Here is a 56143-nt window from a genome sequence, read left to right as displayed (position 1 = left end):
CCGATATCAAGTTAGCGATAGACCACCAGAAAGACAGGAATAGCCCGATAAGGAAAGGGGACCTGCACTGCTTTCAAACTGTTCTTTGTGCGAACGAACCCGGATAACAAAACCTTAGCGGACCGACACGTTATGAACAAAAGCCTCCGATTCAGCCACAAGATCCTTCTGGCCGCTTCTCTGATCGTCATGATCGCGTTCACACTCTTTACTTTGTACAACGATTTCTTGCAGCGTAATGCTATTCGCGAAGATCTGGAAAGTTATCTTGCCGAGATGGGCGACAGCACTTCGACCACTATCAAGAGCCTTTTTGATGGCCGCATCCTCCTGGTTCAAAACGTGGCACAAAACATTGCCACCTACCCCGATGCCGAACACATCGGCACGTTGCTCGGTCAGCAAGCACTGGTCTCAAGTTTTCTGACGATCTACCTGGGTGACGTCAACGGTGGTTTCACCATTCGCCCGCAAACCAAAATGCCCGATGGCTACGACCCACGCGTTCGCCCCTGGTACAAGGACGGCATGGCTGCCAACGGACCGATCCTGACTGAACCCTACATTGATGTCAGCACCGGCAAGATGGTGATATCAGTCGTCGCCACCGCCGCACGCAATGTCGGCGTGGTGGGTGGCGACCTGGCGCTGGACGGCCTGGTAGAAATCATCAACTCGCTGAATTTCGGCGGCATGGGCTACGCCTTCCTGGTCAACGAACAGGGCAAAATCCTGGTCCACCCGGACAAGGACCTGGTGATGAAGTCGCTGTCGGACCTGTTCCCGCAGAACACCCCGCGCCTGACCAAGGACCTCAGCGAAGTCCAGCTCAACGGCGAAACCCGCCTGCTGACCTTCGCCCCGGTCAAGGGCCTGCCCTCGGCCAACTGGTACATCGGCCTGTCTGTCGATAAAGACAAAGCCTATGCAATGCTCAGCGAGTTCCGCACCTCGGCGGTGATCGCCACCCTGGTGGCCGTGGCGATCATCATCGCCCTGCTCGGCCTGTTGATCCGCGTGTTGCTGCAACCGCTGCACACCATGACCCGGGCCATGGAAGACATCGCCGAAGGCGAAGGCGACCTGACCAAACGCCTGACCATCCACAACCACGACGAATTCGGCACCCTGGGCACGGCATTCAACCGCTTCGTGGAACGTATCCACGGCTCGATTCGTGAAGTGTCGTCAGCAACCGAGCAGGTCAACGAAGTCGCCCTGCGGGTGGTCAGCGCCTCCAACTCCTCGATGGTCAACTCCGACGAGCAGTCCAACCGCACCAACAGCGTGGCCGCTGCCATCAACCAGCTCGGCGCCGCCGCCCAGGAAATTGCCCACAACGCCGCGCAAGCTTCGCAGCAGGCAAGCTCTGCCCGTCACCTGGCCGAGGAAGGCCAGCAGGTGGTCGATCGCAGCATCGCGGCGATGAACCGTCTGTCGGATTTGATCTGCACCTCCAGCTCGCACATCGAGACGCTCAACAGCAAGACGGTGAACATCGGCCAAATCCTCGAAGTGATCACCAGCATTTCCCAGCAGACCAATCTGCTCGCCCTCAACGCCGCCATTGAAGCGGCGCGGGCCGGTGAAGCCGGACGCGGATTTGCCGTGGTCGCCGACGAGGTTCGCAACCTCGCCCATCGCACCCAAGAGTCGGCACAACAGGTACAGAACATGATCGAAGAGCTGCAGGTAGGGGCGCGCGAGTCGGTCGATACCATGGGCCAGAGCCAACGCCACAGCCAGGACAGCGTGGAAATCGCCAACCAGGCCGGCGAGCGCCTGGGCAGCGTCACGTTGCGCATCGGCGAGATCGACGGCATGAACCAGTCGGTGGCCACTGCCACCGAGGAGCAGACGGCCGTGGTCGACTCGATCAACATGGACATCAACGAGATCAACATGCTCAACCAGGAAGGGGTCGAGAACCTGCAATCGACCCTGCGCGCCTGCGCCGACCTCGAGCAACAAGCCAGCCGTCTGAAACAGCTGGTGGGCAGCTTCCGCATCTAAGCGCCCGGGGCAGCCGCGCCCGCCGCTGCCCCTCCCCTTAAGCCCGATCGAACAAACTATCCTTAACAGAGGTCAACCTTAGGGCGCGTCCTCAGGTGCATGCCAATGCCTGATGACACACTCTGAATGCGATCTCGGAGGGATGCTGATCGTGCACATCGCTGACATCACCATGTTCTACGCCCCCGCCAGCGGCGGCGTGCGTACTTATCTTGATGCCAAACATCGCCGCCTTGGACTCACCCCCGATGTCCGCCACAGCCTGTTGATTCCCGGCGCCAGCGCCAGTCATGCCAATGGCATCTACCACGTGCCCGCCCCGGCCCTGCCCTTCGGTAACGGTTACCGCTTCCCGTTGCGCCTGGCCCCCTGGCGCAACGTGCTGCACGATCTGCAACCCGACCTGATCGAGGTCGGCGACCCCTACCTGACCGCCTGGGCGGCCCTGGATGCGCGGCGCCAGCTCGATGTGCCGGTGATCGGCTTTTATCATTCCGATCTGCCGCTGCTGGTCAGCAACCGCATGGGTAACTGGTTCACTCCCAATGTCGAAGCCTATGTCAGCAAGCTGTACGGCAATTTCGACCGGGTCCTGGCCCCAAGCCAGGTGATGGCCAACAAACTGCGAGGCCTGGGTATCGACAACGTTCATGTACAACGCCTGGGCGTCGACCTCACGGCCTTTCACCCGCGTCACCGCGATAACACGGTGCGCCAACAGTTGAAAATTGCCGACAACACCCACCTGCTGGTGTTTGCAGGCCGCGGCTCGCGAGAGAAAAACCTGCCGGTGCTGCTCGACTGCATGAGGCGCCTGGGCAAGCACTATCACCTGTTGCTGGTCGGCTCGCACATGCCCGCCATGGTTCCAGCCAATGTCACAGTCATCGACCACTTCTGCCCCGCCAATGAAGTCGCGCGGCTACTGGCCAGCGCCGATGCCCTGGTCCATGCCGGCGATCAGGAGACCTTCGGCCTGGTGATTCTCGAGGCCATGGCCAGTGCAATTCCGGTGATTGCGGTAGCGGCCGGCGCATTCGAGGAAATTGTCGACGAGCGCTTCGGCCGCCTGTGCCAACCCAATGACGGCTTGGCCATGGCCAGGGCCGTGCGGGAGGTTTTCGAGCAAGGCGCCGCGCAGCTTGGCCAACAAGGACGCCTGCATGCCGAGCAGCATTACGCCTGGGACACGGTGGTCAACGGCCTGCTGGCCCACTACCGTGCGGTGCTCGGCTATAGCCTGCCGGTACGTGCCCATGCCTGACCTTACTGACAGCCGACGCAGCCTGCTGCTGGTGCTGCACGACGTGGCGCCCCATACCTGGCCGGACTACCAGCCATTCGTCGAAGCAGTGGATGCCTTGGGCAACATCCCCCTGACCTGGCTGGTGGTACCCGACTTTCACAAGCGCGACCCGCTGATACAGGCCAAACATTTTCGCCGACTGCTGGACTGGCGCCTGCATCGCGGTGACGAACTGGTCCTGCATGGCTATTACCACCTAGATGACAGCCCGGCCCCGCACTCGCCGGGTAACTGGTTCATGCGTCGCGTCTACACCCACGAAGGCGAGTTCTATAGCCTCGACCAGGCGACTGCCCTGGAGCGCTTGCAGGCCGGCATGGCGCTGTTCGAGCGATTCGACTGGCCGTTGGCAGGCTTCGTCGCCCCGGCCTGGTTGATGAGCGAGGGCACTCGCCAGGCCCTGCGGAGGCTGCCGTTGCAGTACACCAGTGACCCGCGTCACCTCTATCGATTGCCGCACTTCTCCCCCGTCGCGGCCCCCGGACTTGTGTGGAGTGCCCGCAGCAGCTGGCGACGGGGATTGTCGCGGATTGCCTGCGAGCTTCAGGCCGCGCGCCTTGAGCAAGCCCCCGTGATTCGCCTGGGCTTGCACCCGGTAGATATGCGCCACGGTTTTTCCCGCCAGTACTGGATGCGAACCTTGCAGCAGTTGTTGCAACAAGGCCGTACTCCCCTGACCAAATCAGCCTGGCTGGCATCGTGAAGCGCCTGGCGTGGTTGCTCTTTGCGCTCATCCTTGCGCTGCTGGTACCGGCGTTGCTCGGTGGCAGCGACCTGCTGACCCGCCTGCGTGCCTTTGCGCCCGGGCTGATGCTTGGCTTGCTGGGCATGATCCTGCTCTGCTGGATCATCAATGCCATCCGCCTGCGGCTGTTACTCGGCAGCCAGGGGTCGAATCTGGGCCGTGTACGAAGCCTGGGGGTGATCATGGCCACCGAGTTTGCCATCTGCACCACCCCAGGCGGCAGCGGCGGGCCACTGGCCCTGATGGCTCTGCTGGCCCGTGACCGGATCGGCCCCGCTCGCAGCGGGGCGGTGTTTGCCGCCGACCAGATCAACGATTTACTGTTCTTTCTCTGCGCCATGCTGGGGATTGCCGGCTATGCCCTGTTCCACAGCCTGGGTCGAAGCCTCGAAGGCATGTTGGCGGGCAGCGCGCTGCTGATGTTCGGAATGCTGGTGGCTGGAGTAGCGCTGGTGAAATGTCGGCGGGCGTTGCTGCGGGTCAATGGGCGACTGTTGCGCCGGCTGAAGATATCGGCGCCGCGACGTCGGCGCTGGACGCGCAAAGTGCTGCACTTCTTCCGCGCCCTGGCCGACACCTGGCGCCTGCCCAAACGTACGCTCACGCTGGTATTCGCCCTGACCTGCGTGCATTGGGGGTTGCGCTATAGCGTGCTGTACCTGGCCCTGCGCGGGCTGGGCGTAGACGTGCAATGGGTACTGAGCTTTCTGGTGCAGATGCTCTCGCTCAGCGCTGGGCAGTTCAGCCTGTTGCCAGGCGGTGCCGGCGCCGCCGAACTGACATCGGCTACCTTGCTGACGCCCCTCGTGGGCAAATCGACTGCAGCGGCGGCGATTCTGATCTGGCGCGCGGTGACCTATTACTTCTATTTGATCGCGGGCGGCCCGGTGTTTCTCTACCTGCTGGGACGCCCGCTACTGGAGCGCTTGCGCTTCAACCAGACACGGGTTCGTCGCGAGAAGGCTTGACCTGCTCCCAAAGCTCGGCGGCACCGGGAAAGTCGGTGCCGTCCTCGCTGTCGAGTGCATCCGGGTCGTAGCGGCTGAGGCAGCCCTCGCCAAGGGTCGGCGGGGCCTTGGAGGTTGCCTTGTCGAGGGGATCGGCCATGTTGCAACCTCCATGCGGCGGTCTTAGTTGAAGACCACCGTCTTGTTGCCATGAACCAGCACGCGGTCTTCCAGGTGATAGCGCAGGCCCCGGGCCAGGACCATTTTCTCGACGTCACGGCCGAAACGCACCATGTCCTCGATACTGTCGCTGTGGCTGACGCGCACCACGTCCTGCTCGATGATCGGGCCGGCGTCCAGCTCTTCGGTCACATAGTGGCAGGTAGCGCCAATCAGCTTCACCCCACGCAGCGACGCCTGGTGGTACGGCTTGGCACCGACGAACGACGGCAAGAAGCTGTGGTGAATGTTGATGACCTGCTGGGCATACTCCTGGCACAGCTGTGGTGGCAGGATCTGCATGTAGCGGGCCAGCACCACGACATCGGCGCCGTGTTCCTTGACCAGGCGCGAGACCTCGGCGAAGGCCGGCTGTTTGTCTTGCGGATCGACCGGGACGTGGAAAAACGGAATACCGTGCCACTCGACCATGCTGCGCAGATCGTTGTGGTTGGAAATGACGCACGGGATATCGCAGTCCAGCTCCTTGGCGTGCCAGCGGTGCAACAGGTCGGCCAGGCAGTGAGACTCACGGCTGGCCATCAGCACCACGCGCTTTTTCTGATCGGTGTCGGTAATACGCCAGACCATGGAGAACTCTTCGGCAATCGGCGCAAACGCCTCGCGAAACGCCTCGATACCAAATGGCAGGGTCTGTGCGCGGATTTCGTGGCGCATGAAGAACCAACCGCTCTGCTCATCGGAGTGATGGCTCGCTTCGTTGATCCAGCCGTTATAGGACGCCAGAAAATTACTGACTTTGGCGACGATGCCAACGCGGTCGGGGCAAGCAATCACCAGCCGGTAGGTGCGCATGAATGAGACTCCAGAAACTTCGCAAAGGCGCACATTCTAGCGAGTGCCCGGAAAAACTGCAGTAGGCAATGCACGCGCCCTGTCGCCCGGCCCGCCAGCAGCGCATCAGGCCCGAGCCCCCGTTACATGCTGCATGGCGGTTAAGTTAGGCATTATCCGAATGTCTTAGTTTGTAAATTTTTCTTAATGAAATCTATCGTGTCGATTTAACGCGGCACCGGCTAATTGCCAAGTTTAATGTTTACTTGGCAGTACGCTCTGACTATTATTGGCCCACTGTCGACCTGATACCTCAATTCCCAAGGAACGCCACATGTCCCTGATCAACGAATATCGCGCCACCGAAGAAGCCATCAAAGAACTGCAGGCCCGTTTGCAGAACCTGTCGCAAGACGACAAGCTGAAAACCGAACTGGAATTTGAAGGCAAACTGCGCGCACTGATGGGCGAATATTCGAAGTCGCTGCGTGACATCATTGCCCTGCTGGACCCGGAAGCCAAACTGAACAAAGCCCCACGTGGCGCAGTTAAAACCACCGGCACCAAGCGCGCGCGCAAGGTCAAGCAATACAAAAACCCGCACAACGGTGAAGTCATCGAAACCAAAGGCGGCAACCACAAAACCCTGAAAGAGTGGAAAGCCAAGTGGGGTGGCGATGAGGTTGAAAGCTGGGCAACCCTGTTGGGCTAATTGCCCGACCGCGTGACCAAATGTTACGCCACTAAAAAACGCCAGCATGCTGGCGTTTTTTTATTTCATTGGGTCTGACCAGGCCGCTCAATATCGCTTAAATACCGAACTGCAACTTCAGCGCCTGGGCGTGAGTGCGCCAGTGGCCGAGCAACTCACGCTGGGAGGCATCGGCTTGATCCCAGCAGCCCTGCAAGGCTTGCTCGAAATCGCCCAGCGTGTTGGGCGCGCCCATCTGAGGGTTGGTCAGGCGCTGCTGGCAAAACAGTTGCCAACGTTGACGCTCCTGTTCATTCAAGGTCTCGATAAAATTACGGGCGCGGTAACGAAACAGTAATTCGGGCAATCGCTCGTCATCGAACATCCAGTGCCCCTGCCCCAATTGATGCGGGTCCACCGTACGCACTTGCTCGCACAAGCGACGATCACGGTCTCCAATAAATCCGTCATACAACTGCTGCTCGGGATCTTCACACGGGGCAAACGCCTCCTCGCTGTAGATAGTCTGCAACTTGTCCTGCCAATTTGCCTGCGCCGCCACCAGGCCGGATGCCCGCACTTCAAACAAGGACATATCCAGCCCCAGGCGCTGTTGATCCTCAGGGCGCAATACATTCAACGGCGCCACCACCGGACAGCGATTGATATGCACCAACTTCAGAGGAACCGGTAATTGCCCTTCAGGCATTTCTTCCCGCCGGGTGTATAAGCGCTGACGCAATGCATCGCCTTCCTCCTGCAACAAGGGTTGCAGGTCCATTTGCAGATCGCAGACGATCAAGGCATTGCGGTTGCGTGGATGCCAGGCCAACGGCAAAACAACACCCAAATAATGTCGCGCCGCAGAGAAACGTCCGGAAATATGTACCAGGGGTTGGAGTAGACGAACCTGATCGAGGACTTTCTGTTTACTGCGTAATTGAAACAGCCACTCATACAGCTTGGGCTGTTTCTGGCGGATCAGTTTTGCCAGTGCAATGGTTGCCCTTACATCGCTGAGGGCCTCATGGGCCTGACCATGGTCAATACCGTTGGCAGCGGTCAGAAGTTCCAGGCGCAAACTGGTACGCCCCTCCTGCTCAGGCCAGACAATGCCGTCAGGGCGCAGCGCATAGGCGGTGCGCACCACATCGATCAGGTCCCAGCGGCTGTTGCCGCCCTGCCATTCGCGGGCGTAGGGGTCGAAAAAGTTGCGGTACAGGCTGTAGCGCGTGACTTCGTCATCGAAGCGCAGACTGTTGTAACCCGCCCCGCACGTGCCTGGACGCGCCAGTTCGGCATGCACACGGGTCATGAACTCGGCTTCGCTCAAGCCTTGGCTTGCCAGTTGTGCCGGGGTAATACCAGTGACCAGGCATGCCGCCGGATGCGGCAGGATATCGTCGCTGGGTTGGCAATAAAGGTTGATTGGCGCCTCGATCTCGTTCAGCTCGAGGTCGGTGCGCACACCGGCCACTTGCAAGGGGCGATCGCAACACGGGTTGATGCCAGTGGTTTCGTAGTCGTGCCAGAAGATGCTGGAGCTCACGGGGCGTTCCTGAACAGAAGATCGTCCAGAGTCTAGGGCCACTGGCCCGTCACGGCCAGTCTCAGGCCGAAGCGTTCAACGGCAGAAAGCTGAAGTAATGATGCAAGGCTTTGACTAACTGCGCGTATTCACGCGGGGCCTGCAACAACATGAACCCGGAATCATAGTGACCCGGCGTCTGGTCTTCATGGCTCCACAGGCAACTGGCGGTGAGGTCGATCAGGTGCAGCTCACCATCATGGCCAGGCACTTTGAGTTGCAACTCGAAATCCGGGCCGATCAGCATCCGTAGCTGGCTGATCAGCATCAGGCCGTCTTCGGACACGTTCCCCAGGTAGCCAATGGGCTGGTCGGTAAAGCGGTTGAAGACCTTGAGGTAGTAAGGGAGCTGATGACGCTCGATGTGGCGCTCGTGAAGCATGGTCGGAATCGCTGTCGAAGACCCTTATAGCAGGGCCGCGCTAGTGCGGCTGGAACGCGGATACGTCACCTTCAAGCTTAGTCCAATCCTACCCCTGCGTCACAGCCGCGAGGACACACATTGGTATTAACGCCAAGGCGTAGTCGTGGTGGGACGGGCAATGGCCGTCTCGCCACTGCGGAAGTGGCCCAACTGCTCCAGGGTCTGCAAACGAGCCCGGGCACGGTAGGCGTATTCGTTCTGCGGGTAGCGCTGGATGAGGTACAGGTAGGTCTGCGCCGCATCGACATAAAGCTTCTGACGCTCCAGGCACTGGCCTCGCAGCATCGACACTTCCGGATGAATGAACGGCCGGGCGCGGCTGGTACGGTCGACCTGGGACAGTTCAAGCATCACCTTCTCGCAATCGCCGCGATCATAGGCGCGGTAGGCATTGTTCAGGTGATGGTCCATCGACCAGCGGGTGCAGCCAACGACACTGGTGGCCAGGGCTAGAACAATCAAGGCTCGCATGGGGGAATCTCCTTCAATGGACAGTGTATCGGCCCAACCCTGAAATTCTGTAGGCGCAACTGTCGTGAACCACGACCGCTGCGCGGTCGATCGCAGGCAATCGCCAGCGGCTACATCGTCTCCACTTGCATTTGAAGTCGCTGCCAAAGCCTGGCACCGTTCAAACGCCCCCCTGGCCTGCGGGCAGGTAGTGCAAAGGAACAATGACTACAGCGAAATTCCAGAGTAGCCTTTCGCTGCGCTTCACTATAGGAGTCTGTGCATGACCATCCGCCGTACCAAAATCGTCGCCACCCTTGGCCCCGCCAGCAACTCGCCGGAAGTTATCGAGCAACTGATCCTTGCCGGCCTGGATGTCGCCCGCCTGAACTTCTCTCACGGCACCCCCGATGAGCATAAAGCCCGCGCCCGCCTGATCCGTGAGATCGCTGCGCGCCTGGGTCGCCACGTGGCGCTGCTGGGCGACCTGCAAGGTCCGAAGATTCGTATTGCCAAATTCGCCAACAAGCGCATCGAACTCAAAGTCGGTGATCGCTTCACCTTCTCCACCGCTCACCCGCTGACCGCAGGTACCCAGGAAATCGTCGGTATCGACTATCCGGACCTGGTCAAGGATTGCGGCGTCGGCGACGAGTTGCTGCTCGACGACGGCCGCGTGGTGATGCGTGTTGAAACCGCCACTGCCGACTCCCTGCACTGCTCGGTATTGATCGGCGGTCCGCTGTCCGACCACAAAGGCATCAACCGTAAAGGTGGCGGCTTGACCGCTCCTGCCCTGACTGAAAAAGACAAGGCCGACATCAAGCTGGCTGCAGAAATGGACCTGGACTACCTGGCCGTTTCCTTCCCGCGTGACGCAAGCGACATGGAATACGCCCGTCGCCTGCGTGACGAAGCCGGTGGCAGCGCCTGGCTGGTGGCCAAGATCGAGCGCGCCGAAGCGGTCGCCGACGATGAAACCCTCGACGGCCTGATCGCCGCCAGTGACGCAGTAATGGTTGCCCGTGGTGACCTGGGCGTAGAGATCGGCGACGCCGAGCTGATCGCGATCCAGAAAAAGATCATTCAGCACGCCCGCCGCAACAACAAGGCCGTGATCGTCGCCACCCAGATGATGGAGTCGATGATCCAGAACCCGATGCCGACCCGCGCCGAAGTGTCGGACGTCGCCAACGCCGTGCTGGATAACACCGATGCGGTCATGCTCTCGGCCGAAAGCGCCGCCGGCGCCTACCCGATCGAAGCCGTACAGGCCATGGCCCGCATCTGCCAGGGCGCTGAAAAGCACCCGACCAACCAGAAGTCCAGCCACCGCCTGCACACCCGCTTCGAGCGTTGCGACGAAAGCATCGCCCTGGCAGCCATGTACACGGCCAACCACTTCCCAGGCGTCAAGGCGATCATCGCCCTCACCGAAAGTGGCTACACCCCGCTGATCATGTCGCGCCTGCGTTCGCACGTGCCGATCTTCGCCCTGTCCCCGCACCGCGCCACCCAGGCACGCGCCTCGATGTTCCGCGGCGTCTACCCGATTGCCTTCGACCCGGCGGCCCTGCCGGCGGAAAAAGTCAGCCAGGCGGCGGTGGACGAGCTGCTCAAGCGCGGCCTGGTCGAGCCAGGTGACTGGGTGATCCTGACCAAAGGCGACAGCTACCACACCATCGGTGGCACCAACGGCATGAAGATCCTGCATGTCGGTGATTCGCTGGTCTGATCAGGCCTTCGCAGCCTGAAAACCGCAGCCTGTGCTGCGGTTTTTTTATGCCTGCCGTTCAGGCGCGGCCTGTGAACGTATCGGCGAACAGCTGGTTGCGCGGCAAGCCGGCCAGGAACAATCGGCGGGCAAATTGCTCGACGCTGGCGGGCGAGCCACACGCCAGCGCAATGGTCTGCCTGGATTGCAACCGCAAGGCTGCCAGCGCCTGGGGCAGCGTCTGCGGGGTCAACAGTTCGACCTGAAGTTGCGGATGGCGCCCAGCCAGCGCTGCAAGCTCGCCAGCCAGGTAGTGCGCCTGATTGTCGTGGGCCAGGTGCAACAACCGCATCGGCCCGTGGTGCTCCTGGCGCAAGGCCTCGCGCGCAATGCCCCAGAGCGGCGCCAACCCCGTGCCCGCTGCCAGCAACCACAGCGGGCGCTCCTGCCAGTCGGCATCGTAGTGCAGCGCCCCGCCTCGCAGCTCGCCCAGCCGCACTGCGTCACCGGCCTGCAACTGACGCGCCTCGTCACAGAAGGCACCGGGATGGCGACAATCGAGGTGAAACTCCAGAAATGGCTCTTCGCCGGGCATGCTGGCCAACGAGTACGGCCGGGCCACACCCTGCGCACTCCACAGCACCAGGTGCTGCCCGGCCCGGTAGCGCAAGGGGCGCTCAGGCTGCAGACGCAGGCGCAATACCCCGGCGCTCAGCCACTGCACCTCACTTACACGAGCCGGCAACCCGTCGTGCTGCGGATCGAACACCGCCACCCGCAGGTCATCTACAACCTGGCACTGGCAGGCCAGGCGCCAGCCCTGCTCGCGCTTGTCCGCACCCAAGGCACCGGGCAACGCATCGCCCGGCTCGCCGTCAAGGCAGCGCACCAGGCAGGCGTGGCAGCTACCGGCCCGACAACTGTAGGGCACCAAGCATCCACCGCCGTTCAGCGCGTCGAGCAGGTTGCTGCCCGCCGGCACCGTCCAGCAGCGCTCGCCCACACAGAGTTCAGGCATTGATCGTCTCCCGCTCGCAATCACCATGGCCAACCGCCACTTTAGGGGCAAAGCCCCGCGCTGGCACGCAAAAAGGGTGCCCACCGGCAGCCGACCTTCGTCCAGACCACTCGCAGGTGTGCCGGGCACGGATGCGCGCTATACTGCCGCGCCTTTTTGCGCCGCCGGCCTGTCCGTCGTCGCGCCGTGAAAGGTCGTTTCGACACCTCGGCCTGTCCGCGTCGGAATACCTTATTGAATGTTCCCGTCTTTAAGAGGAGCGCGCTGCATGACCGTGATCAAGCAAGACGACCTGATTCAGAGCGTTGCCGACGCCCTGCAGTTCATTTCGTACTACCACCCCGTTGACTTCATCCAGGCCATGCATGAGGCCTACCTGCGTGAAGAGTCGCCTGCCGCGCGCGACTCCATCGCCCAGATCCTGATCAACTCGCGCATGTGCGCCACCGGCCACCGCCCGATCTGCCAGGACACCGGTATCGTCACCGTGTTCGTGCGCGTGGGTATGGACGTGCGCTGGGATGGCGCGACCATGAGCCTGGACGACATGATCAACGAAGGCGTGCGCCGCGCCTACAACCTGCCAGAGAACGTCCTGCGTGCGTCCATCCTTGCCGACCCGGCAGGTGCGCGCAAGAACACCAAGGACAACACCCCGGCGGTCATCCACTACTCCATCGTCCCGGGCAATACCGTGGAAGTGGACGTGGCGGCCAAGGGCGGCGGTTCCGAGAACAAGTCGAAAATGGCCATGCTCAACCCGTCCGACTCGATCGTCGACTGGGTACTGAAGACCGTTCCGACCATGGGTGCTGGCTGGTGCCCACCAGGCATGCTCGGCATCGGCATCGGCGGTACCGCCGAGAAAGCCGCGGTCATGGCCAAGGAAGTGTTGATGGAATCCATCGACATTCACGAGCTCAAGGCCCGTGGCCCGCAGAACCGAATCGAAGAGATCCGCCTGGAGCTGTTCGAGAAGGTCAACCAGCTGGGCATCGGTGCCCAGGGCCTGGGCGGCCTGACCACCGTGCTCGACGTCAAGATCATGGACTACCCGACTCACGCCGCCTCGTTGCCGGTGTGCATGATCCCCAACTGTGCCGCCACCCGTCACGCCCACTTCGTGCTCGACGGCTCGGGCCCGGCCGACCTGGAAGCGCCGTCGCTGGACGCTTACCCGGAAATCGTCTGGGAAGCGGGTCCATCGGCTCGCCGCGTCAACCTCGACACCCTGACCCCGGAAGACGTACAGAGCTGGAAGCCGGGCGAGACCATCCTGCTCAACGGCAAGATGCTCACCGGTCGCGACGCTGCGCACAAGCGCATGGTCGAGATGCTCAACAAGGGCGAGGAACTGCCGGTCGACCTCAAGGGTCGCTTCATCTACTACGTTGGCCCGGTTGATCCGGTAGGCGACGAAGTAGTGGGCCCGGCCGGTCCGACCACCGCTACGCGGATGGACAAGTTCACCCGCCAGATCCTTGAACAGACCGGCCTGCTGGGCATGATTGGCAAGTCCGAGCGTGGCCCGACCGCCATCGAAGCGATCAAGGACAACAAGGCCGTGTACCTGATGGCCGTCGGTGGCGCTGCCTACCTGGTCGCCCAGGCGATCAAGAAGTCCACGGTCCTGGCCTTTGCCGAACTGGGCATGGAAGCGATCTACGAGTTCGAGGTCAAGGACATGCCGGTGACCGTTGCTGTCGACAGCAATGGTGAGTCGGTACACATCACTGGTCCTGCGATCTGGCAAAACAAGATCGCCCAGAGCCTGGCGGTGGAAGTGAAGTAAACCTCAAGGTTTGCGAAGATAAAAAAACGGCGGGGGCCATACCCCTGCCGTTTTTTTTGCCCGCGCCTACATCAATCCCGCCGATCCAGCAGGTTGACCACCAAGCGATCCAGCCACCCCCACAAGCGCTGCTGCGCTCGTTTCCACAACGGCCGCGCATGCCAGTGTTCAAGGTCGATACACAGGCTCTGGGCAAAGTCGCGCTCGAAGCTCGCCGCCACCGCTGCCGTCAACGGCGGGTCCAATGCCTCGACGTTGGCCTCAAGGTTGAAGCGCAGGTTCCAGTGGTCGAAGTTGCATGAGCCAATGCTGACCCAGTCGTCCACCAGTACCATTTTCAGGTGCAGGAAGCACGGCTGGTACTCATAGATGGTCACCCCGGCACGCAGCAGCCGCGGGTAATAGCGATGCCCTGCATAGCGTACCGAAGGGTGATCGGTGCGCGGACCGGTCAGCAACAGGCGCACATCCACCCCCCTGGCCGCTGCACGACGCAGGGACCGACGCACTTTCCAGGTCGGCAGGAAATACGGAGTGGCCAACCAGATCCGTCGTTGACCGCTGTTCAACGCCCGCACCAGTGACTGCAGGATATCCCGATGCTGACGGGCATCTGCATAGGCCACTCGGCCCATGCCCTGGCCGCTGTCGGGCACATGGGGCAAGCGCGGCAAGCCGAAATGAGTGGGTGGGCGCCAGGCGGTGCGACGCAGGTTGGCGCGCCACTGGCGATCGAAGAGCATCTGCCAGTCGGCTACCAGCGGCCCTTCCATCTGCACCATCACTTCGTGCCATTCGCTGACGTCCTCGTCCGGTACCCAGAACTGGTCAGTGACACCGGTACCGCCCACCACCGCCCAGGACTGATCAACCAGAAGCAACTTGCGGTGATCACGATAGAGGTTGCGAAAGCCGCGGCGCCAGCGCAGACGGTTGTACCAGCGCAGCTCCACGCCAGCCGCGATCAGGCGCTGGCGAAGGCTGAGGGTGAAGGCCAGGGCGCCGTAGTCATCGAACAGGCAACGCACCTGTACGCCGCGTTCGGCGGCATTCACCAATACTTGCACCATGGCCTCGGCACAGGCGCCTGCCTCTACCAGGTACAACTCCAGATCGACCTGCTGCTCGGCCCGCACAATAGCGGTGAGCATGCGGGGGAAAAACTCGGGGCCGTCGATCAATAACTCGAACCGGTTGCCGTCTCGCCAGGGGAAGACCGGTCCGGCCATATCAGCGCGCCGTGAAGATCAGCACCGCAGACACCGGCACCGAGGGGCTGATGGATTTGAGTCCGGCCATCTTGCGCAGCGCTTCAAGGCCCGGCACCAGATCGAAGTCTTCGGCGCGCACCATCAGCGGTTCCAGGGTCACCACCTGGAAGCGCCGCTCATCCAGGCGCGTAGCCAGCAGCAAGGCGTTGTAGCTGTGCTCCTTGCCGTGCAGCTTGACGGTCACCGGCAGGCGCAGCTCAACCTGGGCACCATTGGCCAGGTCGTTGATCGGGCGCAGGTCGATCTGCGCATAGACATTGGCCTCCGGGAAGCGCGCGAACTCGAACAGGTCCTTGCGCATGCGCTCGTCGCGCAGCGGCACACCGCTGCTGTTGGAGTCCATTTCGATCATCAGCTCGGCCGCGCCTTTGCGGTCGACCTTGCCGTGCAATACCAGGAAGCGGTGAACTTCGGCGGTATCGCCATTTTTGCTGGAGATGAACGACAGGCGTGACGATTCGCCATCCAGGTGCCAGTTGGCCTGGGCCGAGAGGCTCACAAAGGCGAGCGCGGCCAACAGAAGACGGGGCAGAGAGAACATGAGAAATCCTGAAACACAGAGGCCGTCAACCTTACCCGGCTGCCTTCACGGCAGCAAGCCACAGCCCTCACGTACACCGCGCCACCTGGCTGTATTTGCAACCCCCAGCCCGACAGCCGTCACAACACGGGCCGGGGTATCTTCATCAAGGCGGCTCAAGGGCAGGTACTGACTTACATACCCTCGGCAATACGGCGCATCGAAGCCCATGACAAAGCGGCACGAGCAGTACTCCTTGGCCGAGTAGGCGCTGAGGATGCCGGGAAAGTCCGCCAGCGCCTGGCGCTCGTACCAGCCCCAGGCCCCCGCCAGTAGTCCCAGTACCAGCAGGAAGCGCTTCATTGTCGGTCCTCGGCGCGCACGGCCAGCACGCGCTTGAGCAGTTCATTGTGCTGGAACTGTGCGTCACGGTCATCGGCGTAGCGCACGATCACCAACTGCTCCTGCGGCACCACGTACAAGCCCTGCCCCCAATGCCCCAGCGCTGCAAAGGTATCGGCCGGGGCGTCCGGCCAGGGCCGCCCGCTGCCGGCCAAGGGTTGATTGAGCCACCAATGGCCACCCGGGCTGGCTTCACCAGGCAAGGCCTTGGCATGGGTAAACAACCTGCGATTGAACGCCACCCAGTCGCGATGCAGCACCTGCTGCGATTGCCAGCGCCCATCCCGCAGCATCAACAAACCGATGCGCGCCAGATCACGGGCACTCATATACAGGTACGACGAGCCGACCAGGGTGCCGCTGGTATCCCGTTCCCAGACCGCCGACTCGATACCCAGCGGGATGAACAGCGCTTGCCAGGGATAATCGCCGTAGCCTTGCTCGCCGACGATTCCACGCAAGGCTGCCGCCAGCACGTTGCTGTCACCACTGGAATAGAGGAAGCGCTGGCCCGGCTCAATGGCGCCGCGCCGGGCTGCGGTGTAGCCAGCCATGTCACCTCGCCCACGGGTGTAGAGCATGGCCACCACCGAAGACTTGAGCGGGGCGTACTCATAGTCTTCCTGCCAAGCCAGACCGCTGGCCCAGTGCAGCAGATCCTCAATACGAACGTCGGGATGGGTTTGCATCACCGGGTAATAGCGGGCGACCGGGTCGTCAAGGGCAAACCGCCCCTCTCGCCGAGCAACACCCAGCACGGTAGCCAGCACGCTCTTGCTGATCGACCAGGTCAGGTGAGGGGTCGCAGCAGAGGACGGTGGCGCATAGTGCTCATAGACAATGCGTCCGTCCCTGATCACCAGCAGGGCATCGGTGCGTACGCCTGCCCGGGTGTGATCGTTGCGGGGGGCAAATGCGTAGGCCTGCACCTCGCCCCAGGCAGCACTGTTGCTGTCCGGCGCCAGTTGCCAGTCCGGAACCGGCCAGCGCTCTTGCCCCAAAGCTACGGTGCTAGTGATCGAAAAGCCGAGCAACATGCCCAGCAGTGTGGCGTTCATGGAGCGTCACTCAAGGCCAGGATCCGTCCAGCCTAGCGCCCCATCATGACAGACCGGCGTTGGCCCAGGCCTTGGCCAGGCGCTTGGCTCGCGCCGCACTGGCGATTTCCAGCAAGCCCTGGTCGCGCTGCCACAGCGCCGCCCACTCACCGCCACTGCTGCCCAGCGCCTGGTTGATCTCATCCTTGAGGGCTGCAAACTGGGCAAACAGACCACCCAGCAGCAAATGGCAGGCGCTGGAATCGGCGCACTGCCGACTGCCCTCGGCGCAGCCCCCCAGCAGGCCGATCAGGCGCAACTGCAGCCCTTGCGGCCACCCGCTGTCCTGGCCGACACCATACAGCCAGGCGCACAGGGCACTGAGCACATAAAGGTCTTCGAGGGAGCGGAAAGGCTTGACGTAAGCATCCCAGCCATCACCGGCCAGACGCTCGCACAAGGCCTGGTCCAGGTGCAGACGGGCGTGGCCCACTTCCGGCATCAGTGGCAGGGCCGGCAACGGTTCCAGCCGTACTCCTGGCTCACCGGGATAGACCACCGCCAGGCTCAATTGCGGTGACTCGCCCGCAGGCTCGCTGCGCGCCGCCACCAGCAACCAGTCGGCATCCAGCCCGGCGGTGACAAAATCCTTGCTGCCGGTCAGGCGCAGGTCATCCAGGCGTACCTGCATGTCGGCGGGGCGTACGCTGCGTCGTTCACTGGCACACAAGGCGCCCAGGCTCGCCGGGGCACTGGGCCAGAGCACACGCAGGGCCGCCTGGTAGCCGATCAGGAAGGCCAGCCCCGGCGTCGGCATGGCGCGGGCCCCGAGCACCGCCAGCTCGAACGGGCTGACCGTGCCCAGGCGCGCCAGCAGGCTGGCGTAGGTGTCGGCCAGGTTGGCCGCCAGGGAATGTCGCTGTGGGTCGTTGAGTCGTTGCAGCCAGGCCATCGAAGCGCTCCTTGGGGGTGTCATACAAGCATCACCAAAGGTTCATGGGGGTGACACCGCGTCTACCTAGGCTGAGCTTGCACAACAAAGTCGACCGGCCGCAACCCCATGGCTGGCTTATGGAGACTCGCAATGACTCAGATCGCTCGCTCTGGCGACAACAGCACTGAACGCCGTCTGCAAGCCGAACGCCTGGTAGGCCCTGCAGCCCTGCAGGAAGCACAAGCCCTGCGCTTCAGTGTATTCAGCAGTGAATTCAAGGCCAAACTCAAGGGTGCCGAACAGGGCCTGGACATGGATGACTACGACATTCATTGCCGTCACATCGGTGTGCGTGACCTCAACAACGGCCGCCTGGTGGCCACCACGCGCCTGCTCGACCACCAGGCTGCCAGCAGCCTGGGCCGCTTCTACAGCGAAGAAGAGTTCAGCCTGCACGGCCTCGGCCACCTGCAAGGCCCGATACTGGAGCTGGGCCGCACCTGTGTCGACCCGGCCTACCGCAATGGTGGCACCATCGCCGTGCTCTGGGCCGAACTTGCCGAAGTGCTCAATGAAGGCCGCTACAGCTACCTGATGGGCTGCGCCAGCATCCCCATGCAGGACGGCGGTATACAAGCCCATGCGATCATGCAACGCCTGCGCGAACGCTACCTGTGTACCGAGCACCTGCGCGCCGAACCCCGCAATCCGCTACCCAGCCTGGCCCTGCCCGGCAACGTCATCGCCGAAATGCCGCCGCTGCTCAAGGCCTACATGCGCCTGGGCGCGAAGATCTGCGGCGAGCCGTGCTGGGACGAGGACTTCCAGGTCGCCGATGTGTTCATTCTGCTCAAACGGGACGAGCTCTGCCCGCGCTATGCCCGCCACTTCAAGGCGGCAGTCTGATGCCGCGCCTGCGCGTCATGGCGCGCGTGCTCCGGGTCTTGCTGGTAGTGCTGTTCGGGCTGGGCATGGCCGCGCTGTTCACCCTCTATGAACGCCTGCGCATCCCGGCCTCGACCGAGCGGCGCCAGCGCTGGTCGCAGCTGTTCATGACCAGGCTGAGCAATGCCCTGCCCTTCAAGGTCCGGGTGATCGGCCCCCTGCCACAACAGCCGATGCTGTGGGTCAGCAACCATGTGTCCTGGACCGACATTCCGCTGCTGGGCATGCTTGCCCCGCTGTCGTTCCTGTCCAAGGCCGAAGTGCGCAACTGGCCGGTTGCCGGCTGGCTCGCGCACAAGGCCGGCACCCTGTTCATCCGCCGCGGCGGCAACGACAGCCAACTGCTGCGCAAACAGATCAGCCAGCACCTGCAACAGGCCTGCGCCTTGCTGATCTTCCCCGAGGGCACCACCACCGATGGCCGCAGCCTGCGCACCTTCCACGGTCGCCTGCTGGCCAGCGCCATCGACACCGAAGTAGCCCTGCAACCGGTGGCCCTGCGTTACCTGCGTAATGGCCAGGCCGACCCGATTGCCCCGTTCATTGGCGACGACGATTTGCTCTCGCACCTGATGCGCCTGTTTGCCAACGACTGCGGGGAGGTGGAAATCCAGCTACTGAGGCCTATCCAGAGCGCTGGCGAAGAGCGCGCTGCCCTGGCATTCAAGGCCCAGCAGGCGATCCAGGTGGCGCTGTTCGGTGTTCAAGAGCCTGCCTTCCAGACACAGCGCCGGGCGAAGGCCGCCTGAACCTAGACGCGAGCCAGGGCCTTCCCGGCGAAGGTCTGCAGCTCGGGGTAGAACGCCCGGAAATCGTCGCTCAGCGGTTCATAAAGCGCGTCGACCAACTCCATTGCTCCGTCCATCCCCTCAGGTTTCGACAACCGGCGGGCGATACCGCGAAATACCTGCTCCAGCACCGCGAACTCACGGTACGAGCCCAGCCAGTCATCAGCCGCCATGTAAGGCGCTATCTGTGCCAGCCGCCCCGGCAGCTCCGGTTGCGCCGCCAGTACCTGGTACACCCGCCCGGTGAACTGCTCCAGGGGCTGTTCGGCATAGTCCGGCCAGTGCAGGGCCAGGCAGTGATCAAAGAACACATCGAGCATGATCCCGGCAAAGCGCCGCCGCTCGCGCGGAAATCGCGCCAGCGCGCCGAGCACCAGGGGGTGGCTGTCGGTAAAGACGTCGATTTGCCGGTGCAGGCGAATCGCGGCCTCCAGCGGCAGGGGGAAGCGACCGTCCAGGGGCCCTTTGACGAAGTCGCCATAGAGGCTGCCGAGCAATTGCTCGGGTTGTTGGCCGCCCAGATGAAGGTGTGCGAGGTAGTTCATGGGCGCAGTCTAGCACTTGTCCATTTCATATCGTTATAACCCGATATAGCGATTTACGCTGAGCTCAGAACCTCTTCATATTTGTATATCGCGAAATACCGATTTATATTTCGCTCCATCGCGATATACCGCTACACAACCATGAGCCCAACCATGCCTCTCGATCTCGACGAAATAATAAAAGCCCTGGCCCACCCAGTACGGCGAGAAATCCTCAACTGGCTGAAAGACCCTGACGCACAGTTCCCCGACCAGCACCACAGTACCGAACACGGTGTGTGTGCCGGGCAGATCGACCAACGCTGCGGCCTGTCGCAGTCGACGGTCTCGGCCCACCTGGCGACCTTGCAGCGTGCGGGGCTGATCAGTAGCCAGAAGATCGGACAGTGGCACTTTTTCAAACGCAACGAGGAAACCATCCAGGCCTTCCTCAAGCAGATGAGCCAAGAGCTCTGACAAGGACCTTGCAATGCCCCTTTCACTACTGATCCTGGCGCTCAGCGCCTTCGCCATCGGCACCACCGAATTCGTCATCATGGGCCTGCTGCCCGATGTGGCGGCGGACCTTGGTGTGTCGATCCCGGGCGCCGGCTGGCTGGTCACAGGCTACGCCCTGGGCGTGGCCATTGGCGCACCGTTCATGGCCCTGGCGACTTCGCGCCTGCCCCGCAAGGCGGCCCTGATCGCTCTGATGGGGGTGTTCATCGTCGGCAACCTGCTGTGCGCGGTGGCCGCCGACTACAACCTGCTGATGTTCGCCCGGGTGGTCACGGCCTTGTGCCACGGCGCCTTCTTCGGCATCGGCTCGGTGGTTGCCGCCAGCCTGGTGCCGGCCAATCGCCGTGCCTCGGCCGTAGCCCTGATGTTCACCGGCCTGACCCTGGCCAACGTACTGGGTGTACCGCTGGGGACCGCCCTGGGCCAGCTGTACGGCTGGCGCTCGACCTTCTGGGCAGTCACCGTGATCGGCGTGATTGCCTTGATCGGCCTGATCCGCTTCCTGCCGTTTCGCCATGACGAGGAAAAACTCGACATGCGCGCAGAGCTGGCCGCCCTCAAGGGCGCGGGCATCTGGCTGTCGCTGTCGATGACCGTGCTGTTCTCGGCCTCGATGTTTGCCCTGTTCACCTACGTGGCACCGCTGCTGGGCGACGTCACCGGCGTATCGCCCCAGGGCGTGACCTGGACCCTGCTGCTGATCGGCCTGGGCCTGACCCTGGGCAACATCGTCGGCGGCAAGCTGGCAGACCGGCGCCTGAGTGCGACCCTGATCGGTGTGTTCATCAGCATGGCCGTGGTGTCTACCGCGCTGAGCTGGACCAGCGCAGCCCTGATCCCGGCCGAAATAACCCTGTTCCTCTGGGCCACCGCTGCCTTCGCCGCCGTACCGGCGCTACAAGTCAACGTGGTGACCTTCGGCAAGGCGGCACCCAACCTGGTATCGACCCTGAACATTGGCGCCTTCAACCTGGGCAACGCCCTGGGTGCGTGGGTCGGCGGCACCGTCATCGCCCAGGGCCTGGGCCTGACCCGCGTGCCCCTGGCCGCCGCAGCACTGGCCGTACTGGCCCTGATCGTCACCCTGATCACCTTCAGCCAGGGCGGCAAAAACGCCGAACTGGCCCCTGCTTCTCACTGACAAGCCCAGAGGTATATATGACGACTATTTTCGATCCGATCACCCTCGGCGACCTCGAACTGCCGAACCGCATCATCATGGCGCCGCTGACCCGTTGCCGCGCAGACGAAGGCCGCGTGCCCAACGCCCTTATGGCCGAGTACTACGTACAGCGCGCCAGTGCCGGCCTGATCCTCAGCGAAGCCACCTCCGTGACTCCCATGGGCGTTGGCTACCCCGACACCCCCGGCATCTGGTCCAACGACCAGGTGCGCGGCTGGACCAACGTGACCAAGTCGGTGCATGGCGCTGGCGGACGGATCTTCCTGCAGTTGTGGCATGTGGGGCGCATTTCCCACCCGATCTACCTCGACGGCGAAACCCCGGTTGCCCCCAGTGCCATCCAGCCCAAGGGACATGTCAGCCTGGTGCGTCCGCTGGCCGACTACCCGACGCCACGCGCGCTGGAAACCGCAGAGATCGCCGACATCGTCGAGGCCTACCGCACCGGTGCCGAGAACGCCAAGGCCGCCGGTTTCGACGGAGTCGAAGTGCATGCTGCCAACGGCTACCTGCTTGACCAGTTCCTGCAGAGCAGCACCAATCAGCGCACGGACCTGTACGGTGGCTCGCTGGAAAACCGCGCACGGCTGCTGTTGGAAGTGACGGACGCGGTGATCGACGTGTGGGGCGCACAGCGTGTCGGTGTACACCTGGCGCCTCGAGCCGACTCCCATGACATGGGCGATGCCAACCGTGCCGAAACCTTCACCTATGTGGCCCGTGAACTGGGCAAGCGCGGCATTGCCTTCATCTGCTCACGAGAGAAGGAAGCCGATGACAGCATCGGCCCATTGATCAAGGAAGCCTTCGGCGGCCCCTACATCGTCAACGAGCGCTTCACCAAGGCCAGCGCCAATGCCTCGTTGGCCAGCGGCCGGGCCGATGCGGTGGCTTTCGGCGTGCCGTTTATCGCCAACCCCGACCTGCCGGCCCGATTGGCGGCGGATGCACCACTGAACGAAGCGCACCCAGAGACCTTCTACGCCAAGGGGCCGGTCGGTTACATCGACTATCCGCGGATGTAAAACCGCACCGCGGGACAAGGCAAGGTATCGCCTAGGGCCGCTTTGCGGCCGATCGCAGCCTCGTTCCTCGGCTGCGTGTAGCCGCTGGCGGTAGCCTGCGATCGACCGCGCAGCGCTCGTGGATCAAGTCAGTTGCGCTTACGCGTCAAGGACGGGCATTGATCTGCCGCTGCAGGTTCTGCACCTGGCTCTGCAGCGTATTGATGGTCCGCGTCATCTGCGCCCGAAACGCATCGAACTCGGCCACCGACGCACCACTTGCCGTCGGCGCCGGGCGATTCTCCTGCTCGCTCTTGAGCACCAGCAGATCCTGCTCCAAGCGCTCGATGGCCGCACTCGGATTGCCCTGCTTCTTCAGATTCGCCACATCGGCGCTCAGGCTCTTGAGCTGGCCATCGAGTTTGCCGCCGTCAACCTGGGCCGCCTTCAACGCCGCCAGCTCCGCATTCACCGACTTCAACTGAGCTTGCAATTCAGTCTGCAACTTGGCATTGGCCGCCTGCTGCTCACTGGCCTGGGCCAACACCTGCTCCAGGCGCTTGCCCAGATCCCCTGCCTGCCCGGCCACGCCCTGCTGCTGCTTGCCTTGCTCGGCAAGGCTGGCCTGCAGCTGCTTGATCTGCAGCTTCAGGGCTTCACTGCCGCTGTTGACGCTGGTCTCACTGGCCTCGACCTTGCCGCTGATCGCCTGCAAGCGACCGGCTGCCTCTTCGCTGATACGGGCAAAACTTTCCTGAGTAGCGACCAATTGCTGCTCCATCAGCGAGACCTGCTGGAAACTCCACCAGCCAAGGCCCGCCAGGGCGATGAACGACGCGCCAAGCAACGCCCACAACGGCCCGGTGCTGGGCGCCCGGGCCGTTTTTCGCCCAGCGCCTGCAACGACACCTCGGTCCATCGGCAGCGGCTCAAAATCATCGTCATCCCGCGTACCGGCCCGCAGGCTCGGGACATTGTCGAAATCGTCTTGAAGATCGTTACGCATGAGAGCCTTCAACCGCCGTAGTAGCAAATGGGCACTAGTATAAACCGCTTATGCGGCGCTCTGATCGACCGCAAACCAACGCCTGGGTTCAGTGCTGCGAATCCTGGGCCTTCCACCAGCCACAGAACTCGTCCAGCGCCGACCACAGGCTGACCGTCGGTCGATAGTTCAACAGATGCCGGGCGCGGCTGATATCGAGGGTGAAGTCCTTGCTCATGACCTGCATACCCAGGCGCGACAAGGTCGGCTGCGGGCGCCCGGGCCAGAGCATGCAGGCGCCTTCGTTCAGGGCCGCCAGGCTGTAGGCCAGGCCATAGGAGCGGTAGCGCGTGACCTGTGGCAACTGCATCTGGCGCATCACATAGTTGACAACATCCCACACCGGCAGCGGATGACCGTTGCTGATGTTGTAGGCCTGACCCAAGGCTTCTTCGTCGGCGAACAGTGCGCTGAGCAGCGCTTCGTTGAGGTTCTGCACGCTGGTGAAATCGACCTTGTTCAGGCCGTTGCCGATGATGGACAGGCGACGCTTGCGCTGCATCTGCAGCAAGCGCGGGAAGATGCTCACATCCCCGGCGCCGGTAACAAAGCGCGGGCGCAAGGCCAGCACTTCAAGGCCGAACTCCTGGGCACCGAAGACTTTCTGCTCGGCCAGGTACTTGGTGGCCCCGTAGTGATCATGAAAGCGTCGTGGCACCTGATCTTCGCGAATGTCCCGTTGCGAGCGACCGTTGAAGTAGATCGAAGGCGACGACAGGTGGACCAGGCGGCGCACATGCTCTTTCAGGCAGGCCTCGACCACGTTCTCGGTGACCACTACATTGCCTTGGTAAAAATCCTGGTAGCGCCCCCAGTTGCCCACCGCGCCCGCGCAATGCACTACCGCATCGACGCCCTGGCACACACGCCGGGCCAGTTCCGGATCGCCCAGGTCCCCCGGAGTAAACTGTGCCCCGCGCCGCACCAGGTGCTCGACGCCTTCGGCACGCCGGCCATTGACCCGAACCTCAAGGCCCTGCTCCAGGGCAAAACGCGCAAAGCGCCCGCCAATGAAGCCGCTTGCGCCGGTGACCAGAATTCGCATGTACCACTCCGCCTTACCAGATTTCAGATGCTGCTGACGCCGCCAACGCCTACAAGGGCACCAGCCATTGCCGCGCCGTGTGGCACAGATGTTCGGTCAGTTGCGCGAGCAGTTGCCCGCCATTGCGCCAATGATGCCAGTACAACGGCACATCGATGGGTTTATCCGCCGAAATTTCTACCAGGCGGCCACTGGTCAGTTGCTCCCGCACCTGCAACTCCGGCACCAGCCCCCAGCCAAGACCCGCTTCGGTCATGCGCAAGAACCCCTCGGACGACGGGCACAGGTGGTGCAGGAAGCCATCCTGGATGCCCAGGGTCGCCAGGTAGCGGTGCTGCAGGAAATCATCCGGGCCGAACACCAGCGCCGGCGTGCGCGTCAGTCGTGCAGCATAAAACCCCTGCGGGAAGTAGCGGGCCATGAACGCCGGGCTGGCCAGAGCCCGGTAACGCATTGCCCCCAACGGCAAGCTGCGTGCCCCCGCCACCGGCCGTTCACTGCCACACAGGCACGCCGCCACTTCACCGGCACGCATGCGCTTGAGTCCTACTTCCTGGTCCTCTACCACCAAGTCCAGCAGCACCTGTTGCTCGGCACAAAAGGCACCCACCGCGCCGGCCCACCAGGTCGCCAGACTGTCGGCGTTCAGGGCGATGCGCAGGCGTTCGGGCATGCCCTCCTCGTTCAGCGCCGGCACCTGGCTTTGCAGGTCGCGCTCGAGCAGGCGCACTTGCTGCACATGGTTTAGCAACTGACGCCCGACATCAGTAGGGCTGGGCGGGTTGGCCCGTATCAGCACCGGTTGCCCAACCCGCGCTTCGAGCAATTTGATGCGCTGGGAAATCGCCGACTGCGACAGCCCCAACACCTGGGCGGCACGCTCGAATCCCGCCTGTTCGATGACCGCGGCGAGCGCTGAAAGCAGTTTGTAATCGAACATTATTTTTCCTAATGCCGGATCAGCTTTATTTGTTTTTCTTATACAGATCCAGCCCCCAGAATGGCCAGCATCTTCTTTGGTTTTAAGCGCCGCGTCCTGCTGGCGCCTGCGGAGTGTCCCCTATGTGGCAAAGCTACCTGAACGGCCTGCTGGTCGCCTTCGGCCTGATCATGGCAATCGGCACCCAGAACGCTTTCGTCCTGGCCCAGAGCCTGCGCCGTGAACATCACCTGCCGGTGGCCGCCCTGTGCGTGTTCTGCGACGCCCTTCTGGTCGCTGCCGGGGTGTTCGGCCTGGCCACGGTACTGGCCCAGAACCCGACCTTGCTGGCCGTGGCCCGTTGGGGGGGCGCTGTGTTCCTGATCTGGTACGGCAGCAAGGCGCTGCTGCGCGCCTGCTCGACCCAGAGCCTGCAACAGACGGAAGGCCAGGGCCTGCGCTCGCGCCGGGCCGTGCTGCTCAGCGCTCTGGCGGTTACCTTGCTCAACCCGCACGTATACCTCGACACCGTCCTGCTGATCGGCTCGCTGGGTGCCCAGCAGGCTGTGCCGGGTGCCTATGTGGCCGGCGCTGCCAGTGCCTCGCTGCTGTGGTTCTTCACCCTGGCGCTGGGCGCGGCCTGGCTGGCCCCCTGGTTGGCACGTCCCGGCACCTGGCGCCTGCTCGACCTGATGGTGGCGGTGATGATGTTCGCCGTGGCGGCCCAGTTGATCCTCACCTGAACACCACTCGTCTGGCGGTGGCGAAGGCTCTGGAACCTCTTTCCCGTACACTTGTTGCGTGGTTATGCCCAGGGCCCGGTGCTATGATCCTGCCCTTGCGTCGCAAAGAGTAAAAACTCCCCGACGCACTCCGGCCGCCCGTGATCGGCCTTGCGCTCACCGCAACAGACCTGATTAGGAGAATCACCATGGCTTTTGAATTGCCGCCGCTGCCTTACGCACACGACGCCCTGCAGCCGCATATTTCCAAGGAAACCCTGGAATACCACCACGACAAGCACCACAACACCTATGTCGTGAACCTGAACAACCTGGTGCCAGGCACCGAGTTCGAAGGCAAGACCCTGGAAGAGATCGTCAAGACCTCCTCGGGCGGTATCTTCAACAACGCCGCTCAAGTCTGGAACCACACCTTCTACTGGAACTGCCTGGCCCCTAACGCCGGCGGCCAACCAACCGGCGCCCTGGCTGAAGCCATCAACGCTGCGTTCGGTTCTTTCGACAAGTTCAAGGAAGAGTTCACCAAGACTTCCGTCGGCACCTTCGGTTCCGGCTGGGGCTGGCTGGTGAAGAAGGCTGACGGTTCCCTGGCCCTGGCCAGCACCATCGGTGCCGGTTGCCCGCTGACCAGCGGCGACACCCCACTGCTGACCTGCGACGTCTGGGAGCACGCCTACTACATCGACTACCGCAACCTGCGTCCAAAGTATGTCGAGGCATTCTGGAACCTGGTCAACTGGACGTTCGTCGCTGAGCAGTTCGAAGGCAAGACCTTCACTGCCTAAGCGAAACCAGTGATAAAAAACCCGGCCAGTCCGGGTTTTTTTTCGCCTGCCCCAACCCCTGAGGTTCTTGCTCCAGGCGGATACCGCGCTAACATCAAACGTTGGGAAGGATAATTCCCGCAATTAAAGTCGCAAGGTCGGGAACCGATACAGAGGTGACAGGACATCGACGCCGGAAGGGGGTCGGGCTCTGCCAACGGCTGATAGTGGATTGCCAAGATTGATGGCAAAATGATGCCGCGCGCATGGATTAAGGAAACCCCATTGAAGCTGGAACTCAAGAACAGCTTATCGGTCAAGTTGCTCAGGGTTGTACTGCTCTCGGCACTGGTGGTCGGTGTCGTCCTCAGTTGTGCGCAGATCGTCTTCGATGCCTACAAGACTCGTCAGGCAGTGGCCAACGACGCCCAGCGAATCCTCGACATGTTCCGCGACCCCTCCACCCAGGCCGTCTACAGCCTGGACAAGGAAATGGGCATGCAGGTCATGGAAGGGTTGTTTCAGGATGAGTCGGTGCGCATGGCCTCCATCGGCCATCCCAATGAAACCATGCTGGCGGAGAAAAACCGTCCGCTGCAGGAATCCCCGACTCGCTGGCTGACCGACCTGATCCTGGGCCAGGAACGCACCTTTACCACGCAACTGGTGGGCCGCGGCCCCTATAGCGAATACTACGGCGACCTGAGCATCACCCTGGACACTGCCAGCTACGGCAAAGGGTTTCTGGTCAACTCGGTGATCATCTTCATTTCCGGGGTACTGCGCGCCTTGGCCATGGGCCTGGTGCTGTACCTGGTCTACCACTGGATGCTGACCAAACCGCTGTCGAAGATCATCGAGCACCTCACCCAGATCAACCCCGACCGCCCCAGCCAGCACCAGATTCCGCTGATCAAGGGCCACGAACGCAACGAACTGGGGCTATGGGTCAACACGGCCAACCAGTTGCTGGCCTCCATCGAGCGCAACACCCATCTGCGCCATGAGGCCGAGAACAGCCTGCTGCGCATGGCCCAGTACGACTTTCTCACCGGCCTGCCCAATCGCCAGCAACTGCAACAGCAACTGGACAAGATCCTGGTCGATGCCGGCCGCCTGCAGCGCCGGGTGGCCGTACTGTGTGTCGGCCTTGACGACTTCAAGGGCATCAACGAGCAATTCAGCTATCAGACCGGTGACCAATTGCTGCTGGCCCTGGCCGATCGCCTGCGTGCCCACAGTGGCAGGCTCGGCGCCCTGGCGCGCCTGGGTGGCGATCAGTTTGCACTGGTGCAGGCCGATATCGAACAACCCTACGAGGCGGCGGAACTGGCCCAGAGCATCCTCGATGACCTGGAGGCGCCCTTCGCCCTCGACCACCAGGAAATCCGCCTGCGCGCCACCATCGGCATCACCCTGTTCCCCGAAGACGGCGACAGCACCGAGAAGCTGCTGCAAAAAGCCGAACAGACCATGACCCTGGCCAAGACTCGCTCGCGCAATCGCTACCAGTTTTATATCGCCAGCGTCGACAGCGAGATGCGCCGCCGTCGCGAACTGGAAAAAGACCTGCGCGAAGCCCTGCCACGCAACCAGTTGTACCTGGTGTATCAACCGCAAATAAGCTACCGCGACCAGCGTGTGGTCGGCGTCGAAGCCCTGTTGCGCTGGCAACATCCGGAATTGGGCATGGTCCCGCCTGACCAGTTCATTCCCCTGGCCGAGCAGAACGGCAACATCATCAGCATTGGTGAGTGGGTGCTCGACCAGGCGTGCCGGCAATTGCGCGAATGGCACGACCAGGGCTTCAGCGAATTGCGCATGGCGGTCAATCTGTCGACAGTGCAACTGCACCACAATGAACTACCGCGGGTGGTCAACAACCTGCTGCAGATCTACCGCCTGCCGCCGCGCAGCCTGGAGCTGGAAGTCACCGAGACCGGCCTGATGGAAGACATCAGCACCGCCGCCCAGCACCTGCTGAGCCTGCGTCGTTCCGGCGCCCTGATTGCCATCGACGACTTCGGTACCGGCTACTCCTCGCTCAGCTATTTGAAATCGCTGCCGCTGGACAAGATCAAGATCGACAAGAGCTTCGTCCAGGACCTGCTCGATGACGACGACGATGCCACCATCGTTCGCGCCATCATCCAGCTGGGCAAGAGCCTGGGCATGCAGGTCATCGCCGAGGGCGTGGAAACCGCAGAGCAGGAAGCCTACATCATTGCCCAGGGCTGCCACGAAGGTCAGGGCTACCACTACAGCAAGCCCTTGCCCGCACGGGAGCTGACAGCCTTCCTCAAGCAGGCGCAACGCAACCAGCTTTCAATTCTGTAACCCCCACCGGCATTGAGCAAACGGGCATAACCACGCATTTGAATATTTACGTGACTGCCCCTTTACACAAAATGCAAATCTTTCGCATTATGTTGCAGCTTTGCGTACCCCGGTACGCGTGTCCAACCTCTCGACGCAGGAATTCACCATGATTCGTATGCCTCTGGCCACCGCCAGTCTGTTGGCCATTGCCATCTCTCTCGCCGGTTGCGGCGACGACAAGGACAAGGCCGCCGCACCGCAAGCCCAAGCGCCTGCCGCCAGCGCAGCGGCACCGGCTGCTGGTGCCGTCGACGAGGCCGCCGCCAAGGCCGTGGTCAAGCACTACGCCGACATGGTCCACGCCGTGTACAGCGACTCGTTGAGCACCGCGAAAACCCTGCAGACCGCCATCGATGCCTTCCTCGCCAAACCCAACGACGAAACCCTGAAAGCCGCCAAGGCCGCCTGGGTAGCTGCGCGCGTTCCATACCTGCAGAGCGAAGTGTTCCGCTTCGGCAACACCATCGTCGACGACTGGGAAGGCCAAGTGAACGCCTGGCCGCTGGACGAAGGCCTGATCGACTACGTCGACGCCAGCTACGAGCACGCCCTGGGTAACCCGGGTGCTTCGGCCAACATCATCGCCAACACAGAAATCCAGGTTGGCGAAGACAAGATCGACGTCAAGGAAATCACCCCGGAGAAACTCGCCAGCCTCAACGAGCTGGGCGGTTCCGAAGCCAACGTTGCCACCGGCTACCACGCCATCGAATTCCTGCTCTGGGGCCAGGACCTGAACGGCACCGGCCCAGGCGCCGGCGCCCGTCCTGCCTCCGACTACCTGGAAGGCCAAGGCGCCACTGGCGGCCACAACGAGCGCCGCCGCGCCTACCTCAAGGCCGTGACCCAACTGCTGGTCAGCGACCTTGAAGAAATGGTCGGCAACTGGGCGCCGAACGTCGCCACCAACTACCGCGCCACCCTCGAAGCCGAGCCTGTCACCGACGGCCTGCGCAAAATGCTGTTCGGCATGGGCAGCCTGTCGCTGGGCGAACTGGCGGGCGAGCGCATGAAGGTTTCCCTGGAAGCCAACTCCCCTGAAGACGAACACGACTGCTTCAGCGACAACACCCACTACTCGCACTTCTACGACGCCAAGGGCATCCGCAACGTCTACCTGGGCGAGTACCTGCGCGCCGACGGCACCAAGATGACCGGCCCGAGCCTGTCGTCACTGGTCGCCAAGATCGACCCGGCCACCGACGCCACCCTCAAGGCCGACCTCGAAGCCACTGAAGCGAAGATCCAGGTCATCGTCGATCACGCCAACAAGGGTGAGCACTACGACCAGCTGATCGCTGCCGACAACACCGCCGGCAACCAGATCGTGCGCGACGCCATCGCCTCGCTGGTCAAGCAGACCGGTGCCATCGAGCAGGCTGCAGGCAAGCTGGGCATTGCCAACCTGAACCCGGATACTGCTGATCACGAGTTCTGATACTGCGGCTGGGCAAAAAAGGCGACCTTCAGGTCGCCTTTTTTCTGCGCAGAACAAACTGAAGGCGCGGGCTTGCCCCGCGATGGCCAGTAAAGCCAACACATTCGCTATCGCCTGAATTGCTCATCGCGGGGCAAGCCCGCTCCTTCAGCACGCCCCCAGATAACACCGATTTCATCTGCCAAACGCAAATCCCTCTTATTCGATGTCCCTTAGCCTGCTAAGCTTGCACGCCGGTTTTTACCCCAAGCCCCAGGATTGTCGATGTCCTCGTTGCTTCACCGCCTAAGTCCCCTGCTGCTGGCCATCAGCCTGGCAGGCTGCGACGACGCCCCGCGTTTCACCCAGGCCGAGCCCGGCGAAGCCCTGGGCGGCGGCAAGACGACGGTCAACAAACGCGACCAGAATGCTTATTCCATGCCTTCCGCCAACCTCGCGCCCAGCCGACGCCTGGACTTCAGCGTCGGCAACAGCTTCTTTCGCAACCCCTGGGTCATCGCCCCCGCCACCACCACCGCCCGTGACGGCCTGGGGCCACTGTTCAACACCAACGCCTGCCAGAACTGCCACATCAAAGACGGCCGCGGCCACCCACCTGGCCCCAACGCCAAGCACGCCGTGTCGATGCTGGTGCGCCTGTCGATTCCCGACCAGCCCCAATACGCCAAGGTCATCGAACAACTGGGCATCGTTCCCGAACCGGTCTACGGCGGCCAGTTCCAGGACATGGCCGTGCCCGGCGTAGTCCCCGAAGGCAAGGTGCGGGTCGAGTATTCCCCGGTGCCGGTCACCTTCAAGGACGGCACCATCGTGGAACTGCGCCAGCCCACGCTGAAGATCACCCAACTGGGTTATGGGCCAATGCACCCCGACACGCGTTTGTCCGCCCGCGTCGCCCCGCCGATGATCGGCCTGGGCCTGCTCGAAGCCATCCCCGAGGCTGCACTGTTGGCCAATGCCGACCCCGATGACCGCAACGGCGATGGCATCCGTGGCCTGCCCAACCAGGTATGGGACGATGCCCAGGGCAAGACCGTCATGGGCCGCTTTGGCTGGAAGGCCGGGCAACCCAACGTCAACCAGCAGAACGTGCATGCGTTCTCCGGCGACATGGGCCTGACCACCCGCCTGCGGCCGATGGACGACTGCACCCCGGCCCAGCTCGACTGCCTCAATGCGCCCAGCGGCAACGGAGCCAATGGCGATCAGGAAGTCAGCGAAAACATCCTGCGCCTGGTGCTGTTCTACACCCGCAACCTGGCGGTGCCGAACCGCCAGGACGTCGACTCGCCCCAGGTGCTGGCCGGCAAGAACCTGTTCCACCAGGCCGGTTGCCAAAGCTGCCACACGCCACGCTTCACCACCGCTGCCGATGCCGCCGAACCGGAGCTGGCCAATCAGTTGATTCGTCCCTACAGCGACCTGCTGTTGCACGACATGGGCCCAGGCCTTGCCGATAACCGCACCGAGTTCAAGGCCGGCGGCCAGGACTGGCGTACGCCCCCCTTGTGGGGTATCGGCCTGACCCAGACCGTCAGCGGTCACACCCAGTTACTTCACGATGGCCGCGCCCGCAACCTGCTCGAAGCCGTGCTCTGGCACGGCGGCGAAGCCGAAGCGGCCAAGCAGCATGTCTTGACCTTCAATGCCGAGCAACGCGCCGCGTTGCTGGCGTTCCTGAATTCACTTTAAGTCAAAGGAGCCGGGCATGTTCCGACCCAAACTGTTGATCACAAGCCTCGCCGCCCTTGCCCTGGGCGCCTGCTCGCCGCAAGACCCGCAAGCTGTGACCTCGGCCGCCATCGCCAAGCAGGTGATCCTGCCAACCTACAGCCGCTGGGTCGAAGCCGACCGCCAGTTGGCCGTCAGCGCCCTGGCATTCTGTGAAGGCAAGGCTGACCTTGCCACCGCCCGTGCCGACTTCCTCCACGCGCAAAAAGCCTGGGCAGAACTGCAACCGTTGTTGATCGGCCCGCTGGCTGAAGGCAACCGCGCCTGGCAGGTACAGTTCTGGCCAGACAAGAAGAACCTGGTCGGCCGTCAGGTCGAGCAACTGGTCAATGGCGACAAGCCGGTCGATGCCGCCTCCCTGGCCAAGTCCAGTGTCGTGGTGCGCGGTCTCTCCGCCTACGAATACATCCTCTTCGACAGCAAGCCCGACGCTGCCAATGCCGAGCAGAAAGCCCGCTACTGCCCGCTGCTGGTCGCCATTGGCGAGCACCAGAAGGCCCTGGCCGAAGAGATCCTCAAAGGCTGGAACAACACCGACGGCATGCTCGCGCAGATGACCAAGTTCCCCAACCAGCGCTATGCCGACTCACACGAAGCCATCGCCGACCTGCTGCGTGCCCAGGTCACCGCCCTGGATACCCTGAAGAAAAAACTCGGCGCCCCCATGGGCCGCCTGAGCAAAGGCATCCCGCAGCCGCTGCAGGCCGAAGCCTGGCGCAGCCACTCCTCGCTCAAGAGCCTGGAAGCCAGCCTGAAAGCAGCACAGACCGTCTGGGTCGGTGTCGACAACCAGGGCCTGCGTGGCCTGCTGGGCAAAGACCAGAAGGCCCTGGCCGACAAGATCGACGCCGCCTACGCCAGCGCCCTGAAGTTGCTGGCCGACAACCAAAAGCCATTGGGCGAACTGCTCGCGGACGAAGCCGGTCGCCAGCAGCTCAATGCGATCTACGACAGCCTCAACGTTGTCCACCGCCTGCATGAAGGCGAGCTGGCCAAGGCGCTGGGCATCCAGCTGGGCTTCAATGCCAACGACGGTGACTGATCATGTTGCGACGCCAGGCTCTCAAACTCGGTAGCGTTCTCCTCAGCGCCCTCACCCTGGGCGGCTGGACCCTGTTTCGCGGCAAGGACAGCGGCCCGCTGCTGCTCTCGGCCCGCGATGACGGCGATGGCAAGCACTACGCCGTCGGCTATCGCCTGGACGGCACCCAGGTGTTCGCCACCGAGGTTGGCCAGCGTTGCCACGACATCATCAACCACCCCGGGTTGCCCATTGCCCTGTTCGTGGCCCGACGTCCCGGCACCGAAAGCTACCTGGTCGACCTGCGCGATGGTCGCCTGTTGCAGACCATCACCTCGCAGCCGAACCGGCACTTCTACGGGCATGCGGTCATCCACAAGAGCGGCGAATGGCTGTACGCCACCGAGAACGACACGACCGACCCTGGTCGTGGCGTGCTCGGTGTCTACCGTTTTGACGGCGAGCGCCTGGCCTATAGCGGCGAGATCTCGACCCACGGCATCGGCCCGCACCAGGTGTCGTGGATGCCCGATGGCGAAACCCTCGTAGTGGCCAACGGCGGCATTCGTACCGAGGCCGAAAGCCGGGTAGAGATGAATCTCGACGCCATGGAACCGAGCCTGGTGCTGATGCAGCGCGATGGCACCCTGCTGAGCAAGGAAATACTGCCCCAGCAGATGAACAGCGTGCGTCACCTGGCCATTGCCAGCGACGGCACCATCGTCGCCGGGCAGCAGTTCATGGGCAGCGGCGATGAAACCGCCGAGCTGTTGGCGATCAAGCGTCCGGGGCAAGCATTCCAGGCCTTTGATGTGCCCGAACAGCAGTTGCAGTCGATGGCCAATTACACCGCCAGCGTCGCCATTCACAGCGAACTGCGCCTGGTCGCCCTGACCGCGCCACGGGCCAACCGCCTGTTCATCTGGGACCTGGACACCGCACAGGTGCGCCTCGATGCACCAATGCCCGACTGCGCCGGCGTCGGCGCGGTAGCCGACGGTTTTGTCGTCACGTCGGGCCAAGGTCGCTGCCGACTGTATGACTGCCGCAAGGCCGAACTGATCGGCCAACCCCTGCAACTGCCCTCCGGACTGTGGGACAACCACCTGCACCTGGCCTGAAACAACCCGGGAACAGAGAGTTCCCAAAGCCGGTCAAACGCGTAATATTCGCTACATCGCACGTGGGCAGGAACGCCCGCAGTCGTGCCGTCGAACAATAAATCGTATCCAAGGAACTGGACTATGCTGCGCCGCCGCATGCTGATCATGTTGGGTATTGTTCTGCTGCTAGTGCTGGTCCTGGGGGGCTACAAGGCGTTCTCCATTTATCAGCAGATCCAGATGTTCTCGGCCCCCAAGCCTCCCATCAGCGTGGCGGCGGCCGAGTCCAGCGAGCGCATGTGGCAAAATCGCCTGCCTGCGGTGGGCAGCCTTACCGCCCTGCAAGGGGTCGACCTGAGCCTGGAGATCGCCGGCACGGTCAAGACCCTGCAGTTCGAGTCCGGGCAACAGGTGCGCAAGGGCCAGCCCTTGCTGCAACTGGACAGCGACGTCGAAACAGCCCTGCTTGGCACCGCCCTGGCAGACCTTGGCCTGGCCCAGGTGGACTTCAACCGCGGTAGCCAACTGGTGGGCAGCCAGGCGATTTCCCGCGGCGAGTACGACCGTCTCAATGCCCAGTACAAGCGCAGCAAGGCGGTGGTCGACCAGCTCAAGGCGTCCCTGGCCAAAAAAAGCATCAACGCCCCCTTCAGCGGCACCATCGGCATCCGCCAGGTGGACGTCGGCGACTACCTGGCCAGCGGTACGGTGATCGCTACCCTGCAAGACCTGAGCAGCCTGTATGTGGACTTCTTCGTGGCCGAACAGGCAGTTCCCACGTTGAGCATCGGCCAACAGGTGCTGGTCAGCGTCGCGGCCTACCCGCACCAGACCTTCCCCGGCACCATCAGCGCCATTAACCCCAAGGTCGAAGACAGCACCCGCAACGTGCAGGTACGCGCGACCCTGGCCAACCCCGAGGGCAAGCTGCTGCCCGGCATGTTCAGCAGCCTGCAGGTGCTGCTGCCCGACCCTGGGCCACAGATTGTGGTACCCGAAAGCGCCGTGACCTACACCCTGTACGGCAACTCGGTGTATGTGGCCATGCCGAAAAAGAACGAAGACGGCCAGCCGCAAAAAAACGCCGATGGCCAGCCCGAACTGATCGCCGAGCGACGCTTCGTCGATACCGGCGAGCGCCGCGATGGTCTGGTGGTCATCAGCAAGGGCCTCAAAGCCGGTGAGCAGGTGGTGACCGCCGGCCAGTTGAAACTGACCCAGGGCGCGTCGATCACCATCAGCCCGGACAAGACCCTGAAACCACCGCCCAGCAACTCGGCGCACGCCAACTGATCGAGGATGCGTCATGGCCTTTACCGATCCGTTCATCCGCCGGCCGGTGCTGGCCAGCGTTGTCAGCCTGTTGATCGTGCTGCTGGGCTTCCAGGCCTGGAGCAAGCTGCCCATCCGCCAGTACCCGCAGATGGAAAACGCCCTGATCACCGTGACCACCGCCTACCCTGGCGCCAACGCCGAAACCATCCAGGGGTACATCACCCAACCCATGCAGCAGAGCCTGGCCAGCGCCGAGGGCATCGACTATATGACCTCGGTAAGCCGGCAGAACTTCTCGGTGATTTCGGTCTACGCGCGCATCGGTGCCGACAGCGACCGGCTGTTCACCGAGCTGCTGGCCAAGGCCAACGAGGTGAAGAACAAGCTGCCCCAGGACGCCGAGGACCCCGTACTGAGCAAGGAAGCCGCCGATGCGTCGGCGCTGATGTACATCAGCTTCTACAGCGGCGAAATGAGCAACCCGCAGATCACCGACTATTTGTCGCGGGTTATCCAGCCCAAGCTGGCCACCCTGCCCGGCATGGCCGAAGCGGAGATTCTCGGTAACCAGTTGTTTGCCATGCGCCTGTGGATCGACCCGGTGAAGCTGGCCGGCTACGGCCTGAGCGCCAACGAAGTGACCGACGCAGTGCGCCGCTACAACTTCCTCTCGGCCGCCGGCGAGATCAAGGGTGAGTACATCGTCACCAGCATCAATGCCACCACCGAGCTGAAGACGGCCGAAGCCTTTGCCAACATTCCGCTCAAGACCAGCGGCGACAGCAGGGTGCTGCTCGGTGATGTGGCGCGGGTGGAGATGGGCGCGGAAAACTACGACACCGTGAGCTCGTTCGACGGCACCCCTTCGGTGTACATCGGCATCAAGGCCACGCCCGGCGCCAACCCGCTGGACGTGATCAAGGAAGTGCGCAAGCTGATGCCCGAGCTGGAAAGCCAGCTGCCGCCCAATCTGAAAGCCTCCATCGCCTACGACGCCACCCTGTTCATCCAGGCGTCCATCGACGAGGTGGTCAAGACCCTGGTCGAGGCGGTGCTGATCGTTATCGTCGTGGTGTTCCTGTTCCTCGGCGCCTTGCGTTCCGTACTGATCCCGGTGGTCACCATTCCGTTGTCGATGATTGGCGTACTGTTCTTCATGCAACTGATGGGCTACTCGCTCAACCTGCTGACCTTGCTGGCGATGGTGCTGGCCATCGGCCTGGTGGTGGACGATGCCATCGTTGTAGTGGAAAACATCCACCGCCACATCGAAGAGGGCAAGACGCCCTTCGAGGCGGCCCTTGAGGGTGCGCGGGAGATTGCCATGCCGGTGGTGTCGATGACCATCACCCTGGCAGCGGTCTACGCCCCTATCGGCTTCCTGGAGGGCCTCACGGGGGCATTGTTCAAGGAGTTCGCCCTCACCCTGGCCGGCGCGGTGATTATTTCCGGCATCGTTGCCCTGACCCTGTCGCCAATGATGTGCGCGATGCTCCTGCGTCATGAGCACAACCCCAGCGGTCTGGCCCACCGCCTGGACAACCTGTTCGAAGGTCTCAAGGTGCGTTACCAGAAGCTCTTGCATGCCACCCTGAACACCCGGCCGGTGGTGCTGGTGTTCGCGGTGATCGTGCTGTGCCTGATTCCGGTGTTCTTGATGTTCACCAAGAACGAGCTGGCACCGGATGAAGACCAGGGCGTCATCTTCATGATGGCCACGGCGCCACAGCCGACCAATCTGGATTACCTCAGTACCTACACCGACGAGTTCATCGACATATTCAAGGCGTTCCCGGAGTACTACTCCTCGTTCCAGATCAACGGCTTCAACGGAGTGCAATCGGGTATCGGCGGCTTCCTGCTCAAGCCCTGGAACGAGCGCGACCGTACCCAGATGGAATTGCTGCCATTGGTACAAAGCAAACTCGAAGGCATTGCCGGTCTGCAGATCTTCGGTTTCAACCTGCCTTCGCTGCCGGGCACGGGCGAAGGCCTGCCCTTCCAGTTCGTGATCAATACGGCCAATGACTACGAATCGCTGCTGGAGGTGGCTGAACGGGTCAAGGAACGCGCCCAGGCGTCGGGCAAGTTCGCCTTCCTCGACATCGACCTGGCCTTCGACAAGCCCGAGGTGGTGGTCGATATCGATCGGGCCAAGGCCGCGCAAATGGGGGTGTCGATGGATGCGCTGGGGGGGACGCTGGCAACCCTGCTGGGGGAGGCAGAGATCAACCGCTTTACCATCGACGGGCGCAGCTACAAGGTCATTGCCCAGGTCGAGCGGCCCTATCGCGACAACCCCGACTGGTTGAGCAACTACTACGTCAAGAACCAGCAGGGGCAGATGCTGCCGCTCTCGACCCTGATCACCCTCAGTGACCGCGCGCGACCGCGCCAGCTCAACCAGTTCCAGCAACTGAACGCGGCGATCATCCAGGGTTTTCCCATGGTCAGCATGGGCGAAGCCCTGGAGACAGTGCATGACATCGCCCGTGAAGAAGCACCGGAAGGTTATACCTTCGACTACGCCGGGGCGGCGCGCCAGTTCGTGCAGGAAGGCCGTGCACTGTGGACCACCTTCGGCCTGGCCCTGGCGATCATCTACCTGGTGCTGGCTGCTCAGTTCGAGAGTTTCCGCGACCCGCTGGTGATCCTGGTGACAGTGCCGCTGTCGATCTGCGGCGCGCTGATCCCGCTGTTCCTGGGCATCTCGAGCATGAATATCTACACCCAGGTCGGCCTGGTGACACTGATCGGCCTGATCAGCAAGCACGGCATTCTGGTGGTCGAGTTCGCCAACCTGTTGCGCCAGCAAAAAGGCCTGAGCGCCCGTGAAGCCGTGGAAGAAGCGGCGGCGATTCGCTTGCGCCCGGTATTGATGACCACGGCAGCCATGGTGTTTGGCATGGTGCCGCTGATTCTGGCCACCGGTGCCGGGGCGGTCAGCCGCTTCGATATCGGTACGGTGATTGCCACCGGGATGTCGGTGGGCACGTTGTTCACCCTGTTCGTGCTGCCTTGCGTCTATACCCTGCTGGCCCGGGCCGACGTACCCCAGGCGCAGGCGCAAGCCGCCTGAAGCTGCAGATGCAAAAAGGCCTCGTCACTGACGAGGCCTTTTTCGTGCTCAAGCATTCAATGAATCACTGGGAACGCAACCCCTGACTCATACCGAACAGGAACAGCAACAGGTCCTGATCGGGTTGTGCAGTGGACTGGCTCTTAACCACGCGCGGTAGCGGACACTGGGAGGCAGGATCGACCTTGCTCACTACCTGCGGGCGCGGTTCTTCCCAGGCAGCCGCCGCAGCCGTAGCCACTGCCAGTGCCAACACCAGAAACAAACCTCGAGCTATTTCTAGTTTCATTGCTCTAAACCTTTGACAGCGCTGCCAAACGCCACTTTGTAAAAGTAGAGCAGCTTTTGCCACTCCGCGTCATTGAATGACGAATGGCGGCGCAGTTGCTTCAGGTCGTTGGCAGCGGCGCGATGGCAGCTGATACGCCGCCGGCACTTCTCAAGGTCCAGCAGGGCCACTTCTGCCCGGGCCTGATCACCCTCGCCGATCACCTTGATGAACACATGCTTGCCGTACAGGCAACCATGTTGCCAATGGCCACGGTGCATGCGAGCCAGATTGGCGGCCAGGTCCTGCAGCATGCTGTCGTGCAGCGCTTCGCCATAACGCTCGCGTGCGCCCTTTTCATACCAGCTGTCGCAATCTTCGAAGCCGTCCAGGGCCTTGCTGACCAGCAGGGCCCGCCACTGCCGATCGGCGTCACGCTCCACACCGCAATACACGATGTGTGGAACCCGCACGCCCAGTTGCTCGAAGCTGTTGATTGCATCGTATTCGCGCAGCACCGTCGGCCGCCCGAACGGGTGCAGGAAACTGCGGTAGATGTGCCCAACCTGACGCTTGGAATACAGCAGTTGCCCGCTTTCGTCGTTCAACCGCTGCACGCCACTTTCACCACCCCGGCGCTGGTTGGGCGCTTCCACCCATTCACCTTGTTGCTGCCAGAAATGGTCGAACCGGCTATTGCCCGTCAATGTTCCTGAACGCTCTACCGCCATGCCCCACTACCCCTTACGCAATACGTACACTCGCCACATGGCATAGAACGGCAAAAAGTCCAATCGTTCCTGAATCCGGAAGCCGGCCGCTGCAAACTCTTCCTCGACCGTAGCCGCAGGTAACACAAAGCGGTTCTGGTAACTGCCCTGGCCGGTTTCCGCGTAACGACGCTGCTCCAGCTTCTTACGGCGCCAAGCCTTGACGTTGCCGTCCACCCACAGTGACAGGATCACGCTATCGCGGGTAACTCGTTGAAATTCCGAGAGAAGTGTCTTGCGATGCGCCGCATCACCGATGTGGTGCATCAGGCGCATGCAGAAGATGCTGTCGACCGAATTGTCCGGCAGGTCAATTGCAAACGCAGACGTTTGCAAAGTACGTACCCGCTCAACGATATGCGCGGGCTGGGATTTGGTTGCCGTTTCCAGCATGGCCTCGGAGTTGTCGGCACCGATGATCACTCGATTGGGCTTTTCCGCCAGCAGCGGCCAGAAACGACCGGCGCCACACGGCAGATCAAGCACCAGACCGGGTTCGCCCGCCAAGGTCAACGCGCGTCGCGCCAGCTGCTCGTCTCGTTTGTGCGACATGCGCCGCGCCAGGCCATCCTGGTGCTTGAGGAAGTATTCCTGGGCATGCTGCTGGTCGTACTTTTCGGAAAACTCGAGCTTTATGGGACTACGCATGGTGCATCTCCTGACTCCAATTCGCCCACAGTAAGCAGGCAAGCGTTGGCGCCAGGTCATGCGGATGTGAAAAATTCGTTGGAAGCCTCAATAAACGTTACAGGAAATGAATATTTGTAACGGCCTCACTCGAACGCAGGTACGCCACCTCGGCCATGGCTCAGGTCGACATGGAAGCGACAACCGTGGGGCACCGTACCCGTCAGCGTCACTGTCCAGCCCTGGTCGTCGCAGATCCGCTGTACCAGCGACAACCCCAGGCCCAGCCCTTCGCCCCGGCGCTCATCACCGCGAACAAAAGGACGAAACATGGCTTCACGCTGCTCCTCGGGAATGCCTACGCCACTGTCCTCGACCATGAATCCCTTGGGTTCCAGGGTCAGGCGAATGAACCCATAGTCGGTATAGTGCGCGGCATTGCGCAGCAGGTTGCCCATCACCGCTTGCAGGAAGGTCGCGTTGTAGAGCGTCGGCGAACTCGCCTTGGCATCGTAGAGCAGGGTCAGGCCTTTCTGCTCGATGGTGTCGCGCCAGACGCCGGTCAAGTCATCGGCCACCTCCTTGAGCGTCGCCTGGGACGCCACGGCGCCCTCATCACGCTGGGCCCTGGCCAACATCAGGAAGGTTTTCACCAGTTCCTGCATCTCTTCGGTGGCCCTGGCGATGCGCTCGACCTGCGAGCGCGCGCGCAGATCGATGTTCGGGTTGACCAGCAACAACTCGCACGAGCTGGCCAGCACCATCAAGGGGGTGCGCAGTTCATGGCTGACGTCACTGGTAAACAGCCGTTCACGGGTCAAGGCATCGCGCAGGCGTCCCAAGGTATCGTCGAAGGCCACGGCCAGTTGCCCGACCTCGTCGGCCGCATAGTCTGGCGCCAAGGGTGGCGCCAGGCCAAGCAACTGGTCGCGATGTCGAACCTGGCGTGCCAGACGGATAACCGGTGCCATGACTTTTCGTGCCAGCACCCAGCCCAGGAATACCGCCAGTGCCAGGCTGAGCACGAAGCCCACCACCACGACCGCGAACAGCACCCGCTCGCGCTCCTCGAAATCGCTCTGGTCCTGCAGCAAAACATAGCGCCGCCCATCCACTATCTCGACCATGGCGTGGTAGGACAGCTGCTCGCGAAACACTTCATGAAATCCGGGAGACAGGTGACGCAGGTCCTTGGGCAACTCGAATTCGTCTCGCCCGCCGCTGTAGTAGAACAACTGGTCGGGCCGCGGCCGGTGGCTCCAGTCGTTGACGCTGTCCATGCGCAGCAGGCGCTGTAGATCGCCACCCAGCACGGCCGAGATCAAGCGCTCTTCGACCAGGTGAACAGTGGCGACGATACCGAAGGCAAATGCACCGGCCACCAGGGCGCTCATCAACGCAAAGGCAATGATGATCCGCTGGGCAAGGCTTTGCTTAAACTCCATCACGACCCTCGGCCAGACGGTAACCGACGCCATGGACGGTATGCAGCAGGGGTTTGTCGAAAGGCTTGTCGATGACCTGGCGCAGTTGGTGGACATGACTGCGCAGACTATCGCTGTCCGGGCAGTCGTCGCCCCAGAGGGCTTCTTCAAGCACCTCGCGACGTAATACATGGGGGCTCTTCTGCATCAGTACCGCCAGCAGCTTCAAGCCGACCGGGTTGAGTTTGAGCAGCTTGCCGTTGCGGGTCACTTCCAGGGTGTCGAGGTCGTAGCACAGGTCACTGACCTGCAAGGTACGCCGACCGCCGCCCTGGGCCCGACGCAGCACCGCTTCGATGCGTGCCGCCAGCTCGGACAGGGCAAAGGGCTTCAACAGGTAATCATCGGCTCCGGAGCGAAACCCCTGCAGGCGATCATCGAGCTGGTCGCGGGCGGTCAGCATGATCACTGGCGTGTCGCGCCTGGCATCCTCGCGCAGGCGTTTGCACAGCGTATAGCCGTCGATACCCGGGAGCATGATGTCGAGTACGATCAAGTCGTAGTGTTCGGTGGCGGCCAGGTGCAACCCGGACAGACCATCCTGGGCACAGTCAACCGTATAGCCTTTGAGGCCCAGATAGTCGGCCAGGTTGGCGAGGATATCGCGGTTATCTTCAACCAGTAGAATTCGCATAGGGTGCTCCCGTCCGGGTCTTTTGCCTGCTTGGCAGGCGCAGCTTACGGCCATCGACAGCGCTCGGCTAGGCTGCAGGAGGTTTATTGGCAGTTAACGTTTTTTTCACCCAGCCTTCACCGACTCACCATAGCAAGCGCCCCACAATCGCCGGTCGTTGTGTCACACCGATTCCCGGCACGGGCTACCGGCCGGGACTGTCTTATCGACCAGCCTGGACCTGCCATGCCTGCCACTCACGCCTCCCGCCCGCTCAATCCGTGGTTTTCCCTGGGTATACCGCTGCTCACCGCAGCCATCCTGATCCTGCTGGAACTGACGTCGCTGGACATGGACCTGGCCAAACTGGCCTTCGATCCGGTTGCCGGGCAGTTCATCGGTCGGCACAGCTACTTCCTCGAAGACATCCTGCATGATCGCGCCAAACAAGCGGTCATCGTCCTGGGTCTGGGTGCCATTGCCGCCTTTACCGCAAGCTTCTTCTGGCAGCGCCTGCAGGGCTGGCGTCGGGAACTGGGCTACCTGGTGGTGGCCATGGCGCTGTCGACCAGCTTTGTCACTCCGGTCAAGGCGGTGACTGCCGTGCAGTGCCCTTGGAGCCTGCAGGAGTTTGGAGGCAAGGAAGTCTACAGCGAACTGCTCAGCCCTCGGCCTGCGACCGACAAGCCCGGGCGCTGCTGGCCGGGCGGCCATGCGGCTACCGGGTTTACCTTGTTTGCCCTGTTCTTCATGTTGCGTGACCGGCGGCCACGCCTGGCCCGCGCCGCGCTGCTGTTTGCCTTCACCCTGGGCACGGTATTTTCGGTGGGACGAATGCTGCAGGGCGCGCATTTCTTCTCCCACAACGTGTGGACAGCGGTGTTCTGCTGGTTGATCAGCCTGGGCTGCTACCACTGGTTGCTGTACCGCAAACCGGTTGGCGCGGGCTTGCCCCACGAAGAACCCGTTACCGTCACAGCATCATCCACTGGCTGAAACACCGCATCACGGGGCAAGTCCGTACCTACAAACAGGCAAAAAAAAGCCCCGCACGAGGCGGGGCTTTTTCTCAAGCGGGTAAGGCTGGCTTACATCATGCCGCCCATACCGCCCATGCCACCCATGCCGCCCATGTCAGGCATGCCGCCAGCAGCAGCTTCCTGAGGCGCATCAGCCACCATGGCTTCGGTAGTGATCATCAGACCACCGATCGAAGCAGCGGCTTGCAGGGCCGAACGGGTTACCTTGGCAGGGTCCAGGATACCCATTTCGATCATGTCGCCGTACTCGCCGGTCGCAGCGTTGTAACCGAAGTTACCCGAACCTTGCTTGACCTTGTCGACAACAACGCTTGGCTCGTCGCCGGCGTTGGCAACGATCTGGCGCAGTGGCGCTTCAACAGCGCGACGCAGCAGCTGGATACCGACGTTCTGGTCTTCGTTGTCGCCTTTGAGTTCGGAGATCGCTTGCAGCGAACGAACCAGGGCAACACCACCGCCAGGGACCACACCTTCTTCAACGGCTGCACGGGTAGCGTGCAGGGCGTCTTCAACGCGGGCTTTCTTCTCTTTCATTTCAACTTCGGTGCCTGCACCGACCTTGATCACGGCAACACCGCCAGCCAGCTTGGCCAGGCGCTCTTGCAGTTTTTCACGGTCGTAGTCCGACGAAGTCTCGGCAACCTGGGCACGGATCTGGGTGATGCGCGCCTGGATGTCGCCTTCCACGCCAGCACCGTCGACGATGATGGTGTTTTCCTTGGACAGGGTGACGCGCTTGGCGTTACCCAGGTGCTCCAGGGTAGCGGACTCCAGGCTCAGGCCGATTTCTTCGGAGATCACGGTACCGCCAGTCAGGACGGCGATGTCCTGCAGCATGGCCTTGCGGCGGTCGCCGAAGCCTGGTGCCTTGACCGCAGCAACCTTGACGATGCCGCGCATGTTGTTGACAACCAGAGTCGCCAGCGCTTCGCCTTCAACGTCTTCAGCCACGATCAGCAGAGGACGGCCGGCCTTGGCAACGGCTTCCAGAACTGGCAGCAGTTCGCGGATGTTGGAGATCTTCTTGTCAACCAGCAGCAGCAGAGGGCCATCCAGCTCGGCAACCATGGTGTCTGGCTTGTTGACGAAGTAAGGGGACAGGTAGCCACGGTCGAACTGCATGCCTTCTACAACCGACAGTTCGTTTTCCAGGCCCGAGCCTTCTTCAACGGTGATCACGCCTTCTTTACCGACTTTTTCCATGGCTTCGGCAATGATGTCACCGATGGAGTTGTCGGAGTTGGCCGAGATGGTACCGACCTGAGCGATGGCCTTGGAATCGGCGCATGGCTTGGACAGGGACTTCAGCTCTTTGACGATGGCGATGGTGGCCTTGTCGATACCACGCTTGAGGTCCATCGGGTTCATGCCGGCAGCAACGGCTTTCAGGCCTTCGCTGACAATGGCCTGAGCCAGAACGGTGGCGGTGGTGGTGCCGTCACCTGCTTCGTCGTTGGCCTTGGAGGCAACGTCCTTGAGCAGCTGGGCGCCCATGTTTTCGAAGGCGTCTTTGAGTTCGATTTCCTTGGCAACCGAAACACCGTCTTTGGTGATGGTCGGAGCGCCGAAGCTCTTGGCCAGAACAACGTTACGGCCTTTTGGGCCCAGGGTCGCTTTTACAGCGTCAGCCAGAACGTTGACACCAACGAGCATTTTCTTGCGGGCGGAATCGCCGAATTTTACGTCTTTAGCAGCCATGATCGTTTAATCCTTGAATACTTTGGAGTAACGGGAAACCAGCGGAATCAGCCTTCGATAACAGCGAGAATTTCGTTCTCAGCCATTACCAACAGGTCTTCGCCGTCAACTTTCACAGTGTTGCTGCCCGAGTAAGGGCCGAAAACCACCTTGTCACCCACTTTCACGGCCAGCGCACGCACTTCACCGTTGTCCAGGATGCGACCGGTACCTACAGCGACAATTTCGCCACGGTTAGGTTTTTCAGCGGCCGAACCTGGCAGAACGATACCGCCAGCGGTTTTCGATTCTTCTTCGCTGCGACGGATAACGACGCGGTCATGCAGAGGACGAAGCTTCATTGTCGATCTCTCCTAATTGTGGTTTTCATCGGCCGGTGTCGACACCGGCGGGTTGATGCTTGCGGCGTAGCCGCTCGTAGCTCGCGGGGCGAACCACACATGTAATGTCTGGGGCAAGCCACCAGAAACCTTGCGGTGACCCATACATGAGGTCGCCAAGGGCAATTACAAGGCTTGGTGATGAAAATTTTTAGCGGCCCGTCGCCATAAAGCAGAACGGCCCCTTGCGGGGCCGTCCGGTCAGGCGCTTGCCTGGCTCACAAATCCCGTGGATCACGCAGGTTACGGGTGTCGCGAGGGTCTTGCGGATCGCGGTGTTCATACTCACCCTCGATCACATTCGGCTGACGCGACTGGCCACCGGGGTTGCCAGGGTGCCCCATGAACGGATCGTCGCCAAACGCACGCTGGCGCATGGCCTGCGCCTCGGCGCGCTCGCGCATCTTGCGCGCGAGCAGGCGGCGGGTGAACGGCAGCAGGCAGACCAGGCCGATCACGTCGCTGATAAAGCCTGGCAACAGCAACAGGCCGCCACCCAATGCCAGCATCAGGCCATGGAACATGTCTTCGGCGGGCAACTCGCCACGCTGCAGGCTTTCACGGGCCCGCAAAGCCGTCGCCAGACCGGCTACCCGCACCACCAGAACACCCAGGGCGGAACCTGCGATGATCAACAGCAGCGCCGGAAAGAAGCCGATCGCGGTGCTGACCTTGAAAAACACATACAGTTCCAGCACCGGAAAAATCAGAAACAGCAATAGAAAAGCACGCATCAACGGGTTCCTCTGCGCAAGATAACCTTGCAGTACACCTTTAATGGTTGCGAGCAACCGCTATTTCAAGCCTCGGCCACTTCACGTGCCGGCCATTGATCGGCGCGCGCCAGAAAAACCAGGGCTTCTCGCACTTGTATCGGCGTATTACAAGGTGCCGCGAATGGCAGCCAGTGCAGAGCCTGGCCAATACGCAGGTGCATACCCTCGCTGTCGATACCGACCATCTGCGCCTCGGCCGTCTGCGGCAAGCCGCTGAGCTGGACGTAGTGCTGGATGGCATTGGCATGGTCGCTGTTCATGTGCTCGATCATGCTCAGCTCAGCCTTGCCGGCAAAGGGGTTGGCCAGGGAGAGATTATCGACCCAGTGAATTGCACCAAACCCGCCAATGTAACGGTGGCGCACAGGCGCCAGCACCCAGAAGTCGAAATCGTGGGCCTTGTGGTAATTGCTCGATTCGGGGAAGTAACGGTAGTACCGCTCCGCTGCAGCCTCGACCGCCGCAGGCGCTTCAAGCTTGTGCGCCTGGGCCAGTACGGTCAGACGACCGACGGCCTGCACATCCTCGGCATCGCGCTCGCCGACCAGCAGCGAGCACTTGGGGTCTTTTTGCAGGTTGTGGGTATGCTGGGCGATGCGGCTGATAAGGATCAGCGGGTTGCCTTCGGCATCCAGGCAATACGGCACCACCGAGCCGAAGGGATAGCCCGGCATCGATTTGGAATGGGTCGACAGAACCCCACGGTATTCCTTGAGCAGCAGCTCCCGTGCCTGTTGTGCGACTTTAGCGCTCACTGTGTGACTCCCGACTCGACGATTAGCTGAAGGCTGGCCGCAGGTGCCCTGCGGCCGAATGCTCAGCGGACAAAATAATCATTATCGTCGGCGGTTGCCAGAAGACTTACCAGGTAACACCAAAGCCTGCGGTGTAGCGAGTCTTGTCCAGGTCGCTGTCGCGGGTGCCGCTGATGACATCCTTCTCGGCCTTGAGGTTGAGCGAAGCCCATTCAGTGACCTTGTAGCGCAGGCCGACTTCAGCATCCAGTGCGTAGTTGGCAACGCCGTCCAACGGTTTGCCGACTTCGCCGTTGGTGAAGAACTCGACCCGCTTGCCGATCAGGTAGCGGTTGTAGTCCCACTTCATGGCCAGGGCATAGAAGTTGTCCTTGCCACCATCGGCGTATTCATAGTCGGTCCGGTTGACCAGCGAGCCCAGGGAGAAGGCGCCCAGCTCGTCATCCCAGAACTGGTAGCCAGGGCCGGTACCCACAGTGCGCTGGCGCGCCAGGTCTTCAATGTGGTCACGCTTGTACTCGAGACGCCCCTGCCAGAACCACTTCTCGGTCATGAAGCGGTCGAGCGCGTATTCGGCACTCCAGTTGTTGGTGGTGGTAACGTCGTCCTTGCTCTCGCGGTTGTATTCGCCTTCAGCCTGGTGCCGCCAGCGACCATGGCGGGCGGTGGTCTTGAAGTCGACGTCGTAGTCGTCGCTGTCGGATTCGGCGCGTTTGTAGTCCATGGCCAAGTCGACATTGCCCTTCCACGACAGGTCCTCGATCACGGGCTTGGGCTTCATGATCTGCTGGATGCTGGCAAGCTCCACGGTCTTGGGCGTCTCACCGTTGGCCAGGGTCACCTTGCCGTCTTCGGCCGGGTGCAGTGACTTGGCTTTCTCGCCGGTGTAGGCATCCTGCTTGACCAGCAGTTCCTGGTCGCTTTCCAGGGTCTTGACCTGTTTCCAGTCCAGGGCGATCGAACCGCCGTACTCAGTCTTGAGCAGCAGTTTGCCGCCATCGAAGACTGTGATCTTGCCACTGAGCCGGTCGCCGTTCTTCATCCAGACGGTATCAGCGACAGCCGAGGAGCAGACGGCAAGGGCAACAAGGCACAACAGGGCTCTAGAATACATAAGCAAGCAACGGACTCTGGTTCGCGAAAAAAGTCGGGCATTATCCAGATACACGACCGTAGAGCAAGGACTGACCCACCTCATGCCGATGAGTTCAATTCCTATTTGCCCGACCAATGCGGCAAATTCCCCGCAGATGCCCGGGAGGCCGCGATGAGCGCAGCGCCCGGCGATCCGACGGAAAATGCCGAGGCCCGACGAATGGCGCTCTACCTGGTGCTCGGCCAGGTGCCAGCAGGCAAGGTGGTCAGCTATGGGCAGCTTGCCGAACTGGCCGGACTGGGGCGCGCGGCGCGCTGGGTCGGGCGCACCTTGAGCCAACTGCCGCCTGACACCCAGTTGCCCTGGCACCGAGTCCTGGCTGCCGACGGTCGGCTGAGCCTGGCCCTGGGCACGCCTTCAGGCGACGAGCAGCGTGCCAGGCTGCGGGCAGAAGGCATCACTCTGCACAATAATCGTGTGGATATGTCGCGCCATGGCTGGCGCCCAATGGAGCACAGCGGTTAGAGTGCGCGCTTTGTTTTCGTAAACTTGAGGCAGATGTTGGCCCATGCCCCGTAAAACCTGGCGCGCTGCGCTCGCTGCCTATGCCAGCCCGTCGACCCTGGTGCTGTTGCTGCTCGGCTTTGCCGCCGGCCTGCCCTATATGTTGGTGTTCTCGACCTTGTCGGTGTGGTTGCGTGAGGCCGGGGTGGCCCGCGAAACCATCGGCTATGCCAGCCTGATCGGCCTGGCCTATGCCTTCAAGTGGGTCTGGTCGCCGCTGCTCGACCAATGGCGCCTGCCATTGCTCGGGAAGCTTGGCCGACGCCGCTCCTGGCTGGTGTTGTCACAGGTGCTGGTGGTGATCGGGTTGGTGGGCATGGGCTTTTGCGACCCGCAAAAACACCTGTCCTGGCTGATTGCCCTGGCGGTGCTGGTGGCGTTTGCCTCCGCCACCCAGGACATCGCCGTCGACGCCTACCGCCTGGAAATCGCCGATGACCAGCGCCAGGCTGCGTTGGCCGCCAGCTACATGGCCGGCTACCGGGTCGCCGCCCTGCTCGCCACGGCAGGTGCGCTGTTCTTCGCCGAGGGCTTCGGTTCCACGGGCTTCAGCTACCTGCACAAGGCCTGGACCGGCACCTACGTGCTGTTCGGCGTGCTGATGCTGCCGGCGGTCATCACTACCCTGTTGATGCGCGAACCACCCGTGCCATTGCGCACCCAGCTGTCAGCAGCCCGCTACGGCCTGACCCACCAACTGGTCTCGGTGTTTGTGCTGATCATCCTGCTGGTGTCGGTACCAGCAACTTTCACCCAGCTGTACAACACCGATTTCGCCAGCGTGCTGTTCGAGGGCGTCAGCCTGCTCGACCTGTTGCTCGAGGATCGCGCCTTCCTGCGCGCCATCCTCTACATCACCCTGACCGCAATGTGCCTGTCGTCCCTGGGCCGCCGCGGGCTGGCACCGGTGCTCACGCCGGTCAACGACTTCATCCTGCGCTACCGCTGGCAGGCCTTGCTGCTGCTCGGGCTGATCGCTACCTACCGGATGTCCGATACGGTGATGGGCGTCATGGCCAACGTGTTCTACATCGACCAGGGTTTCACCAAGGACCAGATCGCCAGTGTCAGCAAGATCTTCGGCCTGATCATGACCCTGGTCGGCGCCGGCATGGGCGGCCTGCTGATCGTGCGCTTCGGCATCCTGCCGATTCTGTTCATCGGCGGCGCGGCCTCGGCGGGCACCAACATCCTGTTCCTGATGCTGGCCGACATGGGCCCCAACCTGCAGATGCTGGTGGTGACCATTTCCCTCGACAACTTCAGTTCGGGCCTGGCCACCTCGGCCTTCGTCGCCTACCTGTCGAGCCTGACCAACCTCAAGTTCTCCGCCACCCAGTACGCGCTGCTCAGCTCGATCATGCTGCTGTTGCCGCGCCTGATCGGCGGCTACTCAGGTGTCATGGTGGAAAAGTTCGGCTACCACGACTTCTTCCTGATCACCGCCCTGCTTGGCGTACCGACCCTGATCCTGATCGTGCTGCACTGGCGCCAGGAGCTGGGCCGGGGCAAGCAGGAGCCGGTCGACAATCCGGTTGCCGAGCAGCGTCCCTGACGCCCGCTGAGGCGTTTGCCGGGTTACTCCGGCAACGCCTCAGGCTGACCACCCGAGGCGCTCAGAACGACTTTCAGCGGCCACAGCGCCACAATACCGGCAGCCCCGGCAGCCACGGCAAAACTCAACAGACTGGCGCCCGCCCCGATCATCGCCAACAAGGCGCCGCCCAGGCCCAGCAACGCAATGGTGATCATCCCCAACATGGCCGACACCAGGCCTTTGCTCTGCTCGCTGGAAAACAGCGTCATGCGGTACAGCACCGCGTTGGCAATGCCCAGGCCCAGGGCATAGATCGACAACCCGGCCACCAGGCTCGGCACACTGGGCACCAGCCAGGTGGCCAGCATCATGCTCACGAGCCCCGCCAGATAAGGCCACAGCGCACCCCGCACCAGAGCGGTCAGCGCATAACGATCAGCGATGCGGTTGATGACCAGGTTGCCCAGGATCAGCCCGCCAAACACCGGCAACTGCCACAGGGCGTAGTCCAGGGTGCTCAAGCCTTCATCGTGAATCAACAGCACCGGGGACAGGCCAATCCAGCCGATCAACGGTAAACCGACCAGCCCCAGTGCAGCACTGCCGGCGACAAAACGACGGTTGCTCAGCAATTGACCATAACCGGCCAAAAGCGGCAGCAGATGAATCGGCTGGAATGCCAGGCGCGAGCCATCACGCCGCTCCACACCCAGGGTCTCAGGCATGAACCGGTACAACGCGAACCAGGCAAGCACGGCCGCAGCACCAAACAGCACGAACAACCAACGCCACGACACCCACTCCAGCAACAGGGTGCCAACCAGCGGTCCGAGCAGTGGCGACAACAGGGCGATATTGGCCAGCAAGGCCATCATGCGGACCGCATCAGCCTCGCTGAACGCCTCGTTGAGTGCCGGGTAACTGACCGTCACCACAAACCCCAGGCCGATGCCTTGCAACAGGCGCAGCAGGTTGAAAAGCTCGATGCTTTGTACCCAGAACGAGGCCAGGCACGCCACGCAGAAAAACGCACAGCCACCCAGCAGCAGCGGCCGCCGACCGTAACGGTCGGCCAGTGGCCCGATCAGCCATTGCAGCAGCACACCCCCAAGCAGGTAGAGGTTCAGGGCATGGGGGATGAATTCAGGGCTGGCATTCAGGTCTCCGACCACCACCGGCATGGCCGGCATCACCACGTCGCTGGCGAGGTAAGTCAAGAGCTCGAACAGTGCCAGAGTCATGGCGAAGCAAAACGCACGCAGTGGCGTGATGTTGATCAGGGGGGTAAGCATGATGAGACCGGGCGTACGAAAGTAAGCCAGCCTGTATGCCAGAAAGTGGAGGGATCAGGTAGGGTCAAGACGTGAACAAGTGTAATGACCTGGAAAGCATCGCGGGGCAAGCCCGCTCCTACAGGCGGTATGGAGCGGGCTTGCCCCGCGATCAGTTCGGCATTACTGCACCGCTGCTTCCTGCACCACGCGGATCACACGCTGCGGAAAGGGAATGTCGATGCCCTCATCCTTCAAGCGATCGCGCGCATGCTCGTTGAGCATGAACATCACGTCCCAGTAATCGGCCGTGTTCACCCACACCCGCAACGACAGGGTGATGGAGCTGTCGCCCAGCATCGAGACCACGGCTTGTGGCGCCGGGTCCTGGTGAATGCGTGGGTCGTTGGCCAGTTCCAGCAGTACTTGGCGAGCCTTCTGCAGGTCGGCTTCGTAATCGACACCGACATCGAACACGACCTTGCGGGTCGGCTGACGGTTGGTGTTGGTAATGATGCCGTTGGACAAGCTGCCGTTGGGCAGGATAACGGTCTTGTTGTCGCCAGTGCGCAGCACGGTGTGGAAGATCTGGATGCTGTCCACGGTACCCGCGACACCCTGGGCTTCGATCCAGTCACCCAGGCGGAACGGACGGAACAGCAGGATCAGCACGCCGCCGGCGAAGTTCGCCAGGCTGCCTTGCAGGGCCAGGCCGATAGCCAAGCCGGCCGCACCGATGGCCGCGACAAACGAGGTGGTCTCGATGCCGATCATCGAGGCCACGCTGACTACCAGCAGAATCTTCAGAATGATGTTGGCCAGGCTGCTGATAAAACCTTGCAGCGCGAGGTCCGCGTTGCGCAGCGCCAGCAATTTGCCCAACCGGTACGTCACCTTGTTGATCACCCACCAGCCAATGGCCAGGGTCAGCAGCGCCAGCAACAGGCGGCTGCCGTATTCCATGATCAAGGGGAGCCAGCTTTGCGAGGTTTTAACCAGCTGATCGACTTCAGCACTCAAATCCATAATGTTCTCCTGATGCCGAGGGGGCAAAAGCTGTAAAAATCGCGCCGCAATCGTTTCAGCGGCCACAGAAACCTCGGACGCCAAAACGGCGCCAAGGTTCCGAAGTGCTTCGATCAGTCGCGGAAGTTGTTGAACTGCAGCGGCATGCCGAATTCCTTGGCACGCAGGGCAGCGATGGCTTCCTGCAGGTCATCACGCTTCTTGCCGGTGACACGCACCTGCTCGCCCTGGATGGCGGCCTGGACCTTGAGCTTGGCGTCCTTGATGTGCGCGACGATCTTTTTCGCCAGCTCCTTGTCGATGCCTTCCTTGAGGACCGCTTCCTGCTTCATCACCTTGCCCGAGGCGAAGGCGTCTTTCACGTCCAGGCACTGGACGTCGATCTTGCGCTTGACCAGGGCCAGCTTGAGGATGTCGATCATCGCTTCGAGCTGGAATTCGGCTTCAGCGGTCAGGTTGACGGTCAGTTCCTTTTCCTTGAACTCGAAGCTGCCCTTGCCCTTGAGGTCATAGCGGCGGTCCAGTTCCTTCACGGCGTTCTCAACGGCGTTGGTGACTTCGTGCTTGTCCAGTTCCGATACCACGTCGAACGACGGCATAGAGATTCTCCAAAAATAAACGCGCGCTCGCGGCCCTGATTGAAGAGCGTGATGGAGCGCGTCGGGTTTGACGGTTAAAATGCCGGCTCATTATAACGGTTGCGAAACGCTGATGAGCAGCACCTGGCATATTCTCGGCGCAGGAAGCCTGGGCAGCCTCTGGGCCTGCCGACTGGCCCGAGCCGGCAAAGCGGTCCGACTGATCCTGCGCGATGCGGCACGTGTGCAGGCGTATGAAGCCGCCGGCGGCCTGACCCTGATCGAACAGGGCCAGGCACATCTGCGCGCGATTCCTGCGCAAACCGCCCACGACGCCACGCCCATTCATCGCCTGCTGGTGGCCTGCAAGGCCTACGACGCCGAGCAGGCGGTCGCGCAACTGGCCCCTCGCCTGGTCCACGGGGCCGAACTGATCCTGCTGCAAAACGGCTTGGGTAGCCAGGACGCAGTGGCCAACCAGGTTCCCCATGCCCGCTGTGTCTTCGCCTCCAGCACCGAAGGGGCGTTTCGCGAGGCCGACTGGCAGGTGAACTTTGCCGGCCATGGCTTCAACTGGCTGGGCGACCCCGCCAATCCGCTGCCGCCCGAGTGGCTCGACGACCTGGCCGATGCCGGTATCCCCCACCAGTGGACGCCCGACATCCTCACCCGCCTGTGGCGCAAGCTGGCACTCAATTGCGCGATCAATCCGCTGACCGTGTTGCATGACTGCCGCAACGGCGGCCTGCAGGATCACGCCTGCGAAGTGGCCACCTTGTGTGCGGAGCTTGCCGAATTACTGCAGTGCTGCGGACAGCCGCAAGCTGCCGAGGGCTTGAGTGAGGAAGTGGAGCGGGTGATCAAGGCCACCGCAGCCAACTACTCTTCCATGTATCAGGATGTTCGTCAGGGTCGACGTACCGAGATTCACTATTTGCTGGGACATGCCTGCCGAGTCGCCAGCCGCCACGGATGCCGGCTCCCTCATCTGGAACGGCTCTACCGACGCCTGGTCGAACACCTGAACGCGCGCGGATTGCCCAGCGACTGAGCGCAGCGCTACCCTGCCCTTTCACCTACACACCGGGACCTCGCTTACACATGACGCTGCGCGAACGCCTGGAAAACCTGCCGGTCGGCCAGAAACTGCTGGCCGCCCTGCTGGTATTGCTGATTACCATCCTGTTGGTGGCCAACCTGACGTTCATCAGCGCCGCCTACTGGATCTCCCAGGAAAGCATGGCGCCCCAGGCCCTGCAGACCATCGGGCGGCTGGTGGCCAATCCGCAACTGGCCACCCAGGCGGCCGATTCACCCGAGTCGGCCAGGGCTCTGCTAAAGGAGCTCGACAGCTATACCCCGCTGCGCGCTGCCGCGGTCTATGGCAGTGACGGCAAATTGCTCGCTCAGTTGCAGCACGGTGAAGTCCTGCCCTTGCCCAAGCGCTACCGCAACATCGAGAACTGGCGCCTGACCGAGTTTCGCAGTACCCAGCTGACCATGCTGCCCCGCTCCGGCGGCCCTCCGGGCTACCTGCTGCTGGTGGCCAGCAGCGAATTGCCCGTGGCCTTCTATACCGGCACCCTCACCGCGAGCCTGGGCATCCTGGTGTTCAGTATCTTGCTGTGGATGATTATCGCCCGGCAGATCAAGCGGCTGATCACCCAACCGATCTACCAGCTTGAAGAAGTGTCGCGCCAGGTCACTCGCGAAGAGAACTACGCCCTGCGTGCCAAGCGTGGCAATGACGACGAGATCGGCAGCCTGGCCGAAGCCTTCAACACCATGCTTTCGCGCATCGAAGCCCGTGAGCAACAGCTCAAGCGCACCCGCGACGAATTCCAGCAGGCCTATGACCAGGCCCAGGGCCTGGCCGAGGAAACTCGCCATACCAACCGCAAGCTGGAGCTCGAAGTCCAGGTCCGCAGCAAGATCGAGAAGAAGCTCACCGGTTTTCAGAACTACCTCAACAGCATCATCGACTCCATGCCATCGGCATTGATCGCCCTGGATGAGCAGCTCTATGTCACCCAGTGGAACCAGGAAGCCAGCGCCCTGTCCGGCACCCCTCTGGACGAAGCGTTGAACCAGCCGATCTTCCTCGCTTTCGAGCCGCTCAAGCCGTATCTGCCGCAACTCAAGGACAGTGTCGAAAAGCACCGGGTGGAAAAAATCGAACGGGTCACTTGGACCAAAGGCGACGACGCCCGGCATTACGCCCTGACCTTCTACCCCCTGATGGGTGGCGGCGGCCGCGGCGTGGTGATTCGTATCGACGACATCACCCAG

54 protein-coding genes (1 of these 54 running past the window's edge) are annotated in these 56143 nt (G+C 62.1%); 26 read left to right on the top strand and 28 right to left on the bottom strand.

Going from position 1 to position 56143, the window contains the following annotated elements; genetic code table 11:
• Positions 1-132: 132 nt before the first annotated feature.
• The 4 genes from ABVN19_RS01390 to ABVN19_RS01375 all read left to right on the top strand — a co-directional run bounded on the left by ABVN19_RS01390 (position 133) and on the right by ABVN19_RS01375 (position 5032).
• The gene (locus ABVN19_RS01390; RefSeq protein WP_028943355.1) at positions 133-2013 is read left to right on the top strand and encodes a methyl-accepting chemotaxis protein; all 1881 of its coding nucleotides are present in this window, start codon (positions 133-135) and stop codon (positions 2011-2013) included.
• A 142-nt stretch (positions 2014-2155) separates the two neighbouring features.
• Positions 2156-3277, top strand: a complete 1122-nt coding sequence (locus tag ABVN19_RS01385; RefSeq protein WP_105641934.1) for a glycosyltransferase family 1 protein — start codon at positions 2156-2158, stop codon at positions 3275-3277.
• A complete protein-coding gene (locus tag ABVN19_RS01380) occupies positions 3270-4022 on the top strand; it encodes a polysaccharide deacetylase family protein (protein ID WP_028943353.1) in 753 nt (250 codons plus the stop codon). The genes ABVN19_RS01385 and ABVN19_RS01380 overlap by 8 nt, the downstream gene beginning before the upstream one ends.
• A complete protein-coding gene (locus ABVN19_RS01375; RefSeq protein ID WP_028943352.1) occupies positions 4019-5032 on the top strand; it encodes a lysylphosphatidylglycerol synthase transmembrane domain-containing protein in 1014 nt (337 codons plus the stop codon). Before ABVN19_RS01380 ends, ABVN19_RS01375 begins: the two co-directional genes overlap by 4 nt.
• Here ABVN19_RS01375 and ABVN19_RS01370 read toward each other — a convergent pair.
• Positions 4998-5171 carry a hypothetical protein gene (locus ABVN19_RS01370; RefSeq protein WP_167332101.1) on the bottom strand — a complete coding sequence of 58 codons (174 nt, stop codon included), beginning with the start codon at positions 5169-5171 and terminating at the stop codon, positions 4998-5000. The genes ABVN19_RS01375 and ABVN19_RS01370 overlap by 35 nt on opposite strands.
• A 23-nt stretch (positions 5172-5194) precedes the next feature.
• Entirely contained in the window at positions 5195-6046 is an 852-nt protein-coding gene (gene purU, locus ABVN19_RS01365) for a formyltetrahydrofolate deformylase (RefSeq protein WP_028943351.1), read from the bottom strand.
• 313 nt (positions 6047-6359) lie between these two features.
• Between purU and mvaT the strand changes: the two genes are divergently transcribed.
• Positions 6360-6737: a histone-like nucleoid-structuring protein MvaT gene (gene mvaT / locus ABVN19_RS01360; RefSeq protein ID WP_028943350.1), complete on the top strand. Its 378-nt coding sequence runs from the start codon at positions 6360-6362 to the stop codon at positions 6735-6737.
• 97 nt (positions 6738-6834) lie between these two features.
• Here the strand turns inward: mvaT and sbcB are convergent, their stop codons facing one another.
• The 3 genes from sbcB to ABVN19_RS01345 form a co-directional block, all read right to left on the bottom strand.
• Positions 6835-8265, bottom strand: a complete 1431-nt coding sequence (gene sbcB / locus ABVN19_RS01355; RefSeq protein ID WP_105641933.1) for an exodeoxyribonuclease I — start codon at positions 8263-8265, stop codon at positions 6835-6837.
• Between the two features lie 61 nt (positions 8266-8326).
• A complete protein-coding gene (locus tag ABVN19_RS01350) occupies positions 8327-8686 on the bottom strand; it encodes a PilZ domain-containing protein (protein WP_028943348.1) in 360 nt (119 codons plus the stop codon).
• 126 nt (positions 8687-8812) lie between these two features.
• Positions 8813-9199 (bottom strand): hypothetical protein, encoded by a 387-nt coding sequence (locus ABVN19_RS01345; RefSeq protein WP_028943347.1) that lies wholly within the window; start codon positions 9197-9199, stop codon positions 8813-8815.
• Positions 9200-9461: 262 nt separating this feature from the next.
• Between ABVN19_RS01345 and pyk the strand changes: the two genes are divergently transcribed.
• Positions 9462-10913 (top strand): pyruvate kinase, encoded by a 1452-nt coding sequence (gene pyk / locus ABVN19_RS01340; protein WP_028943346.1) that lies wholly within the window; start codon positions 9462-9464, stop codon positions 10911-10913.
• A gap of 58 nt (positions 10914-10971) precedes the next feature.
• Here the strand turns inward: pyk and ABVN19_RS01335 are convergent, their stop codons facing one another.
• On the bottom strand, positions 10972-11910 hold the full coding sequence (locus tag ABVN19_RS01335) for an iron-sulfur-binding ferredoxin reductase (RefSeq protein ID WP_028943345.1): 939 nt from the start codon (positions 11908-11910) through the stop codon (positions 10972-10974).
• A 268-nt stretch (positions 11911-12178) separates the two neighbouring features.
• Between ABVN19_RS01335 and ABVN19_RS01330 the strand changes: the two genes are divergently transcribed.
• A complete protein-coding gene (locus ABVN19_RS01330; RefSeq protein WP_105641932.1) occupies positions 12179-13702 on the top strand; it encodes a fumarate hydratase in 1524 nt (507 codons plus the stop codon).
• Positions 13703-13773: 71 nt separating this feature from the next.
• Here the strand turns inward: ABVN19_RS01330 and ABVN19_RS01325 are convergent, their stop codons facing one another.
• Genes ABVN19_RS01325 through ABVN19_RS01305 form a run of 5 tightly spaced genes read right to left on the bottom strand, consistent with a single transcriptional unit; the run spans position 13774 to position 17884 of the window.
• Positions 13774-14931, bottom strand: a complete 1158-nt coding sequence (locus tag ABVN19_RS01325; protein ID WP_028943343.1) for a phosphatidylserine/phosphatidylglycerophosphate/cardiolipin synthase family protein — start codon at positions 14929-14931, stop codon at positions 13774-13776.
• 1 nt (position 14932) lies between these two features.
• Positions 14933-15514: a YceI family protein gene (locus ABVN19_RS01320; protein ID WP_028943342.1), complete on the bottom strand. Its 582-nt coding sequence runs from the start codon at positions 15512-15514 to the stop codon at positions 14933-14935.
• 45 nt (positions 15515-15559) lie between these two features.
• On the bottom strand, positions 15560-15856 hold the full coding sequence (locus ABVN19_RS01315) for a hypothetical protein (protein WP_028943341.1): 297 nt from the start codon (positions 15854-15856) through the stop codon (positions 15560-15562).
• On the bottom strand, positions 15853-16953 hold the full coding sequence (locus ABVN19_RS01310) for a serine hydrolase (protein ID WP_105641931.1): 1101 nt from the start codon (positions 16951-16953) through the stop codon (positions 15853-15855). Before ABVN19_RS01310 ends, ABVN19_RS01315 begins: the two co-directional genes overlap by 4 nt.
• Positions 16954-16996: 43 nt before the next feature.
• Positions 16997-17884 (bottom strand): acyl-CoA dehydrogenase, encoded by an 888-nt coding sequence (locus ABVN19_RS01305; RefSeq protein WP_105641930.1) that lies wholly within the window; start codon positions 17882-17884, stop codon positions 16997-16999.
• 132 nt (positions 17885-18016) lie between these two features.
• Between ABVN19_RS01305 and olsB the strand changes: the two genes are divergently transcribed.
• Both olsB and ABVN19_RS01295 read left to right on the top strand, forming a co-directional pair.
• Complete coding sequence (olsB, locus tag ABVN19_RS01300; RefSeq protein ID WP_028943338.1) at positions 18017-18772, top strand: L-ornithine N(alpha)-acyltransferase; 756 nt, start codon at positions 18017-18019, stop codon at positions 18770-18772.
• The gene (locus tag ABVN19_RS01295; protein WP_028943337.1) at positions 18772-19560 is read left to right on the top strand and encodes a lysophospholipid acyltransferase family protein; all 789 of its coding nucleotides are present in this window, start codon (positions 18772-18774) and stop codon (positions 19558-19560) included. Before olsB ends, ABVN19_RS01295 begins: the two co-directional genes overlap by 1 nt.
• A gap of 2 nt (positions 19561-19562) precedes the next feature.
• On the opposite strand, the gene ABVN19_RS01290 is transcribed toward ABVN19_RS01295, so the two are convergent.
• A complete protein-coding gene (locus ABVN19_RS01290) occupies positions 19563-20144 on the bottom strand; it encodes an ACP phosphodiesterase (protein WP_028943336.1) in 582 nt (193 codons plus the stop codon).
• 153 nt (positions 20145-20297) lie between these two features.
• On the opposite strand from ABVN19_RS01290, the gene ABVN19_RS01285 reads away from it, so the two are divergent.
• Genes ABVN19_RS01285 through ABVN19_RS01275 form a run of 3 tightly spaced genes read left to right on the top strand, consistent with a single transcriptional unit; the run spans position 20298 to position 22850 of the window.
• Positions 20298-20600 carry a helix-turn-helix transcriptional regulator gene (locus ABVN19_RS01285; protein WP_028943335.1) on the top strand — a complete coding sequence of 101 codons (303 nt, stop codon included), beginning with the start codon at positions 20298-20300 and terminating at the stop codon, positions 20598-20600.
• A gap of 13 nt (positions 20601-20613) precedes the next feature.
• Positions 20614-21783 (top strand): MFS transporter, encoded by a 1170-nt coding sequence (locus tag ABVN19_RS01280; protein WP_028943334.1) that lies wholly within the window; start codon positions 20614-20616, stop codon positions 21781-21783.
• Between the two features lie 17 nt (positions 21784-21800).
• Complete coding sequence (locus tag ABVN19_RS01275; RefSeq protein WP_028943333.1) at positions 21801-22850, top strand: alkene reductase; 1050 nt, start codon at positions 21801-21803, stop codon at positions 22848-22850.
• A 145-nt stretch (positions 22851-22995) separates the two neighbouring features.
• Here ABVN19_RS01275 and ABVN19_RS01270 read toward each other — a convergent pair whose 3' ends face one another.
• The 3 genes from ABVN19_RS01270 to ABVN19_RS01260 form a co-directional block, all read right to left on the bottom strand.
• On the bottom strand, positions 22996-23835 hold the full coding sequence (locus ABVN19_RS01270) for an ATPase (RefSeq protein WP_105641929.1): 840 nt from the start codon (positions 23833-23835) through the stop codon (positions 22996-22998).
• 88 nt (positions 23836-23923) lie between these two features.
• Entirely contained in the window at positions 23924-24919 is a 996-nt protein-coding gene (locus ABVN19_RS01265; protein WP_105641928.1) for an NAD(P)-dependent oxidoreductase, read from the bottom strand.
• Positions 24920-24968: 49 nt separating this feature from the next.
• Complete coding sequence (locus ABVN19_RS01260; RefSeq protein ID WP_105641927.1) at positions 24969-25859, bottom strand: LysR family transcriptional regulator ArgP; 891 nt, start codon at positions 25857-25859, stop codon at positions 24969-24971.
• Positions 25860-25981: 122 nt separating this feature from the next.
• Between ABVN19_RS01260 and ABVN19_RS01255 the strand changes: the two genes are divergently transcribed.
• The 9 genes from ABVN19_RS01255 to ABVN19_RS01215 all read left to right on the top strand — a co-directional run bounded on the left by ABVN19_RS01255 (position 25982) and on the right by ABVN19_RS01215 (position 39371).
• A complete protein-coding gene (locus ABVN19_RS01255) occupies positions 25982-26581 on the top strand; it encodes a LysE/ArgO family amino acid transporter (protein WP_028943329.1) in 600 nt (199 codons plus the stop codon).
• A gap of 188 nt (positions 26582-26769) precedes the next feature.
• Positions 26770-27366, top strand: a complete 597-nt coding sequence (locus ABVN19_RS01250) for a Fe-Mn family superoxide dismutase (protein ID WP_028943328.1) — start codon at positions 26770-26772, stop codon at positions 27364-27366.
• A gap of 264 nt (positions 27367-27630) precedes the next feature.
• Complete coding sequence (locus ABVN19_RS01245; protein ID WP_028943327.1) at positions 27631-29682, top strand: bifunctional diguanylate cyclase/phosphodiesterase; 2052 nt, start codon at positions 27631-27633, stop codon at positions 29680-29682.
• A gap of 148 nt (positions 29683-29830) precedes the next feature.
• Complete coding sequence (locus ABVN19_RS01240) at positions 29831-31162, top strand: imelysin family protein (RefSeq protein ID WP_028943326.1); 1332 nt, start codon at positions 29831-29833, stop codon at positions 31160-31162.
• A gap of 264 nt (positions 31163-31426) precedes the next feature.
• On the top strand, positions 31427-32854 hold the full coding sequence (locus ABVN19_RS01235; protein WP_353632782.1) for a di-heme oxidoredictase family protein: 1428 nt from the start codon (positions 31427-31429) through the stop codon (positions 32852-32854).
• 16 nt (positions 32855-32870) lie between these two features.
• Positions 32871-33935: an imelysin family protein gene (locus tag ABVN19_RS01230; RefSeq protein ID WP_105641925.1), complete on the top strand. Its 1065-nt coding sequence runs from the start codon at positions 32871-32873 to the stop codon at positions 33933-33935.
• A 2-nt stretch (positions 33936-33937) separates the two neighbouring features.
• Positions 33938-35035: a DUF1513 domain-containing protein gene (locus ABVN19_RS01225; RefSeq protein WP_028943323.1), complete on the top strand. Its 1098-nt coding sequence runs from the start codon at positions 33938-33940 to the stop codon at positions 35033-35035.
• A gap of 123 nt (positions 35036-35158) precedes the next feature.
• The gene (locus ABVN19_RS01220) at positions 35159-36310 is read left to right on the top strand and encodes an efflux RND transporter periplasmic adaptor subunit (RefSeq protein ID WP_105641924.1); all 1152 of its coding nucleotides are present in this window, start codon (positions 35159-35161) and stop codon (positions 36308-36310) included.
• Between the two features lie 13 nt (positions 36311-36323).
• The gene (locus ABVN19_RS01215; protein ID WP_028943321.1) at positions 36324-39371 is read left to right on the top strand and encodes a multidrug efflux RND transporter permease subunit; all 3048 of its coding nucleotides are present in this window, start codon (positions 36324-36326) and stop codon (positions 39369-39371) included.
• Positions 39372-39435: 64 nt separating this feature from the next.
• Here the strand turns inward: ABVN19_RS01215 and ABVN19_RS01210 are convergent, their stop codons facing one another.
• The 5 genes from ABVN19_RS01210 to colR all read right to left on the bottom strand — a co-directional run bounded on the left by ABVN19_RS01210 (position 39436) and on the right by colR (position 43154).
• Entirely contained in the window at positions 39436-39660 is a 225-nt protein-coding gene (locus ABVN19_RS01210) for a hypothetical protein (protein WP_028943320.1), read from the bottom strand.
• Complete coding sequence (locus ABVN19_RS01205; protein ID WP_028943319.1) at positions 39657-40370, bottom strand: lipopolysaccharide kinase InaA family protein; 714 nt, start codon at positions 40368-40370, stop codon at positions 39657-39659. Before ABVN19_RS01205 ends, ABVN19_RS01210 begins: the two co-directional genes overlap by 4 nt.
• A 6-nt stretch (positions 40371-40376) precedes the next feature.
• Positions 40377-41057, bottom strand: coding sequence for a class I SAM-dependent methyltransferase (locus ABVN19_RS01200; RefSeq protein ID WP_028943318.1), 681 nt, complete (start codon positions 41055-41057; stop codon positions 40377-40379).
• Positions 41058-41182: 125 nt separating this feature from the next.
• Positions 41183-42481 carry a HAMP domain-containing sensor histidine kinase gene (locus ABVN19_RS01195; RefSeq protein WP_028943317.1) on the bottom strand — a complete coding sequence of 433 codons (1299 nt, stop codon included), beginning with the start codon at positions 42479-42481 and terminating at the stop codon, positions 41183-41185.
• Complete coding sequence (colR, locus tag ABVN19_RS01190; protein ID WP_028943316.1) at positions 42471-43154, bottom strand: two-component system response regulator ColR; 684 nt, start codon at positions 43152-43154, stop codon at positions 42471-42473. Before colR ends, ABVN19_RS01195 begins: the two co-directional genes overlap by 11 nt.
• Positions 43155-43379: 225 nt before the next feature.
• Here colR and ABVN19_RS01185 point away from each other — a divergent pair, with 225 nt between their 5' ends.
• On the top strand, positions 43380-44129 hold the full coding sequence (locus ABVN19_RS01185) for a phosphatase PAP2 family protein (protein ID WP_028943315.1): 750 nt from the start codon (positions 43380-43382) through the stop codon (positions 44127-44129).
• A 92-nt stretch (positions 44130-44221) separates the two neighbouring features.
• Here the strand turns inward: ABVN19_RS01185 and groL are convergent, their stop codons facing one another.
• From groL to ABVN19_RS01160, 5 genes are all read right to left on the bottom strand, one after another.
• Complete coding sequence (groL, locus tag ABVN19_RS01180; protein WP_028943314.1) at positions 44222-45871, bottom strand: chaperonin GroEL; 1650 nt, start codon at positions 45869-45871, stop codon at positions 44222-44224.
• A 47-nt stretch (positions 45872-45918) separates the two neighbouring features.
• Entirely contained in the window at positions 45919-46212 is a 294-nt protein-coding gene (locus ABVN19_RS01175; protein WP_009050540.1) for a co-chaperone GroES, read from the bottom strand.
• 257 nt (positions 46213-46469) lie between these two features.
• Positions 46470-46985 (bottom strand): FxsA family protein, encoded by a 516-nt coding sequence (locus ABVN19_RS01170; RefSeq protein ID WP_028943313.1) that lies wholly within the window; start codon positions 46983-46985, stop codon positions 46470-46472.
• A 65-nt stretch (positions 46986-47050) separates the two neighbouring features.
• Positions 47051-47782 (bottom strand): HugZ family protein, encoded by a 732-nt coding sequence (locus tag ABVN19_RS01165; protein WP_028943312.1) that lies wholly within the window; start codon positions 47780-47782, stop codon positions 47051-47053.
• 106 nt (positions 47783-47888) lie between these two features.
• Positions 47889-48896: a DUF481 domain-containing protein gene (locus ABVN19_RS01160; RefSeq protein ID WP_105641923.1), complete on the bottom strand. Its 1008-nt coding sequence runs from the start codon at positions 48894-48896 to the stop codon at positions 47889-47891.
• Between the two features lie 153 nt (positions 48897-49049).
• Between ABVN19_RS01160 and ABVN19_RS01155 the strand changes: the two genes are divergently transcribed.
• Both ABVN19_RS01155 and ABVN19_RS01150 read left to right on the top strand, forming a co-directional pair.
• Positions 49050-49403: an MGMT family protein gene (locus ABVN19_RS01155; RefSeq protein ID WP_028943310.1), complete on the top strand. Its 354-nt coding sequence runs from the start codon at positions 49050-49052 to the stop codon at positions 49401-49403.
• 43 nt (positions 49404-49446) lie between these two features.
• On the top strand, positions 49447-50997 hold the full coding sequence (locus ABVN19_RS01150; RefSeq protein WP_028943309.1) for an AmpG family muropeptide MFS transporter: 1551 nt from the start codon (positions 49447-49449) through the stop codon (positions 50995-50997).
• Between the two features lie 23 nt (positions 50998-51020).
• On the opposite strand, the gene ABVN19_RS01145 is transcribed toward ABVN19_RS01150, so the two are convergent.
• The 3 genes from ABVN19_RS01145 to ABVN19_RS01135 all read right to left on the bottom strand — a co-directional run bounded on the left by ABVN19_RS01145 (position 51021) and on the right by ABVN19_RS01135 (position 53875).
• Positions 51021-52271: an MFS transporter gene (locus ABVN19_RS01145; protein ID WP_028943308.1), complete on the bottom strand. Its 1251-nt coding sequence runs from the start codon at positions 52269-52271 to the stop codon at positions 51021-51023.
• Between the two features lie 162 nt (positions 52272-52433).
• A complete protein-coding gene (locus tag ABVN19_RS01140; RefSeq protein WP_028943307.1) occupies positions 52434-53276 on the bottom strand; it encodes a mechanosensitive ion channel family protein in 843 nt (280 codons plus the stop codon).
• A 113-nt stretch (positions 53277-53389) separates the two neighbouring features.
• Positions 53390-53875: a YajQ family cyclic di-GMP-binding protein gene (locus ABVN19_RS01135; protein ID WP_028943306.1), complete on the bottom strand. Its 486-nt coding sequence runs from the start codon at positions 53873-53875 to the stop codon at positions 53390-53392.
• Positions 53876-53987: 112 nt separating this feature from the next.
• Between ABVN19_RS01135 and ABVN19_RS01130 the strand changes: the two genes are divergently transcribed.
• Positions 53988-54905: a putative 2-dehydropantoate 2-reductase gene (locus ABVN19_RS01130; RefSeq protein WP_105641952.1), complete on the top strand. Its 918-nt coding sequence runs from the start codon at positions 53988-53990 to the stop codon at positions 54903-54905.
• A gap of 50 nt (positions 54906-54955) precedes the next feature.
• A protein-coding gene (locus ABVN19_RS01125) for an ATP-binding protein (RefSeq protein ID WP_028943304.1) crosses the window boundary here: on the top strand, positions 54956-56143 show its 5' portion. The gene runs 849 nt beyond the window's last position; the window shows 1188 of its 2037 coding nt (coding positions 1-1188); it begins with the start codon at positions 54956-54958; its stop codon lies beyond the right edge, outside the window.

It is taken from the genome of Pseudomonas vranovensis, assembly GCF_040438935.1.
GTDB classification, from domain to species: Bacteria; Pseudomonadota; Gammaproteobacteria; order Pseudomonadales; family Pseudomonadaceae; genus Aquipseudomonas; species Aquipseudomonas vranovensis.
The sequence above is the reverse complement of the archived record's forward strand: the minus strand, read 5'-3'. Positions and strand labels throughout refer to the sequence as shown.

Bases quoted from the DNA above. Each gene is read 5' to 3' on its own strand.
- ABVN19_RS01175 (WP_009050540.1), bottom strand. From the start codon at position 46,212: ATGAAGCTTCGTCCTCTGCATGACCGCGTCGTTATCCGTCGCAGCGAA.
- ABVN19_RS01230 (WP_105641925.1), top strand. From the start codon at position 32,871: ATGTTCCGACCCAAACTGTTGATCACAAGCCTCGCCGCCCTTGCCCTG.
- ABVN19_RS01270 (WP_105641929.1), bottom strand. From the start codon at position 23,835: ATGCGTAACGATCTTCAAGACGATTTCGACAATGTCCCGAGCCTGCGG.
- ABVN19_RS01170 (WP_028943313.1), bottom strand. From the start codon at position 46,985: ATGCGTGCTTTTCTATTGCTGTTTCTGATTTTTCCGGTGCTGGAACTG.
- ABVN19_RS01385 (WP_105641934.1), top strand. From the start codon at position 2,156: ATGCTGATCGTGCACATCGCTGACATCACCATGTTCTACGCCCCCGCC.
- ABVN19_RS01210 (WP_028943320.1), bottom strand. From the start codon at position 39,660: ATGAAACTAGAAATAGCTCGAGGTTTGTTTCTGGTGTTGGCACTGGCA.
- ABVN19_RS01345 (WP_028943347.1), bottom strand. From the start codon at position 9,199: ATGCGAGCCTTGATTGTTCTAGCCCTGGCCACCAGTGTCGTTGGCTGC.
- ABVN19_RS01325 (WP_028943343.1), bottom strand. From the start codon at position 14,931: ATGGCCGGACCGGTCTTCCCCTGGCGAGACGGCAACCGGTTCGAGTTA.
- purU (WP_028943351.1), bottom strand. From the start codon at position 6,046: ATGCGCACCTACCGGCTGGTGATTGCTTGCCCCGACCGCGTTGGCATC.
- ABVN19_RS01250 (WP_028943328.1), top strand. From the start codon at position 26,770: ATGGCTTTTGAATTGCCGCCGCTGCCTTACGCACACGACGCCCTGCAG.
- mvaT (WP_028943350.1), top strand. From the start codon at position 6,360: ATGTCCCTGATCAACGAATATCGCGCCACCGAAGAAGCCATCAAAGAA.
- ABVN19_RS01150 (WP_028943309.1), top strand. From the start codon at position 49,447: ATGCCCCGTAAAACCTGGCGCGCTGCGCTCGCTGCCTATGCCAGCCCG.
- ABVN19_RS01135 (WP_028943306.1), bottom strand. From the start codon at position 53,875: ATGCCGTCGTTCGACGTGGTATCGGAACTGGACAAGCACGAAGTCACC.
- ABVN19_RS01185 (WP_028943315.1), top strand. From the start codon at position 43,380: ATGCCTGCCACTCACGCCTCCCGCCCGCTCAATCCGTGGTTTTCCCTG.
- ABVN19_RS01390 (WP_028943355.1), top strand. From the start codon at position 133: ATGAACAAAAGCCTCCGATTCAGCCACAAGATCCTTCTGGCCGCTTCT.
- ABVN19_RS01260 (WP_105641927.1), bottom strand. From the start codon at position 25,859: ATGTTCGATTACAAACTGCTTTCAGCGCTCGCCGCGGTCATCGAACAG.
- olsB (WP_028943338.1), top strand. From the start codon at position 18,017: ATGACTCAGATCGCTCGCTCTGGCGACAACAGCACTGAACGCCGTCTG.
- ABVN19_RS01305 (WP_105641930.1), bottom strand. From the start codon at position 17,884: ATGGCCTGGCTGCAACGACTCAACGACCCACAGCGACATTCCCTGGCG.
- ABVN19_RS01145 (WP_028943308.1), bottom strand. From the start codon at position 52,271: ATGCTTACCCCCCTGATCAACATCACGCCACTGCGTGCGTTTTGCTTC.
- ABVN19_RS01310 (WP_105641931.1), bottom strand. From the start codon at position 16,953: ATGAACGCCACACTGCTGGGCATGTTGCTCGGCTTTTCGATCACTAGC.
- ABVN19_RS01285 (WP_028943335.1), top strand. From the start codon at position 20,298: ATGCCTCTCGATCTCGACGAAATAATAAAAGCCCTGGCCCACCCAGTA.
- groL (WP_028943314.1), bottom strand. From the start codon at position 45,871: ATGGCTGCTAAAGACGTAAAATTCGGCGATTCCGCCCGCAAGAAAATG.
- ABVN19_RS01160 (WP_105641923.1), bottom strand. From the start codon at position 48,896: ATGTATTCTAGAGCCCTGTTGTGCCTTGTTGCCCTTGCCGTCTGCTCC.
- ABVN19_RS01240 (WP_028943326.1), top strand. From the start codon at position 29,831: ATGATTCGTATGCCTCTGGCCACCGCCAGTCTGTTGGCCATTGCCATC.
- ABVN19_RS01290 (WP_028943336.1), bottom strand. From the start codon at position 20,144: ATGAACTACCTCGCACACCTTCATCTGGGCGGCCAACAACCCGAGCAA.
- ABVN19_RS01130 (WP_105641952.1), top strand. From the start codon at position 53,988: ATGAGCAGCACCTGGCATATTCTCGGCGCAGGAAGCCTGGGCAGCCTC.
- ABVN19_RS01275 (WP_028943333.1), top strand. From the start codon at position 21,801: ATGACGACTATTTTCGATCCGATCACCCTCGGCGACCTCGAACTGCCG.
- ABVN19_RS01215 (WP_028943321.1), top strand. From the start codon at position 36,324: ATGGCCTTTACCGATCCGTTCATCCGCCGGCCGGTGCTGGCCAGCGTT.
- ABVN19_RS01265 (WP_105641928.1), bottom strand. From the start codon at position 24,919: ATGCGAATTCTGGTCACCGGCGCAAGCGGCTTCATTGGCGGGCGCTTT.
- ABVN19_RS01315 (WP_028943341.1), bottom strand. From the start codon at position 15,856: ATGAAGCGCTTCCTGCTGGTACTGGGACTACTGGCGGGGGCCTGGGGC.
- ABVN19_RS01195 (WP_028943317.1), bottom strand. From the start codon at position 42,481: ATGGAGTTTAAGCAAAGCCTTGCCCAGCGGATCATCATTGCCTTTGCG.
- colR (WP_028943316.1), bottom strand. From the start codon at position 43,154: ATGCGAATTCTACTGGTTGAAGATAACCGCGATATCCTCGCCAACCTG.
- ABVN19_RS01225 (WP_028943323.1), top strand. From the start codon at position 33,938: ATGTTGCGACGCCAGGCTCTCAAACTCGGTAGCGTTCTCCTCAGCGCC.
- ABVN19_RS01335 (WP_028943345.1), bottom strand. From the start codon at position 11,910: ATGCCTGAACTCTGTGTGGGCGAGCGCTGCTGGACGGTGCCGGCGGGC.
- ABVN19_RS01205 (WP_028943319.1), bottom strand. From the start codon at position 40,370: ATGGCGGTAGAGCGTTCAGGAACATTGACGGGCAATAGCCGGTTCGAC.
- pyk (WP_028943346.1), top strand. From the start codon at position 9,462: ATGACCATCCGCCGTACCAAAATCGTCGCCACCCTTGGCCCCGCCAGC.
- ABVN19_RS01295 (WP_028943337.1), top strand. From the start codon at position 18,772: ATGCCGCGCCTGCGCGTCATGGCGCGCGTGCTCCGGGTCTTGCTGGTA.
- ABVN19_RS01380 (WP_028943353.1), top strand. From the start codon at position 3,270: ATGCCTGACCTTACTGACAGCCGACGCAGCCTGCTGCTGGTGCTGCAC.
- ABVN19_RS01370 (WP_167332101.1), bottom strand. From the start codon at position 5,171: ATGGCCGATCCCCTCGACAAGGCAACCTCCAAGGCCCCGCCGACCCTT.
- ABVN19_RS01200 (WP_028943318.1), bottom strand. From the start codon at position 41,057: ATGCGTAGTCCCATAAAGCTCGAGTTTTCCGAAAAGTACGACCAGCAG.
- ABVN19_RS01140 (WP_028943307.1), bottom strand. From the start codon at position 53,276: ATGGATTTGAGTGCTGAAGTCGATCAGCTGGTTAAAACCTCGCAAAGC.
- ABVN19_RS01235 (WP_353632782.1), top strand. From the start codon at position 31,427: ATGTCCTCGTTGCTTCACCGCCTAAGTCCCCTGCTGCTGGCCATCAGC.
- ABVN19_RS01330 (WP_105641932.1), top strand. From the start codon at position 12,179: ATGACCGTGATCAAGCAAGACGACCTGATTCAGAGCGTTGCCGACGCC.
- ABVN19_RS01280 (WP_028943334.1), top strand. From the start codon at position 20,614: ATGCCCCTTTCACTACTGATCCTGGCGCTCAGCGCCTTCGCCATCGGC.
- ABVN19_RS01255 (WP_028943329.1), top strand. From the start codon at position 25,982: ATGTGGCAAAGCTACCTGAACGGCCTGCTGGTCGCCTTCGGCCTGATC.
- ABVN19_RS01350 (WP_028943348.1), bottom strand. From the start codon at position 8,686: ATGCTTCACGAGCGCCACATCGAGCGTCATCAGCTCCCTTACTACCTC.
- ABVN19_RS01155 (WP_028943310.1), top strand. From the start codon at position 49,050: ATGAGCGCAGCGCCCGGCGATCCGACGGAAAATGCCGAGGCCCGACGA.
- ABVN19_RS01320 (WP_028943342.1), bottom strand. From the start codon at position 15,514: ATGTTCTCTCTGCCCCGTCTTCTGTTGGCCGCGCTCGCCTTTGTGAGC.
- ABVN19_RS01220 (WP_105641924.1), top strand. From the start codon at position 35,159: ATGCTGCGCCGCCGCATGCTGATCATGTTGGGTATTGTTCTGCTGCTA.